This is a genomic window from Armatimonas sp. (assembly GCF_031410135.1).
GTDB lineage: Bacteria > Armatimonadota > Armatimonadia > Armatimonadales > Armatimonadaceae > Armatimonas.
In genome coordinates this window covers 1-44,420 of record NZ_JANNYP010000081.1, presented here as the reverse complement: position 1 = coordinate 44,420, position 44,420 = coordinate 1, and the positions used below count along the sequence as shown (strand labels likewise).

Annotated in this window: 38 protein-coding genes and 2 pseudogenes; 25 read left to right on the top strand and 15 right to left on the bottom strand. The window is 58.8% G+C overall.

Features of this window, described 5'->3' with window-relative positions; translation table 11 throughout:
- Window positions 1–223, top strand: a pseudogene (locus RMO15_RS03090) (hypothetical protein); the annotation flags it as partial.
- Between the two features lie 30 nt (window positions 224–253).
- Here the strand turns inward: RMO15_RS03090 and RMO15_RS03085 are convergent.
- Window positions 254–1,153 carry a hypothetical protein gene (locus RMO15_RS03085; protein ID WP_309707693.1) on the bottom strand — a complete coding sequence of 300 codons (900 nt, stop codon included), beginning with the start codon at window positions 1,151–1,153 and terminating at the stop codon, window positions 254–256.
- 43 nt (window positions 1,154–1,196) lie between these two features.
- On the opposite strand from RMO15_RS03085, the gene RMO15_RS03080 reads away from it, so the two are divergent.
- Window positions 1,197–2,969 carry a TlpA disulfide reductase family protein gene (locus RMO15_RS03080; RefSeq protein WP_309707692.1) on the top strand — a complete coding sequence of 591 codons (1,773 nt, stop codon included), beginning with the start codon at window positions 1,197–1,199 and terminating at the stop codon, window positions 2,967–2,969.
- Window positions 2,970–2,973: 4 nt separating this feature from the next.
- Here the strand turns inward: RMO15_RS03080 and RMO15_RS03075 are convergent, their stop codons facing one another.
- The 5 genes from RMO15_RS03075 to RMO15_RS03055 form a co-directional block, all read right to left on the bottom strand.
- Window positions 2,974–4,344, bottom strand: a complete 1,371-nt coding sequence (locus RMO15_RS03075) for a DUF1552 domain-containing protein (RefSeq protein ID WP_309707691.1) — start codon at window positions 4,342–4,344, stop codon at window positions 2,974–2,976.
- The gene (locus tag RMO15_RS03070) at window positions 4,341–6,707 is read right to left on the bottom strand and encodes a DUF1592 domain-containing protein (RefSeq protein ID WP_309707690.1); all 2,367 of its coding nucleotides are present in this window, start codon (window positions 6,705–6,707) and stop codon (window positions 4,341–4,343) included. Before RMO15_RS03070 ends, RMO15_RS03075 begins: the two co-directional genes overlap by 4 nt.
- 119 nt (window positions 6,708–6,826) lie before the next feature.
- Complete coding sequence (locus tag RMO15_RS03065) at window positions 6,827–8,236, bottom strand: DUF1501 domain-containing protein (RefSeq protein WP_309707689.1); 1,410 nt, start codon at window positions 8,234–8,236, stop codon at window positions 6,827–6,829.
- A 5-nt stretch (window positions 8,237–8,241) separates the two neighbouring features.
- On the bottom strand, window positions 8,242–8,844 hold the full coding sequence (locus tag RMO15_RS03060; RefSeq protein ID WP_309707687.1) for a hypothetical protein: 603 nt from the start codon (window positions 8,842–8,844) through the stop codon (window positions 8,242–8,244).
- Window positions 8,845–8,850: 6 nt separating this feature from the next.
- Window positions 8,851–11,721, bottom strand: coding sequence for a PSD1 and planctomycete cytochrome C domain-containing protein (locus RMO15_RS03055; protein ID WP_309707685.1), 2,871 nt, complete (start codon window positions 11,719–11,721; stop codon window positions 8,851–8,853).
- A 90-nt stretch (window positions 11,722–11,811) separates the two neighbouring features.
- On the opposite strand from RMO15_RS03055, the gene RMO15_RS03050 reads away from it, so the two are divergent.
- From RMO15_RS03050 to RMO15_RS03030, 5 genes are read left to right on the top strand one after another with little or no spacing between them, the layout of a single operon-like run.
- Complete coding sequence (locus RMO15_RS03050) at window positions 11,812–13,044, top strand: extracellular solute-binding protein (protein ID WP_309707684.1); 1,233 nt, start codon at window positions 11,812–11,814, stop codon at window positions 13,042–13,044.
- A gap of 38 nt (window positions 13,045–13,082) precedes the next feature.
- Complete coding sequence (locus RMO15_RS03045) at window positions 13,083–13,940, top strand: sugar ABC transporter permease (protein ID WP_309707683.1); 858 nt, start codon at window positions 13,083–13,085, stop codon at window positions 13,938–13,940.
- The gene (locus RMO15_RS03040; protein WP_309707682.1) at window positions 13,937–14,746 is read left to right on the top strand and encodes a carbohydrate ABC transporter permease; all 810 of its coding nucleotides are present in this window, start codon (window positions 13,937–13,939) and stop codon (window positions 14,744–14,746) included. Before RMO15_RS03045 ends, RMO15_RS03040 begins: the two co-directional genes overlap by 4 nt.
- A gap of 9 nt (window positions 14,747–14,755) precedes the next feature.
- On the top strand, window positions 14,756–16,555 hold the full coding sequence (locus tag RMO15_RS03035) for a hypothetical protein (RefSeq protein ID WP_309707681.1): 1,800 nt from the start codon (window positions 14,756–14,758) through the stop codon (window positions 16,553–16,555).
- Window positions 16,556–16,611: 56 nt separating this feature from the next.
- The gene (locus RMO15_RS03030; RefSeq protein WP_309707679.1) at window positions 16,612–17,352 is read left to right on the top strand and encodes a hypothetical protein; all 741 of its coding nucleotides are present in this window, start codon (window positions 16,612–16,614) and stop codon (window positions 17,350–17,352) included.
- A gap of 65 nt (window positions 17,353–17,417) precedes the next feature.
- Here RMO15_RS03030 and RMO15_RS03025 read toward each other — a convergent pair whose 3' ends face one another.
- On the bottom strand, window positions 17,418–17,762 hold the full coding sequence (locus RMO15_RS03025) for a hypothetical protein (RefSeq protein WP_309707677.1): 345 nt from the start codon (window positions 17,760–17,762) through the stop codon (window positions 17,418–17,420).
- A 479-nt stretch (window positions 17,763–18,241) separates the two neighbouring features.
- On the opposite strand from RMO15_RS03025, the pseudogene RMO15_RS33155 reads away from it, so the two are divergent.
- Both RMO15_RS33155 and RMO15_RS03020 read left to right on the top strand, forming a co-directional pair.
- Window positions 18,242–18,910 (top strand): annotated as a pseudogene (locus RMO15_RS33155) (DUF6444 domain-containing protein); the annotation flags it as partial.
- Window positions 18,888–19,592: a transposase gene (locus RMO15_RS03020; protein WP_309707676.1), complete on the top strand. Its 705-nt coding sequence runs from the start codon at window positions 18,888–18,890 to the stop codon at window positions 19,590–19,592. The pseudogene RMO15_RS33155 and the gene RMO15_RS03020, both read left to right, overlap by 23 nt.
- Here RMO15_RS03020 and RMO15_RS03015 read toward each other — a convergent pair.
- On the bottom strand, window positions 19,584–20,033 hold the full coding sequence (locus RMO15_RS03015; protein ID WP_309707674.1) for a hypothetical protein: 450 nt from the start codon (window positions 20,031–20,033) through the stop codon (window positions 19,584–19,586). The genes RMO15_RS03020 and RMO15_RS03015 overlap by 9 nt on opposite strands.
- A gap of 125 nt (window positions 20,034–20,158) precedes the next feature.
- Entirely contained in the window at window positions 20,159–21,406 is a 1,248-nt protein-coding gene (locus tag RMO15_RS03010; RefSeq protein WP_309707671.1) for a helix-turn-helix transcriptional regulator, read from the bottom strand.
- 108 nt (window positions 21,407–21,514) lie between these two features.
- Here RMO15_RS03010 and RMO15_RS03005 point away from each other — a divergent pair, with 108 nt between their 5' ends.
- From RMO15_RS03005 to RMO15_RS02995, 3 genes are all read left to right on the top strand, one after another.
- Complete coding sequence (locus RMO15_RS03005) at window positions 21,515–22,060, top strand: hypothetical protein (protein ID WP_309707669.1); 546 nt, start codon at window positions 21,515–21,517, stop codon at window positions 22,058–22,060.
- A gap of 58 nt (window positions 22,061–22,118) precedes the next feature.
- On the top strand, window positions 22,119–22,799 hold the full coding sequence (locus tag RMO15_RS03000) for a PEP-CTERM sorting domain-containing protein (RefSeq protein WP_309707667.1): 681 nt from the start codon (window positions 22,119–22,121) through the stop codon (window positions 22,797–22,799).
- 448 nt (window positions 22,800–23,247) lie between these two features.
- Complete coding sequence (locus RMO15_RS02995; protein WP_309707665.1) at window positions 23,248–23,883, top strand: hypothetical protein; 636 nt, start codon at window positions 23,248–23,250, stop codon at window positions 23,881–23,883.
- A gap of 23 nt (window positions 23,884–23,906) precedes the next feature.
- Here RMO15_RS02995 and RMO15_RS02990 read toward each other — a convergent pair whose 3' ends face one another.
- Genes RMO15_RS02990 through RMO15_RS02980 form a run of 3 tightly spaced genes read right to left on the bottom strand, consistent with a single transcriptional unit; the run spans window position 23,907 to window position 27,058 of the window.
- A complete protein-coding gene (locus RMO15_RS02990; protein WP_309707663.1) occupies window positions 23,907–24,371 on the bottom strand; it encodes an HNH endonuclease signature motif containing protein in 465 nt (154 codons plus the stop codon).
- On the bottom strand, window positions 24,371–24,613 hold the full coding sequence (locus RMO15_RS02985) for a hypothetical protein (protein ID WP_309707660.1): 243 nt from the start codon (window positions 24,611–24,613) through the stop codon (window positions 24,371–24,373). Before RMO15_RS02985 ends, RMO15_RS02990 begins: the two co-directional genes overlap by 1 nt.
- 42 nt (window positions 24,614–24,655) lie before the next feature.
- Complete coding sequence (locus tag RMO15_RS02980; RefSeq protein ID WP_309707659.1) at window positions 24,656–27,058, bottom strand: hypothetical protein; 2,403 nt, start codon at window positions 27,056–27,058, stop codon at window positions 24,656–24,658.
- A 167-nt stretch (window positions 27,059–27,225) separates the two neighbouring features.
- On the opposite strand from RMO15_RS02980, the gene RMO15_RS02975 reads away from it, so the two are divergent.
- The 6 genes from RMO15_RS02975 (at window position 27,226) to RMO15_RS02950 (ending at window position 29,677) form a co-directional block, all read left to right on the top strand.
- Window positions 27,226–27,432 carry a hypothetical protein gene (locus RMO15_RS02975; RefSeq protein ID WP_309707658.1) on the top strand — a complete coding sequence of 69 codons (207 nt, stop codon included), beginning with the start codon at window positions 27,226–27,228 and terminating at the stop codon, window positions 27,430–27,432.
- Window positions 27,433–27,453: 21 nt separating this feature from the next.
- Window positions 27,454–27,786, top strand: coding sequence for a hypothetical protein (locus tag RMO15_RS02970; protein ID WP_309707657.1), 333 nt, complete (start codon window positions 27,454–27,456; stop codon window positions 27,784–27,786).
- 31 nt (window positions 27,787–27,817) lie between these two features.
- Entirely contained in the window at window positions 27,818–28,468 is a 651-nt protein-coding gene (locus tag RMO15_RS02965) for a choice-of-anchor R domain-containing protein (protein ID WP_309707656.1), read from the top strand.
- Window positions 28,469–28,597: 129 nt separating this feature from the next.
- Window positions 28,598–28,921: a hypothetical protein gene (locus RMO15_RS02960; RefSeq protein ID WP_309707654.1), complete on the top strand. Its 324-nt coding sequence runs from the start codon at window positions 28,598–28,600 to the stop codon at window positions 28,919–28,921.
- A gap of 34 nt (window positions 28,922–28,955) precedes the next feature.
- A complete protein-coding gene (locus RMO15_RS02955; RefSeq protein ID WP_309707652.1) occupies window positions 28,956–29,270 on the top strand; it encodes a hypothetical protein in 315 nt (104 codons plus the stop codon).
- On the top strand, window positions 29,267–29,677 hold the full coding sequence (locus RMO15_RS02950) for a type II toxin-antitoxin system RelE/ParE family toxin (RefSeq protein ID WP_309707649.1): 411 nt from the start codon (window positions 29,267–29,269) through the stop codon (window positions 29,675–29,677). The genes RMO15_RS02955 and RMO15_RS02950 overlap by 4 nt, the downstream gene beginning before the upstream one ends.
- A gap of 111 nt (window positions 29,678–29,788) precedes the next feature.
- Here the strand turns inward: RMO15_RS02950 and RMO15_RS02945 are convergent, their stop codons facing one another.
- The 3 genes from RMO15_RS02945 to RMO15_RS02935 are packed head-to-tail and all read right to left on the bottom strand — an operon-like array spanning window position 29,789 to window position 35,236.
- Window positions 29,789–32,884, bottom strand: a complete 3,096-nt coding sequence (locus tag RMO15_RS02945) for an efflux RND transporter permease subunit (RefSeq protein ID WP_309707648.1) — start codon at window positions 32,882–32,884, stop codon at window positions 29,789–29,791.
- Window positions 32,881–34,521 carry an efflux RND transporter periplasmic adaptor subunit gene (locus RMO15_RS02940; protein ID WP_309707646.1) on the bottom strand — a complete coding sequence of 547 codons (1,641 nt, stop codon included), beginning with the start codon at window positions 34,519–34,521 and terminating at the stop codon, window positions 32,881–32,883. Before RMO15_RS02940 ends, RMO15_RS02945 begins: the two co-directional genes overlap by 4 nt.
- Before the next feature lie 46 nt (window positions 34,522–34,567).
- Window positions 34,568–35,236, bottom strand: coding sequence for a hypothetical protein (locus RMO15_RS02935; protein ID WP_309707644.1), 669 nt, complete (start codon window positions 35,234–35,236; stop codon window positions 34,568–34,570).
- Between the two features lie 37 nt (window positions 35,237–35,273).
- Here RMO15_RS02935 and RMO15_RS02930 point away from each other — a divergent pair, with 37 nt between their 5' ends.
- The 7 genes from RMO15_RS02930 to RMO15_RS02900 all read left to right on the top strand — a co-directional run.
- Complete coding sequence (locus tag RMO15_RS02930) at window positions 35,274–38,249, top strand: prolyl oligopeptidase family serine peptidase (RefSeq protein ID WP_309707642.1); 2,976 nt, start codon at window positions 35,274–35,276, stop codon at window positions 38,247–38,249.
- A 3-nt stretch (window positions 38,250–38,252) separates the two neighbouring features.
- Entirely contained in the window at window positions 38,253–38,840 is a 588-nt protein-coding gene (locus RMO15_RS02925; protein WP_309707639.1) for a hypothetical protein, read from the top strand.
- 111 nt (window positions 38,841–38,951) lie between these two features.
- A complete protein-coding gene (locus RMO15_RS02920) occupies window positions 38,952–41,177 on the top strand; it encodes an ABC transporter ATP-binding protein (RefSeq protein ID WP_309707637.1) in 2,226 nt (741 codons plus the stop codon).
- 37 nt (window positions 41,178–41,214) lie between these two features.
- A complete protein-coding gene (locus tag RMO15_RS02915) occupies window positions 41,215–41,694 on the top strand; it encodes a DinB family protein (protein ID WP_309707635.1) in 480 nt (159 codons plus the stop codon).
- Between the two features lie 3 nt (window positions 41,695–41,697).
- Window positions 41,698–42,165: a DUF1854 domain-containing protein gene (locus RMO15_RS02910; protein WP_309707633.1), complete on the top strand. Its 468-nt coding sequence runs from the start codon at window positions 41,698–41,700 to the stop codon at window positions 42,163–42,165.
- The gene (locus RMO15_RS02905; protein ID WP_309707632.1) at window positions 42,162–43,532 is read left to right on the top strand and encodes an ATP-binding protein; all 1,371 of its coding nucleotides are present in this window, start codon (window positions 42,162–42,164) and stop codon (window positions 43,530–43,532) included. The genes RMO15_RS02910 and RMO15_RS02905 overlap by 4 nt, the downstream gene beginning before the upstream one ends.
- The coding region (locus tag RMO15_RS02900) for a hypothetical protein (protein ID WP_309707631.1) at window positions 43,525–44,420 on the top strand (896 nt) is incomplete at its 3' end. The genes RMO15_RS02905 and RMO15_RS02900, both read left to right, overlap by 8 nt.

Sequence of the window (44,420 nt, the reverse complement as noted above, 5' to 3'; positions counted from 1 at the left end):
CCGCCACGAAGCCCTCACGGTCTTCCCTAAAGGCAATATTACGGAGCTTGCCTATCAGTTCTGCCGCGATGAGCCGGGCATTGATATCGTGCTCTCCGGGACAGGAAACTCGGCGCACCTGGAGGCCAACACTAAAGCGCTACTGGGGCCACATGTGCCCCTTCATCAGCGCGAGACACTGATGCGGGTCTTCCAGGGGCTCGATAGTGTCTCAGGTAACTGAGTCCGACTTCTAGTTGAGGAAATCGGAAACCTATCCTGTTAGGGAAATGACATTGGGTTTCCAATCAAGTTTTTGGAGCATGGCAAGATACTCTTCTGGCTGCATCTCTTTGCCGCCATTGATCGCGACCAGCATCGCCTCCATGACATTGGTGCCAAAGGAGCGGCCCTCAAAAACAGGCGTGGTGGTGATCAGCTGCGCCACGCCGCGCTCTTTCAGCTCTTTCTGGTTCTCCTCGGTCGTGGTGTTGGTGAGAATGGTCTTGCCCTTCAGATCCTGGGGCATGTGGCGACGGATATAGAGAAAGTCACCGGCGATCACATCGGCCCACTCGTACCACTTGCCCCACTTTGGGACAATGTGATTCTGTTTTTCTCCCGTCGGGTAGAGAATCGAGAGTGGCAAGTGCACCACGATGGGCAGTAGAGTCCGTGCCACAACTTTAAAGATCTTGGGATTGGTGATACCGATGGGCAAATCTAGCCCGAACATCAAATCCCCAAAGCAGATCTGGCCACCACACGCAATCAGGGCCTCACTCATGCCAAAGCGGTCTACGGCAGAAACGATCAGGGTCTTCTTGTGTGCAAAGTCCACCACGCCGTTGCTCTGGAGCCACTGGACAGCGGCACGCTCCAGGGTATTCTTTAGCCCCGAGCCATCCAGCACGGGCGTTTTTTTCGCGCCCGCTAGAAGCTTTCTTGAAACTGCGAACTCGTAGCGCTTGCCCTCGCTCCAGAGATAGCGGTCCATACCCCCGTAGCCGATCGCGTCCACCATGCCATCTAGCTCCGCGAGCCGCTCCACGAACTTTTTCTCATCGCCATCGACGCCTTGGCGGCTAATCTCAAAGGTCTCCCCAAAAAACTCCGCCGTGACAGTCTTATCGCGCTTAGATGAGCCCAGAGAGAGGGAAATCACTCGCTTCATGGGCTCACTATACCAAAGGATTCTTTGGTATAGTACTTTCATCATGAATCTATCTCCAATTCTAATTGCCCTACTTGCCACACAACAACAATCTCTTCCGGCACAGAGTGTAACTGCCGCTCCCGCTCTCCTCCAGGCGGGTGATAAGCTCCCCGAGTTCACGGTCGATGGCCCCGCAGGACTACCCAAGGTGCGCTCGTCCTCGCTTAAGGGTAAGGTGGTCGTGTTGGACTTCTGGGCAACCTGGTGTGGCCCATGTAAGGCTGCGATGCCTCACTTAGAGGAGGTCTGGAAAAAACTCAAGACGCGCGACGATGCCACGGTGCTTGCTCTCTGCACTTCCGACGAGCGCGATAAGTTCGAAAAGTGGGTGGTGGAGAACAAAGAGAAATATAGCTTTCCCTACGGCTACGATCCGGCGGGCCGCGATAATGCCAAGAAACTCTCGCGCAATGCCTTTGGCGTAACCGGAATCCCGACGACCTTTGTGATCGGAAAAGACGGTCGAGTGGTCGAGGCGATTGTCGGCTACCAGATCGGCGATCATCGGCTAGAGATGGCGCTCAAAAAAGCAGGTGTCGATATTGGCGAGGTCGGCGGCGATGCTCCTCCTGCCCCAGCCCGTGATCCCAATGCGCCTAAGTCTGTTCCCGCGATGGCGCTCACGGTTCCTGGCATGATGCGCGCAAAACTCACTCTCGATCCTGTAGCGTTCTCACAAACCTACAAAGGCAAGCTGGGTCTGAAGTCCATCCCTGTCCCGATCCGCCTGAGCGAGACAAAACCCTCTGGCGTTCTTAAAGAGCCAAAGTACGACGTGCCGCCACGCTACGGAGCGATTACCATAGGAAATGGTCCCCGCTCGCAGACCACTGTCGTGCTCGCTGGAGACAAGCTCTTCGTGGACGATAACAACAACGGTGACCTGACCGATGAGGCTCCTGCAGCCTGGGACGGCAACACGATTATGCGTGCCCTGCGTGCCTCGTACGGAGTTGGCTCCAATGAGGCGCTGACACAGTCCTACACCGTCAATTTCTACGGCTCTGCTGACCGGGTGATCGCCCAGCGCAACGCGGCGGCGGCCGGGGAGCTCCAGATTGAGGGGAAGGCGGTCAAAGCGCTCCTCGTGGATAGCGACAGTGATGGTGTTTTCCTCCCCTCCCCCACCGCGCCTGTCTACCTGGTGCTTGACCTCAAAGGAACAGGAGCGATTGACTTTACGTCGTACACCTTTGATATTGCAAAGCCCATCGAGATTGGCGAGAAAGTCTACCGTGCAATCGTGGCTCCCGACGGCGGAAGCCTCACTCTCCTGCCAACCAACACTCCGCCCGCACCAAAGGCTCCCGCAGGCCCCGCGCTTCTCAAAGTGGGTGATCCAGCCCCAGACTGCGCCTTTGAGGCTCCGGATGGCTCAACCATCACCCTAGCCTCTCATCGGGGGAAAGTGGTTGTCTTGGACTTTTGGGCGACTTGGTGCGGCCCGTGTTTAGCCTCGTTCCCACATCTTGAGACCGTCTGGAATAGCATCAAAACCCGGAGCGATGTCACGGTGCTTGCCGCCAATGTCTTTGATGAGAGAGCCAAGTACAACGCTTGGCGTGCGACCAACAAGTACACGTTTCCGCTCGTTCTCGATCCTGCGGGGCGTGACAATAGCAAAAGCATCGCCAGGAACCAGTTTGGCGTATCCGGCATTCCGACATCTTTTGTGATCGGTAAAGACGGCAAGATTGCCGCAGTCATTATTGGTAATGGTGGAGCGAGCGACCACCGGCTGGAGGATGCCCTCAAAGCAGCCGGGGTCGAGTAGGGTTCTAAAACAACTGTGAGAGTTTTCCGGTGGAGTCCCCAAGGGTTTCACCGGGAATCCCGAAGCGATCTAGCATGGTAATCAGCAGGTTGCCCATGGGAGTCTTGTCTTCGTAGCGGACGTGACGCCCGGTCTTGATCACGCCGCCGCCACCGCCACAGAGCAAGATCGGGAGATCATTGTGGTTGTGCCGGTCGCCATCGCTGATTCCGCCGCCATAGACCAGCATCGTGTTGTCCAGAAGCGTGCGGCTCCCCTCTTTAATGCCCTGCATCTTATTCAGAATATAGGCAAGCTGCTCGACATGGTACTGGTTGATCTGGCGGAGCTTCTCCAGCTTTTCCTCAACCCGGCCATGGTGAGACAGATCGTGGTGGCCGTCTTTGATTCCGAGGTTCTGGTACGCATGCCCAGAGCCCTCATCGGCGAACATGAAGGTCGAGATACGCGTGATGTCCGCCTGAAAGGCGAGCACCATCATGTCCCCAAGGAGCTTGATCTGCTCTGGGTAGTCGGGATTACCCCGCTTCCCCTGATTGGGAAGCTGCGCGCTAAACTTTTCCGGAGTGGCTCCAGTGGCCTTGCGGGCGTTCTCTAAGAACGCAATTCGCCGCTCGATCTCCCGAATCCCGGTGAAATACTCATCAAGCTTCTGCCGATCATGCGCCCCAAGCTTCTTCTGGAGAGTCAAGGCATCCTCTTGAACGAAGTCCAGGATGCTCTGGTTGTAGCGCTTGCGCTTGGCACGTGCCTCCGCAGACTCCCGGAGATCATCCACACGGAACAGGCGCTCAAAGACGAGACGTGGGTCGGTCTCTTTGGCGACAGGCGATGTTTCGGAGCGCCAAGAGATCGTGTGCGAGTAGGCGCAGGAGTAGCCGGAGTCACAGTTTCCTGCCATCGAGCCACGCTCACAGCCAAGCTCTAGGCTCGGAAAGAGAGTTTGGTTGCCACGCTTGAGGGCCGCGATCTGATCGGCTGAGGGACCTGCCTTAATATCCGCGCCATTGGTCTTCTTCGGATGACAACCCGTCAGCCATGCTGCTGCCGAACGAGCATGGTCACCCGCGCCATCTTTTTGGGCTTCCGCGCCGTACTGGCTCAGGCCCGTTAAGACATTGAAGTGGCTCTTGAGGCCATCGAGGGGTGCAAGTGTCGAGGGTAACGTGCCCAGTGCGCCCTCCGTGCCAGGCAACCAGTGCTTCATGTTGATGCCATTGGGGACGAATAAAAACGCCATACGAACGGGAGCTTCGGGGCTAGTCTTGCCCCCTTTAGTTGTCTGGGCCTGTGCCACTTCCAGCCAAGGAAGCGCCATCGCGGTTCCCAGACCCCGCAGAATCGTCCGTCGCGAGATCAGTGTCTCATTGCTCATTGCTTTGCCACTTTCTTTCCCGATTCATCGCCGCGCCGCTCTCGAAACGGCGGGCTTGTGACCACGGCCTCGACAATTGCCGAGAACTTATAGCCTTTATTTTCTACCGATTTTGTCATGCTGTCAAGGTTGCAGCGATCCGTGCGCTCAATCCCACGGCCCAGTGCGTAGGTCAATAGCCTATCCGTAAGTGTATGGGTGAACTGACTTTTCTTCGTGAGCAGCACTTTCTTTAGCTCGCCAGGGCCGTTGAACTTGCTGCCGTCGGGGAGGACGCCAGATGTGTCAATTGCCTTCCCGCCATCGTTCATGCGCCAGCGCCCGATCAGATCGTAGTTTTCCAGCGCCAGGCCAATCGCATCCATCTGCAAGTGACAGTTGGCACAAGCCGGGTTTGTTCGGTGGATTTCGAGGCGCTTACGAAGTGTCTCAGCAACGATTGGGCCACCAGGCTTGTCTAGCTCAGGAACATTGGGCGGTGGCGGCGGCGGCGGCGTCCCCAGGAAGTTGTCCAAGACCCACTTGCCACGCTTCACCGGCGACGTTCGGTTGGGGTTACTGGTGAGGGTCAAGACGCCCGCCATTGCAAGGAGCCCACCACGCTGGTTGTCCGTCAGCGCCACCCGCTGAAACGCCTCACCTGTCACGCCGGAGATCCCGTAGTGCTCGGCGAGGGTCGCGTTGAGGTAGGTGTAGTTGGCATCCAAAAACTCCAGGACGCTCCGATCCTCCTGCACCACCCCGGTGAAAAAGCGCAGCGCCTCGGTCTCCATCGCCTTGCGTAAGGGCGGCTGGAACGTGGAGTCATCGGGCTGGACAACGGCAAGCTTGCGGAGCTGGAGCCACTGCCCGGCGAAGTTCTCCGCTAGCGCCGCGGCCTTGGGGCTCTTGAGCATACGCCGTGCCTGCGCAGTGAGCACCGTGGTGTCTTTCAGCTTGCCCTGATCTGCCAGTGCCAGCAGCTCGTCATCGGGAAGCGACGACCACAAGAAATACGAGAGGCGCGTCGCCAGCTCGTAGTCATTGAGCTGGCGTTTCGCCGTGGGATCGTTGGGCTTTGCATCCAGCTCGGGCCGGAAGATAAAGCTCGGCGACGAAAGAATGGCCCGAACGGCCAGCTGTATGCCCTCGGCAAACTCCGCGGAGGTCTTCTTTTCTCGAGCTAGCCGCGCGAGTCCGATTAGCTTGGTCTTCTCTTGTGGGGTCACAGGCCGACGAAACGCGCGCTTGGCAAGCCCCCCTAGAGTTGCCCACGTGGCATCGTCCCACGCCGCATCCGAGCTGTCTTTGGGGAGCACGAGCGCAATTCCGTGTTTCACACTCTCGGGAAGCTGTACCTCGATGTAGTTGATGTAGAGGTTGCGATCCTGGCCCTTTCGGCGGAACGGGAGGTCTTCGGGAGCCTGGTCGTTGTTGTTGAGAAAGGTTGCCCCGATCTTGTAGTTTCCCGCCTTGGGAACCGTGATCATGAGCTCGGAGAGCTGCGGATTCTGCGCGGTTGCAGGAACATCTATACTCTGCACCTGCTTCCCACTCAGGGAGACTCCCATCTTCACAGGACGCGGCTCTGCCTGCTGTCCGTAGGCCTGGATTCGCACTTTGTAGGTTCCCGCCGTGGGAAAGTCAAAGCTGGCCGTTGCTGTATCGCCGGTTCGGCCCAGCTCGTAGCCTTCGCCCGACTCGCCTCCTGCAGTGCCCAGTCCCGCCAGTGCACGCGCTGACACACGCTGCGCCGGAGGGCCATTGCCTGGTAGCACTACCGCGTCTGCCGCCACTTTCTCCGCCGCTGTCAGATACTTTTCCATCAGGAGCGGGGAGATGGAGAGCACATCGCCAATATTGTCGAAACCGTAGCCCACATCATCGTTGGGGAAGTCATCGGCAGGGCGAAGCGAAACCCCGAGCAGATCCCGCACGGTGTTGTTGTAATCCGCGCGATTCAGGCGGCGCATCGTCACCCGCCCGGGGTCGTTGATCTGGCAGTCTACTTGCGAAAAAAGGCTCTCTAGGGTCTCCCCAAGGCGCTTGCGCTCTGCCGTAGTGGGTTGAGGCATCCCCGCAGGCGGCATCCGCCCTGCCAGCACCGCACCGGAGACCTGCTCCCAGACCGCCCTATTTTTTAGGACTGCGGGAAAGGTCTTCTCTGCACTCAGGCTGACGCCCCCCGTACCTTTGGGAGCGGCATGACAGCTCACACAGTACTTCTTGACCAGCGGCGCGACATCCCGCTCAAAGCCACTCGTGCTCAAACTCGGTGCCGTCGCCTTTTTCGGTTGAGCCTGTGGCCTCGCCTCCATCGCCCCCATGGTGACAAGGGCCACCAGTGGCAAACAAAACAAGATCGGTTGACATTTACGGCTCATTCTCTTAAGTGTACCGAATTCTTTTTGCACTATTATCTAATAGCGATAAAAATGCCCTTTGAGTTCCTGAAATTTGCAGAAAAAAACAATCATCGGGATTTGGCACCGCCGCTATCTCGTTACACCAGAATATCTTTCACGACCCGCGCGGGTTCGACGCCGCTGAGCTTGGCGTCGAGTCCCTGGAACTTGATGGAGAAGCGCTCGTGGTCGATGCCAAAAAGATGAAGCATGGTGGCGTGCAGATCATGGACGCTGACGACGTTCTCGACGGACTTGTAGCCTAGCTCGTCGGTGTTACCGTAGGTGGTGCCGCCCTTGATCCCACCGCCTGCCAGAAAGATCGAGAAGGCATTGATGTGATGATCGCGCCCGTCACCCTGGCCCATAGGGGTGCGGCCAAACTCTCCGCCCCAGATCACGAGCGTGTCGTCGAGCATCCCGCGCTGCTTAAGATCCGTAATGAGCGCCCAGGTGGCTCTATCGCACTCAGTGGCGGCTTGGGTAATGCCGTTTTTGACGCCGCCATGATGATCCCAGCCACGGTGGTAGAGCTGGATAAAGCGTACGCCGCGCTCGGCCAAGCGCCGGGCGAGCAGGCAGTTGCTGGCAAACGTGCCGTCGCCGGGCTTATTGACTCCGTAGAGATCGAGAGTGGCCTGAGTCTCTTTGGCCATGTCGGTCAGCTCCGGCACCGATGCCTGCATCTGGAACGCCAGCTCGTACTGCGCAATCCGGGTCGCGATCTCTGGGTCGGTTTTCTCGGCGGCAAGCATCCCGTTGAGCCGCGCGATCTCTTCGACAACAAGCCGCTGCGTACTCTGGCAGACCCCCTCCGGGCTCCCGACATAGTGCACGGCATCGCCGCGTGTCTGCAATTGGACGCCCTGGAACTTGCTGGGCAGGAACCCCGACGACCACTGGCGCGCCGAGACCGGCTGCGCCCCGCCCCGTCCTTGCGACGTGAGAACGATAAAGCCTGGTAGGTTCTTCGTACTCGTTCCAAGCCCGTAGAGCACCCACGAGCCCATGCTGGGGCGGCTCTTCAGGATCGAGCCCGAGTTCATAAATGCATGCGCTGTGTCATGGTTGATCTGCTCCGTCACCATGGACTTGACCACGCAGATATCATCGGCGAGGCTCCCGATCAGGGGCAATGCCGTGCTAAGATACAGGCCACTCTTGCCGTAGTTCGTGAACTCATGCTGTGGTCCAAAGGCTTTCAAGACCGCGTTCTGGAGCTGAGCAAGCTGCTGACCATTGGTAAACGATGAAGGAAAAGGCTGACCATGTAGCTCACGCAGCTTAGGCTTCCAGTCCAGCGTCTCCAAGTGGCTTGGCCCGCCCGCCATGCAGAGATGGATCACCCGCTTGATGCGCGGTGCAAAGTCTGGCAGCTTCCCACTATCGGCACGAGCTTCTGCGCCAAACAATGCACTAAGGGCCAGTCCCCCGACCCCATAGGCGGATTGCTTCAAAAACGTGCGTCGGTTGACGCTTTGAATAAACTCTTCTTGATCGAATCTCATCGTGCTCACACATTTTCCTCACAGAGAGCCAGAACATAGCTCAGCGCTCCCAACAATCGCTCTGTGGTGGTCAGGCCGTAGGCACCACTCTGCCAGACAGCTCCCGATACCTCACGCTTGTAAAACTGCCAACCCGTGCCATTCGTCACGATGCCATAGGTCTCCTGGTGCTTGCCCTCCGCTGCATTCCGCTCGGCGCAGACCATCATCTCCACAAGACACTGCGCCATACCTTTTTCAAAGTTATCTTTCTTGGCTTCCGCGACGCAGAGAAGCGGCGTTTTGGGAAGCACACGCTGCGGGGCAATCAGGTAGTCCACGAAACCTCCTGCCGTCTCGCCACGTAGAGGCACTTCCTTGAAAATCTTGAGTTTAGGATAGTTCAGCGCAACTTCTTCAAAGATCACTTCAATGACCATCTGCTTTGCCATCTCGGAGAGCGTGGTATCAAAGACAAGCTCCAAACGACGGAATCGCTCGCGAAAAAAATCACTGGGCTCTTTCTCCTGATGCGGTATGTCCCAGGTGTGAATATTCTCAACTCCCAATAGCTCCAGAGCTTCCTCCAGGCTGAATCCAGAAAACTCTCGTTTCTTTGTCGTTGCCATGTCTACTTAGTACCTCGTGATCGTTTCGTGCAGGTTTAGGACGACGCGGCAGACGCTGGCCCAGCTTGCAAGTTCGACGGCATCGCCTTCGGGAAGGGGCGCGTTACCTGTCGCGAGGAATTTTTGGGCGTCCTCGGGACGAGCGGCGTATTCGGTGCGGACTTTGGCGAGAAAGGCGAGGAGTGACTTTTGCTCCTGCGGCTTCGGTGCTCGTGCCAGTGCCCGCTGGTAGATCTCAGTGAGCTTCGCGTCGTCGGTCTTAGTGCGTAGGCTGCCTGCAAAGACGCGAGCCGCCTCGACAAATTCCGGGTCGTTGAGGAGCGTGAGCGCCTGTTGGGGCGTGTTGGCATTAGTGCGCGTGCAAGACGGCTCATCACGGTTGGGGGCATCGAAGCTGGCGAGCATCGGGTGCAGAAACGTCCGCTGCCAGTGCATGTAGACCCCGCGCCGCCACTGTGAGTCATTCTTATCCGCGACATAGTTACGGTCAGGGAACTGCAATGGGGCGTAGTAGCCCTCGGGTTGGTAGGGCATTGCGGGTGGCCCTCCCACCGACGGATTCAGAAGCCCCGCGATGGCCAGCGCGTTGTCCCGGACGAACTCCGCCTCCAGCCGTCGTGGATTTTGGGAGGCCCAGAGCTTGTTCTGCGGATCTTTTGATTTTTGCGCTGCGCTCATCACCGACGATCTTCTATATGCCTCGCTCAGCACAAGCTGCTTCACGGCCCGCTTAACATTCCAGTCGCGCTGAAAGTCGGCGGCAAGCATGTCGAGCAGCTCGGGGTAGGTCGGTGGCTCGCCTTGCGCACCAAGATCCTCGATACTGGGGGAGAGTCCGACACCAAAGAAGTGTTTCCAGAGCCGGTTTATGAAGACGCGCGAGGTAAGCGGGTTGCTCTTGTCTATCAGCCAGTTGGCAAGCTCTAGACGACTACCCCCCGTTGGCTTGGGGAGAAAGGAAGGGGTCGCTGCCGTGACAACGGGCGCAGTTTCATCTTGCCAGTTGCCGCGTGGTACGACTCGCATTGTCAGGGGAGTCTTGGCTCGCTCCGTCACCATCACGGGCGTTCGCCCCCCTCGATAGCCGATGATCTCGGACTCCAGCGCCTTGGCCTTGGCAAACGCAGAGGCATCGGCGGCGGTCGCAAGGAGATAGTCGCGCGGCGTGAGGGCTTTGCCGGGAAGTGTCAGGTCGTCTGGGTCGCGCGGCACGAGAGGCGACGTGCTTAGGCGGAAGCAGGCAAGATCACAGCCCGGCAGGGTAACGCGCAGGCTCTCCCCCTCACCGAGCGTGATCGGCTTTTCGAAGCGATAGACTGCCGTCTGCGCAACCTGTGCCTGGCTGTCGGCCAGCTTCCAGCCACGGTGCACGCCCAGCAGTGCAAACGAGTTACGGTAGATCGGCTCAAACGCACTCGCGGCAGCGTGGCGGAGGGGAATATTTCTAGTTTTGCCGTCCTTGCCCACTATCGCCACACTTAAATTTACCGTCTCGGAGCGCACCCCCTTGCGGAAAAGACTGCCCTCCACAGGGTAAAGCTCCAGCCGCACGCTGGCAAACGAGCGATTTTTGAGTGCTAGACTTCGAACTTCGTCCGTGGCTTTGTTTCCCGTCAAGACAACTTTCTCGTCCGCTTCCCAGCCATCGGGGTTGGCTTGGACGTAGGCATTTTGCTCCCCCAGCCAGCTCTGGCTTACGGAGAGAGGCGCGGCGAGTGTCTCGATCTGCCCCTGAAGCTGCGCGATTCGCTGCTTGAGATAGCGGCTCTCAACGGAGATTTCGGGGAAGAACGGGTAGTCGTTGTTGACACCGCGCAGATCGGGGTTCGGAGTGTAGCCGTAGTCGGCATAAACGCCCCATTGTTTTACGTCGGCAAAGTAGGCCGCGAGTGCGTAGAAATCGCGCTGGGTGAGCGGGTCGAACTTGTGATCGTGGCACTCGGCACAGCCGGTGGTGAGGCCCATCCATGCCATACCGACCGTGCGAACACGATCCGTGGCGTACTTGTGGAGATACTCTTTGGGCTGCGCCCCGCCCTCGCGCGTCACCATATTGAGCCGATTAAAACACGTCGCCGTGAGCTGGCTCGGTGTTGGGCTGGGCAGTAAGTCCCCCGCAAGCTGCTCTCTGGTAAAGCGATCGAAGGGCATGTTGGCGTTAAATGCATCCACTACCCAGTCCCGGTAGGCCCAAGCGTTCATGTTCTGGTCGCCATGGTAGCCCACGGTGTCAGCGTAGCGGACGGCATCCAGCCACGGCACCGCCATGCGCTCCCCGTAGTGCGGCGAGGCGAGTAGCTCATCCACCAGTTTCGCATAGGCATCGGGCCGAGTGTCTGACACAAACGCCGCCACACGCTCCGGCCTCGGTGGCAGGCCCGTCACATCCAAGCTCACACGCCGAATCAACGTCGCCTTATCCGCCAGCGGCGCACGGGTGAGCTTCTCTTTAGCAAGCCGTGCCGTAATTATCGCATCAATGCCTGTGCCTACGCGTGGGCTGATTGGCTGGAAGCTCCAGTGACCTTCGTACTTGGCACCCTCACCAATCCAGCGCATCAAGAGCTGCTTCTGCGCCGACGTGAGAATCTTATGAAACGCAGCCGGTGGCATGGTTCCATCCTGCACCCGTTTCACCAGTACACTGGCAAGAATATCGCCTGAGATCACCGCGCGATTGGGCTGATCCAGCCGCAAGCCCGCTTGGCGTTTGTTTTTATCAGGGCCATGGCATGCAAAACAGTTGTCGGAAAGAATCGGGCGAATATCTCGGTTAAAGCGAACCGGCTCCGTCTTTTGGGGAGCGGCAAGTGCAGCAAAGCTCATCAGGCTAGCAAGGGCGAACACTGCCAGCTTGCCATGGGAAAGAGAGATCATAGGTGCATTGTAGACGCTACCAGAACCAGCGTCAATGCACTCTGCAATAAAAACCTTGTCCGATCTGTGCACTTGGGTTAGGATGTCGTCATGCGCTCCGTCGCCCTGCTCACTCTCGCTCTCGCTGCGGGCTGTACACACAATCCCCCAATGCGGCGGGGCTTACGGGTCTGGAGCATGTGGGGTGGTGATGAGGAGACGGTCTTTCGCAATGTTCTGCGTGCCTACGATCCCACGATGGAGAACCTACCGTCGGTTGCGGACGATAAAACCATCCGGGCCTTAGTCGCAGGCGCTCCACCGGATCTCTTCACTCTTAAAGACCCGTCGGCACTTGGAGCACTCGCGGCAAATCAAGCACTACGCCCCCTCGACGATCTCTTCACCGCCGCCGGGCTCAAAGACGCGGACTTCACCCCCGGCGCAATCAGCCAGTGTCGCTTCCGAGGCAAGCTCTATGCTATCCCCTACCTGCTCGATTGCATAGTGCTTCTCTACAACAAAAAGCTTGTCAAAGAGCCGCCGCGCACGCTGGAAGAGCTGGAGGAGCTGTGCAAGCGCCTGACCAAGCGCGATAGCTCGGGTCGGATCACCCAGATCGGCCTGCGCCCCCCCGAGGCCGTGCAATTACTCAGCGCGGTGGGAGCCACGTTTTGGGACGAAAAATCAGAGCGCCTCACGGCAGATCACCCCAACAATATCGAGGGACTGCGCTGGTACAAGCGCCTGATGGACGCGCAGGGAGGCAACGAGGCGGTCGAGGCGTTCTCGACAGGCTTTGCGGAGGACATGGGGGCCAGCAACCCGTTTTTCAAGGGCCTCGCCGCGATGGAGTTCTCTGGCCAGTGGAACGCCAACTGGGTCTTTAAGTACACGCCGGGTGAAGAGATTGGGGTCGCGCCGCTTCCCTATCCCGCAGACGCTCCCAAACTCGCAGGCACGGCCTGGCTGGGTGGAAACCTCTTCTGCCTGCCCCGCGAGGGCAAGCGCACCGACAATGCCTTTGCGTTTCTCCAGTGGAGCCAGACCAAGGCGGGGCAGCTCAAATTTGCCGAGACGATGCACGGCGTCCCCAACCAACGTGCCATTTTGCAGGAGCCCGCGCTACGAACGGGCGCTCCCTGGCGACCGCTCTTTGCGCGTTTTCTGGATCTGGCAAACACCCCCCGCGCCACCCACTTCCCCGTGCTTCCCGTCGCCGCGCTCTACCAAAGCGAGCTCACCGCCGCCTGCGACGCCGTGCGCTACGGGCGCAAGTCCCCGCAAGAAGCACTACGCACCGTCCAAACCAAGGTCGCCCGCGAGCTGGAGAAGTACCAATGAGGGCCTCAAATCCCCCCCGCCCGGCGGAGGATGGTGGGGTGGCCCTCCTCTTCCTGGCTCCCTGGCTAATCGGGCTTGTGGTCTTTACCATCGGCCCAGTACTCGCGACGCTCTATCTGAGTTTCACGGACTACCGCGTGCTCTCCCCACCGCGCTGGGTGGGACTGGAGAACTACAAAGAGATATTCACCGACACCGAGACCTTCTGGCCGTCTTTGGGAAACACTGCGTTTTTGTTTCTGGAGTTGCCGCTCTCGCTCGTTATCGGGCTGGCGCTGGCGCTCCTGCTCAACCAGAAGCTCAAGGGTATGGCGCTCTTTCGGACGATCTTTTACCTGCCCTCGCTGGTGCCCACGGTCGCCAGCTCGATGCTCTGGCTTTGGCTTTTAAACCCAGAGCACGGCCTCCTCAACGAAGCGCTGAGATCACTCCACATTCCGACGCCCACCTGGCTCGCCTCCCCGCTCTGGGCTAAGCCCGCCATTATCTTCATGGATCTCTGGGGCGTGGGCGGGAGCATGGTGATCTATCTCGCCGCGCTTCAAGGCGTCCCCCAAGACTACTACGAGGCCGCTGAGCTCGATGGGGCCAATAGCTGGCAACGCCTGCGCCACATCACACTGCCTTCTCTCTCACCCGTGATCTTCTTCAACCTGATCTTAGGTGTCATCGGGACATTCCAGTACTTCACCCAGACTTTTTTGATGACCAAGGGCGGCCCGGACAAGTCCACGCTCTTTTATGCGCTCTATCTCTACCAGAATGCCTTCGAGTTCTTCCGCATGGGCCTGGCCTGCGCGATGGCCTGGGTGCTGTTTTTGCTGACGATCCTAGCGACCTGGCTGGTGTTTAAATCGTCGGCGCGCTGGGTCTACTACGAAGGAGAGATAGCATGAAAGGGCTACGCTACGGCATTCTTATCGCGCTCAGCCTGCTCTTTCTGGCACCCTTTGCCTTCATGGTGACGACATCTCTGAAGTCGCCGGAGAAGATCTTCACGGCGACCATGGAGTGGCTCCCCAGCCCGGTTCTCTGGAAGAACTACCCCGATGCCCTCTCGCGCTTCCCGTTCTGGCGCTACGTCGGCAACACGCTCTTTATCTGCGCCCTGACGGTGCTTGGGACGTGTCTCTCATCGTCACTGGCTGCCTATGCCTTCGCCCGGCTACGCTTCAAAGCCCGCGAGCCGCTGTTCTTTATCATGCTGGCAACCATCATGCTCCCGGCCCAAGTCACGCTCCTGCCGACCTTTCTGCTGTTTCGTACGCTTGGCTGGTCGGGCTCCTGGCTACCCTTAATCATCCCCGCGTTCTTTGGCAACCCGTTTTCGATCTTTCTGCTGCGCCAGTTTTTCCTCACGATCCCGCAAGAGCTCTCCGATGCCGCGCGCCTCGACGGTTGCTCGGACTTTGGCATCTTCTGGCGCGTGATCCTACCACTCGCACGCCCCGCCCTCGCCACGGTTGGCTTGTTTGCGTTTCTCGGAGCCTGGACGGACTTCCAAGGCCCACTCATCTACCTCCACGACGAAAGCCAGTACACGCTCGCGCTGGGCCTGCAGTCGTTTCTCGGTCGCCACGAGAGCCAGTGGAACCTGCTCATGGCCACCTCAACCGTCATTACCCTCCCGATGATACTCGTCTTCTTGCTCGTCCAGAAGACTTTTGTCAAGGGAATTGTCCTCAGTGGTTTGAAAGGATAACATTTCGCAATGCTACTTCCCATACCCGCCGCACTCACCGCGCCTGCCACCACCTATGGCCAGTTTATCTCGCGTCAGTTTGCCACGCTCACTGCTGACGCGCCAAAACCGCCTGTCATTGAGACCAAAGGGCCACGGATTGAGCTTCCGACTTCCTTCAAGCCGCATCAACCCCAGATTGATGAAGACACTGAGGTGGTGCAGGCGATCTCGGATGGCAAGGGGCACTGGTATCTCGCCACAACGTTTGGGCTGATGCTCACCAATGGGAAAGACTGGTGGCAGCCGATTGACCACAAAGACGGCATGCCGCAGATTCGGATGACCAGTGTAGCGCTGGCTAGCAACGGCGATCTCTGGGGCGGAACGATGAGCGGTGTATGGCGGCTGCGGGAGGGCAAGTTTCGCTACTTTGCCAGCCGTCGCTGGCTACCCAGTGATAGTGTAAAGCGGGTCTGGTGCGACACAAAAAACCGCTGCTGGGTGGAGACGGACAAGGGCTTTGCCTGTCTCGAAGAGAAAGCCATGACTCTCGCGGAGAAAGCGGCGCACTTTGAGAACATCACGACCAAGTATCACAACCGGCGAGGCTATGTCTCCAACTGTAGCTACAAAGTGGCCGGAAAGCCCGAGCTGGGAACCGTTCACGACGCCAGTGACAACGACGGGCTCTGGACCGCGGTCTATCTGGGGGCGGAGTGCCTGCGCTACGGCGCGACCAAAGACCTGGCGGCAAAAGCTCTCGCGCAGAAGTCGCTGAATGCGCTGCTGGAACTAGAGCGCCTGCCGGGAATCTCGGGCTTCCCCGCCCGCGCCACAGTCACCGATGATGAGCTCAAGGCGGGTGTTACGGGCCTTGATCCCAAAGGCACCGTCAATGCCCCCGGCGAGACGGCGCTGATCTGGTTTCGCTCCCCGATTGAGAAAAATGTCTGGGTGAAGGGGGACACGTCCAGCGACGAGATCGACGGTCACTACTTCGCCTGGTTTCTTTACTCCGAGCATGTCGCGGATGCGGCAGAGAAAAAGCGCATCGCCGCGACGTGTAAGCGCGTGACGGATCATATTCTCGATCATAACTACACGCTCTGCGATCACACCACTCGCCCGACTCGCTGGGGCCACTGGGAGCCTGCGCTGATGAACGACAGCCCGCGCTGGAAAGAGGAGCGTGGGCTTAACTCGCTGGAGATTCTCTCACACCTGAAAGTGGCCTATCATCTGACGGGCGAGAAGCGCTACAACGATGCCTATGAGGAGCTGATCACCAAGCACCACTATCTCTTAAACGTACTCAACTACCGGCGCAACAGCCCTTGGTGGAAGCTCAACCACAGCGACGATGAGCTGGCCTACTTGGCCTACTACCCCCTGATGCTCCTAGAGAAAGACCCGGCGCGGCGGCAGATTCTCTCGCAGAGCCTCGCCAAGACCTGGGAGCCATCGCTGACGGAGCAGACGATCAAGGCCGAGGCCAGCCCGTTCTATAACTTCATGTACGGTGGCCTGACGGGCAATCCGTGTGATGTAGAGAGTGCACTTGTCACGCTCCAAGACTGGCCGCTTGATCAGACCGAATGGGCAATGAAAAATAGTACTCGGATGGATGTGACGCTACGCGTGGCACCCGGTGGTGGTCGCAACCGGACCGAGACCGACCGGGTACTCTCCCCTGCCGAGCGCCGGGTCACCCGCTGGAACGCCTGTTATTGGGAGGCCGATAGCGGCGGCGATGGTAAGGGCGCAGACGATCCCGGAGCCTGGCTCTTGGGCTACTGGCTCGGGGTCTACCATGGCTATCTCAAGTAGGGTTCGCGGAATCGCAGCGCTATCTCGTCTTTGAATTCTGGAGGAATCGAAATTTTATGAAATACGCCTTACTTGCTGGCACACTTCTGCTGGCACCGACACTTGCTTATGGGCAAGATACCTCGACATCCTCGCGTCCGAAAACCGAGCGCGAGGTCATTGTCAGCCTGATTGTCCGTCAGCTCGGTCAAGATAGCGGTCAGAATGTCTTAGTAGACTCCAGCCTGGCCGCGCTCAGGGCTCCCGCACTGGCAAAAGCCACCACGAAAGCCAATCTGGAAGAACAGCTAGACGCGCTTGTCCGCAAGCTTCCCGACGGTGCAGCATGGGCCAAGCTCTATCTCCCCAAGGCACAAGAGGGCAAGCGCTATGCGGCTGACAACCTCTCACGCTACGCTTTTGCTCAGGCAAGCCTCTTTGGCGGAAAAGTAGGGACATCGAAGCCGGGAATGGTGGAGGTCATGGGCCGCCTGATGACAGAGGAAGAGGCCGCGCCTCTGGTGAAGAAGCTTGATCTGACTTCCTACTACATTCTCAGCAACCCACGCAAGCCCATGACGGCATTTGGAGGTCCCGCCGGCGCGGGCAGCATGTTTGGTGGCGCGAACATCACGGACTTACTCCAAAAACAGCTTGGGGTCAGCGATCTCAAAGACATCCCACCAGGCAGCTATAAAATCCAGTTCCCCGGCCCGGATGGCAACCTGGTCAATGCAGATGTTAAAGTCTCCAATGACGATGGCAAAACCCGGATGGAAGTCCGTGTGAACCAGAATACCAACATTCCGCCTCAATAAACGAACTAGCGGGGGCGATCCGGCAACGTTGCAAGGATCGTTCCCGCTATATCTTCCGCTTTCGTTTAAAGACGGAGGCTAAGCTGGAGTACCATTCCCCGATCCGTTTGCCCAGACTTAGTGGAGACCTGCGGGCTCACTTGGACTTGCACACGCTGAATCCGACTCTCGGTCTGTTTACCGAGCTGGTAGGAAATCCCCCCGATGGCAAGATTGAAGAGCCCCGCGCGGGGCTCGTTGTTGACGAGGAAAATACCTCCCACGAGCATTTGTACTCCCCCTGTTACCTTACCCAAACCACCACGCACGCGTCGGCTATCGTTGGACCGTCCGAACAAACTATCGGGAAGGACATTCAGCGTGCTGGACATCAGGCTAGGTACGGAGAACACCGCACTGACAAATGCCACCGCAAAACCATCTCCCCCCCTGCTTTCGTGGTAGGTCGGCTGAACAGGCGGCACGTCAGCAGGGGACTGGGCGCGGGTTTTACAAACGGAGACGAGACATAAGAAAACGGCTAACAAACAACGCATGCGGCTACCTCTGGAAGTATTGGATACTTAGGGGTACGACTGGCTTCAATCAATGAGAAGATCAATTACAGCCCTAAAGTTCGGGAATTCGCTTCACTTCTTTATACCTATCCTCTAAAACTAACCGCAGAGGTTTCCCGTTCGCTTTAACAGGGGGAAATGTCCATATAGTCCAAAATTTATCTCCAGGAAGTTCTTCGAGCTTTACAGACATCATAAAACTATCTGATGGATCCAAACCTTCTAGTAGAAATTTGCCTGCGGGATCAGAGATACGATAATCCATTTTATAATTTGTAACTGTTCTGGCATGGCTTTTTCTGTTGACCTGAGGTAGGATACCGGCCAAGACGATGACAGAGCAACAAGCCAATTCCCTTTTCGACCGTGGTCGCGAAGCCGTCGTGGCGGTTCTGCTTGAGTTGACAAACAAAAATAGCACAAACTCCTCCAAGCCCCCGTCCAGTGATGGACTCAAAAAGCCGCCACTGATGCCCATGAGCCAGAGGAAGAAAACAGGCAGGACTCAGGGCGGGCAAAAAGGCCACAAAGGCACCACTCTGGAGCAGAGTGCCAATCCAGATCAGACACATCATCATCATCCACAGACCTGTGCCCACTGTCAGGCCAGCTTGCAAGGGGCGAGTGTGACTGCCACCTCTAAGCGGCAAGTTTTTGAAATACCACTACCCAAGATCGAGGTAATCGAACATCAAGCCCATACCCTGTGTTGTTCGTGTTGCGGCAAAGAGACAAAAGCCGCCTTCCCCGAGGGAGTGGAGCAACCTGTCCAATATGGCCCAAACCTGCTGAGCTATGGGGTCTGGCTTCATAGCAAGCATCACCTTCCCTTCGCCCGTTGCGCCCAGATTCTCCAAGTCAGTAATGCCATCTCGCTGAGTGCAAGTTGTCTTCACCGCGCCTTGACGCGGGCTTTTGCCTCTCTAGCAGACTTTGAGAACAAGGCCAAAGAGTCTCTCTCGCAAGTGCCTCTCAAGCATGTGGATGAGACGGGAGGGCGAGTCAAGGGTAAACTGCACTGGTTCCAGCACCCTTCCCTTCGGGTGGGTACCCGGTTGCACCCAGAGTCTTTCCTGGCTCTTTGTTCATGCAAAGCGGGGCAAAGAAGCCGTGGCGGATCTGCTGGACTACAAAGGCTTGCTGGTCTCAGATTTTTGGAGCAGCTACGTAAAACTTCCTTGTGGTCATCTGTTTTGTGGTGCTCACTTGCTTCGTGAACTGGATTATCTGGGCACGGTGCTGAAACTGGGGTGGGCATCTGAGTTGAAGAAACTCCTCGAAAAGGCAGTGTCAGCTTGCCATCGCGCCCGTGAGCGTGGCAATCCTGTCTTATGGAATCGCACCGCTTTGGTTGAGAAGTTTGATGCCCTGGTTGCCAAAGGACTTCGCAGTGAGCCAGTTGGCAAAGCGCGTGCTCTTCTGAAACGTCTGTCTCGTTTTGGGGATCAGTACCTGACTTTTCTGTTTGATCTGACTCTACCCTTCACCAACAACGAAGCGGAACGCGATCTGCGGATGTTGAAAGTGAAGTTAAAAATCTCGGGTTGCTTCCGTACTTTTGAGGGAGCTGAAATGTTTTGCCGTCTCCGCAGCTATGTGCTTACGTGTGGTAAACAGGGCTTGGATGAGTTGGCATGTTTGCGCTCTGTCTTCACTGGCCCCATCATCATGCCTTCATTTTAGGGTGCCAGAACAGTTACTATAATTTTTAATATTTCCTGTAGACAAACCAATTTCACCTCGACTAAATGGTTTTCCTTCGGATGTAAAAACCTGGCCAAAAATCTTTGCTATTGAATAACCAAGGATAATATCCTTGAAATCCAAAATCTCATCACTCATATCTTTATTCGTAATTTCCAATACACGAAAGCAACGGCCCTGTAAACTTGCGGATCTTTCATCGGGCATTGGCATGGATGACCTAAACTCAGGAGCATTAATCGAAATTTGGAATCTCAGACCAGATTCGACAGTTGCTTCAAATCCCCCATCTTTTCCAGACCAATAAACATCTGAATTTTCGAGTTTAAGCTTGGCATCATACTGGTTAATCCGAATCCTAACGTTTCGTAACGGCATTTTCCACTCATCAACCGTACGACCACGAACCAATCTTTTCATATATTCCGAGTCCTTTCTCATCTCTCTGTCGTCGCCGAAATTGCGTGCTCAAACAAAGCGTCGGAAGAGATTTCTCATGCAGAGCAATTCGAGACCACCTTAGAAAATCCTGCATTGGGTCTACGCTATGCGGTGAGCCAGCGCTCTAGGCGAGAGCGCGTCATGCCGCCTCCCGTATCAAGCCCGAGCTGATAGGCGTCGTCTAGGGCGTTCATCTCGCTTAGGTAGCGCTGCCCCTCGGTGCGCTCTCCTAGCCCGGCTAGTACCCAAGCGTGGTTGCGGTAGTTGGTTGCCTTCACAATGGGGCGGGTCTCACCTGCGACGACCGGGACAAGGTAGCTATGGGCTTCGCGGTAGAGGCCATTGCGGCAGAGTAGCCAGATAAAAAGGTTCTGGTAGCTGTGCAGCGTGAGGGCGTTGGGGGCATGATAGATCGCGTCCTGATAGGTGGCCGTCGCCAGCGCCAGATTACCCACGCTCTCGGCGACATCGGCGACGCAGGTCAGCCACCAGGCACGGTGCGTCTGCTGCATGCGATGCTCGACCTCGGAGAGAAGCCGTAGGGCATCCGCTCCCTGCTTGCCGTGTCGCCCATGCTCCACCGCTGCGGTGACGGCCTCCAACTGGCCAATACTCAGCGGCCCACGGGTCTGCTTGAGGCTCTCCCGTGCCGGGGCCGCCAACTGTGCTCCTTCGGCGTGGCGGTTGAAGCGCCAGGAGAGATAGTAGCCGTAGATGCCCCAGATATCGCTCGCCTCGACCTCGCTGAGCTTTCTTTCTTGGTAGAGAGTCTGGTAGCGCCCGGCCAGCGCAAGATACATCAGGGAACGGTCGGGCGTGGTGTCGTGGTAGTCCAAATATTGGACAATGCTATCGAGCGCCTCTTTGTCGAGCGGGAGCGGTTCGTGCTGCTGCCAGGCACGCACAGTGAGAAAGAGCAGCTCGTCTTCTGTGGCCCCCAGAGCAAAGCACAGCGCGTGGAGCTTGTCGCCTTCCGGCCAACACTCCCCCGCCTCCCAGCGCGAGACCATGCTCTGTGTCACCCCCGCCGCCTGCGCTGCTGCATCCTGGCTCACCCCCGAGCGCACCCGTAGCGCCCGCAGAAGCTCGCCACTGCTCACCGGTGCCGTCTGCGCCGCGCCATGCTCAATCAGAAGGGCACGGGGCGCATCCAGGCTTTGGCGGCACTGCATGCGCTGGCCGGGCGAGAGATCTAGTGCCTCCATCACCCGATTGAGTTCCGGCGCGTAGGGCACGGTCTTGCCGGATTCCCAGCGCGAGAGGGTGGACTTATTCACCCCCGCCTTGAGCGCGAGCGCCCCTAGCGACAGCCCCTGCCGCACTCGTGCGGCTCTGAGTGTTTCCCCGATCATAGCAGTTCGAATTATATAGCAAGTCAAGCGTTGCAAGTTGGCTCATGCGTTGCAAGTTGGCTCATATCCTTCGCCCCGATCTGAACCTGGTGTTATTGTCAGTGTGCTATGAAGATTGCGATTGACCTGGAAGGAACCCTCATCGCTGAGTGCGGCGAGTTCACCTGCGAGCGCCCCCACGCCCTCGCGCAGCTTTTACTGCCCAAAGGCATTCGCCGAAATGCCCGCGCCCTCTTGCACGACCTTACCCACGCCGGGCACTCCCTCACGCTCTACTCTAGCAACGCCCTGCCTACCTGGAAATTACTCCTCTGGTGCCGCCTCAGTGGGCTCCCTCTTCGCCGCGTGATCACGCTGGAGCAAGCGAAGCGGCGGGCGCTCAAGAATGCCGAAAAGCGGCAGAGGCGCTTTGCCAAAGACCTTAAAGCGCTGGGCCTCACGCACTTCGGAAAGGCCAGCGAGCTTACCTGGCCCCCTTGCTACGGCCACGACCTGATCCTCGACGACGAGCCCAACCACATCCAAGCCGCCTGGCGCTCCGGCGTGCGCGGCGTACTCGTCACCAACCGCGATGCCGACTGGACGGCGCGTATCCGAGAGGCGACGCTCACCAGCCAAGACATCGAGACTTCCACGCAGACTCAGGCCGCTTAGGCCAACGACCGGGCAGAACGCCCTACTAGAAAAGACAGCACACAAGAAAGCCATCTTAATGAATCTATCTCGCTCTACGCTTCTCAAGACACTCGCCGTACAGGCACTGATCGGAGCTGTCGCTCTACCCCACGCCGCACACGCACAGACCCTCATCTACACCAACGGTGCCTTATCTACTGGTAACGCTAAGAATATTTCGAGCGCTTCTATTGCGGACGATTTTGTTTTTAGCTCCACGCGAAGCTTCGATCAAGTACGCGTCTGGCTTATGGATACTTCTGCTCCCAATAATACTCTAAATAACTTTGGTGGGACGCTCTCCTGGCTGATTTATAATAACAACGCTGGGCTGCCCGGTACGATATTCGCGTCGGGAACCACCAGTGCCGTCACGCTGACAGACACAGGCTTAAAATTTGGGTCAACTTTTAGCATCTTTCAGGCCGATTTCTCGGTTCCCAGCCAGACCCTAACTGCGGGTACCTACTGGTTTCGAATTAGAGAAAATGGGATCACCGATGGAGCCGACTTCACTTCGACTTTCTGGATGGATAGCGGCTCCAGCACAGGTTTTCAAACGGTGGCTGGTAACGGGGTAAACCCAACAACCTGGGGGAACAACGGGGCTACAAATCGTGCCTTCAATTTCTTCGCCTCGTCCGCACCCGAACCTGGCACGCTGCCGTTTCTGGCTCTCGGTGGGACGCTCGTGCTGGCGCGACGGCGGCGGAAGTAGTCCCGCCCGTTGGAGGGGCGGGACTGGAGAGCTAAAGCTGTGAAGGCCGTTCCGGCCATATAGAATTTCGTATGGGCGGCACGCCCTTTGCAGCGGAGCCTGCGACACTCTTAAGTCCCGCCCCGGGTACCCTCAGGGTGAACGGGCGGGACTCCTTCCGACCAAGGTCGGCCTACCAAAGCAACGAGTATGTGCCTTGCCGACCGTGGTCGGAACGATTCAAGCTCGAAAATTCTGCATAGCAACCACAGTAGGAACAGTTCAAAGACAAGACCGTAAAGTGGCGACCGTGGTCGGATGGGTGCGAGGACGAGAGTTGGGCATAGCGACCATGGTCGGAGGAATAAAATCTCGACCCTGAGGCGCACCGACCAATTTGGGTATACTTTACTTACCGGAGCAAGACGCTCCCACGGAAGGTCTGTGCCTTCGAAAGGAACCCGACACCATGTCTACCCTTGTTGCCTCTACCCTCGCCCAGCTTCGCCAGTGTGCGGCCCAGGACGATGCCACCTCCCCCACCAACGCCCGCCTTCGGCTCCCCGCTTGGATTCGCACCCCATTCGACACCGCGATTACGACCCTCGATGCCCAAGTGCAGGCCCAAGGCACAACCGAAGGAGCACGGATCGCTAGTAGCCACACCCTGCAAGAGGCTTTTCGACTCGGCGAGGTGCTGATTCGTGATGTGAACCGCTATCTCAAGGCCCTTCCGCGCAGTGTGGACCAGAGCCAGGCACTGGCGCACTACGGCCTCCAGAACAGGCTCCGGGGAGAGCTCAACCATGCGGAGATTGAGACGCACCTAAGCGCCTTTGTCACCCTGGGCAGCGCCGCCACCACGCCCGCCGCCATGCACCTGCGCCCCGCCGATGTGAGCGCCGCCGCCGACTATCTCGCCACCATCACCGCCCACAAGCACACCGCGTCGGTTGGGGGTCGAGCCACGGTCACCGATGCCAAGAACGCCGCCCTAGAGGAAGCACAGGCGCTCAAAAGCCGTGCCTACCACTACCTCTGCGCCGCGCTGGAAGACGGTGTCGCCGATCCCCTGCTCACCAGCTACGGCTTCGATCCGAGGTGAGTTGCAGGCTACGTGGTGCCTGTCTATTGTTCTAACTCCGTTTCGAGGTGCTGGTTAATCTGCATGGCGACTTCTAGCATCTGACGCAACTCTTGGTTTCGCTGGCGCAAAAGAGCAATTTCCTGCTGTTCCAAGCGAAAGGCAACCAGCTCAGGCCGGTTGAGATGTAAAACCTGAAGATGATTTCTACCGCGCTCTGTTAAACCAACCACAGTGCCATCTTCTTGTAGACGGCAGTGGGCCACCATAAAATCAAGTAGGGGGTTAAGCAGAGATAGATCCAGCTCGGTTTGCCAATAATCTCCCTTGAATTCGTTGCACGCATGACAACAGTAAACCAAGTTGTCGAGAGTATCCTCGCCTCCCTGAACGCGCGGTACGAAGTGGTCCACTGTCATCTCCGCACCTATATTCGTCTCGCTGACACCACAGTAGCCACATCGAAAGTTGAATCGGGAGCGAACGGACTGACGCAGCGCACGACGCATCAGGCACTTCCAATAGTTTGGAGCAAGCGCGATTTTTCGGATTCGATGGCTTGGCGTTCTGCACGCGATGTCGCAAGTGCTTCTTTGAGATACACACTCAGCCGCCGCTCGCGCTCAATCAGCGCTTGTAGGGCATTATTTTGCGCTTCAAGTTCAAGCCGCTCCACACGCATTTGCTGCGTGGAGGCGCGGAGAGCGTCTTGTTCACGTCGCGCTTCTGGGGAAAGTTCGATGTCTTCCATGAGAGTATTTCCATCTGAATTGTACCACCCTTGCCCCCTAGGTCAGCGGCGACGGAGCCGCTGGCCCAGGTCGTCGAAGAGGGTGTTTTCCATCAGGGAGAGGATGCACTCGGGGTTGAGATCACGCCCCAAGGTCAAAGCGGACAGAAACCTCTCCTCACCCAGCTCACGGCGCAGGGCGGCAAGATTGTTCTGGCGGAACCCACACTCGGGCTGCTCGATCGTGAAGCCGTAGAACGCGCACCAGGCCTCACTCGCGCCAAAGAGCTGAGCCGCGCGTTCCTGTTCGCCTTCACGGTAGGCGAGTAGCCCAATACTGACGATTAAATGGCCAAGCTCCCGATGGCTCTCCAGCTCCCGGTACACCGAGAACGCCGTCCGGAACCCTATCTTGGCAGCGGGCAGGTTTCCCTCCAGTACGTCTAGAGCCGCCTGGTTGATAGTGAGGAACATCGGGTGGTTAAACAGCGTCCGGTGTTCCTCAAGAAGCGCACGAACGGCGGGATACTCCCCCTGTGCCAACAGGAGCTGTAGCATACTGCCGATTGCATGATCTAGCTCCGCACGGGTTCCCTCCGTCCGGGCGTAGTGCAGCACCTCGTCAAAGAGCCGCCGTGACCGCTCCCAGTCTCCCTGATTGAAGGCGAGGGTCGCGCGGCAGGTCTGGCTATCGAGGGGCTGACCCAGCGCCCGGTTTAGCTCTGCAAGCCTATCGAGAACGGCCTCGGCAGTGGCCCAGTTTCCCATGCGCTGGTAGGCGTTGGAGAGTTCGCGCAGGGCGGTCACACGGTCGCCCGTGGGGGCCTGTGCTCCTGGCAGGGAGAGGGCAAGCTCATACTGCTGGCGGGCCATCTGGAAATAGCCACGAAGTTCCCAATAGACGCGCACATGGTTGCAGAACGCGAGTGCCCGCTCGGGCTGATGCTCGTAACAGAACGTGAGCGCTTGCTGGGTGTTATCCTGCTCCAAGTTGAGCTGACGTGCCCAGCGCCGCTGTCGCTCCAGGTTACGTCCCGGATAGTCCGCAGCGAGGGCGAAGATGGCTTCAAAGTGGGCATGGCGCAGGCGGAGCTGCTCAGGAGCTGGCAATGCGACAAACTGCTCACGCAGAAACTCCTGAACCGTCTCGAGAAAGCGGTAGCGAGGCACTCCCCTTGCCATATCAAGCGGAACCAAGCTCTTGTCCACGAGGCTGTCCAGAAGTGCCGCGACTCGCTCGGCGGCAAGCCCCTCGCCGCCACAGACGGCCTCGGCAAGCGCTAGGCTCCAGCCTCCCTGAAACACCGCCAGGCGCACCACGAGGAGACGCTCCTCCGGGGTGAGCAGGTCGTAGCTCCAGGCGATTGCCGCGCGTAGGGTCTGCTGGCGGGGCTCGGCGATCCGGCTCCCGCTGGTGAGAGTGACGAGTCGCTTCTCAAGGCGCTGCACCAGCTCCGAGAGCGACTGTGTCCTCAGCTTCGATGCCGCCAGCTCCAGTGCCAGCGGGAGGCCGTCTAGGCGCAGGCAGAGCAGGGAGAGCAAGGGACGATCCTCGGGGGTCAGCTCCCAACCCGGCTGTGCTCGCTGGCCGCGCTCACAAAACAAGAGGGCGGACTCCGCCTCCGTCAGACCGGGCAGGCGCAGAACCGTCTCTCCAGGAATCCCGAGAGGCTCGCGGCTGGTGGCAAGTATGGTGAGCTGGGGGCAGGCGCGGAGGAGTCGCTCACACTCCTTGGCAGCGGCCAGTACCAGGTGCTCGCAGTTGTCCAAGCCCAGCACGAGGGGCAGATGTCGCAAGGTCGGCAGGAGCGCTTGGGTGTTGGCAAGCCCGAGCGCGCTTGCAATTCTCACCGCGACGCCCTCCGGTTCGGTCAGGGAGGAGAGCTCCACCCATGCAACCGTCTGTCCCTGTTGCTCGCAGGTTTGCAAAGTCTCCAGGGCGAGGCGGGTCTTACCCACTCCACCCGTCCCTACCAACGTTAAGAGTCGTGTCCGTCCCAGCAGCTCCTTCGCCTGCTGCTTCAGATCCTGGCGTCCCAGGTAGGGGCTAAGCTCTGCGGGCAGTGGCTCGATGGCCTGAACTGTAGTCGCGAAGGATTCATCCTGTTGTCGGAGGCGCTCCTTGAGTTTTTCCCTCGCCTGAAGCACGAAGTCATCGTAGAAACCGGGCAGGAGTCGCTCTGGGTCGGAAGGACTCTCGACGGTGTAGTTTCCGTGCTGTAGCCCGATGGTATCGCGGGTCGCGCAGATCAGCGCTCCCTCGGGCTGGCCAAGCCCTTTCTCGACTGCCCTCCGTAAGTAGCTTAGATTGGTAGAAAGTGTGTTGCGCGCCGCATCCAGCTCCGGCCAGAGCACCTCCAGAAGCTTCTCGCGGCTCTGGTTTCCCGGATGGAGGGCGAGGTAGGCAAGCAGACTTGCTACCTTACGTGTCCGGAACTTGTCCACCAGAGCGTCTTCGTGGAACACCCTAAGATTATCTCGAAGCTCGATTCTGTACAAGCTCAAATCCCTCTTCACATCGGCAGTATAACATAGCAAAAGAGTCACCGAAGACCTATTGCAAAGATTTGTTAGGACTTGTTAGGGATTTGTTAGGACTTGCTTGCTAGGATTCTTACCAGGAAGGTAAGTCTATGAAAATCGCGGTTGATTTAGAAGGAACCCTCATTGCCGAGTGTGGAGAGTTCCCCTGTGAGCGCACCGGTTACCTTGCCAAGCTCTTGCTCCCCCGTGGCATCCGCACCCAGGCATGCGCCCTGCTCCGGGATCTGGCTCATGCGGGCCACGAGGTCACGCTCTACTCGCTTTCGGAGCTGCCTTCCTGGAAGCTGCTGCTCTGATGCCGCCTCGCGGGGCTCCCCGTGCGCCGCGTCATCACCTTCAAGCAGGCTCACAGGAGGGCACGGAAAACCCTCCAGAAGCAACAACAGCGCTTCGCCAAAGACCTCCAAGCGCTTGGCCTGAGCCACTTTGGTAAGCCGCAAGAGACTCTCTGGCCCCCGTGCCGGGGTCACGACCTGATTCTTGACGATGAGCCCCGCTCGATCCTGCTCGCTTGGAGGCAGGGAGTCAAGGGGGTGCTCGTCACCAACTACGAACCGGACTGGACGACCCGCATCCGCGAGGCCACGCTCCAGAGCCCCGAAATTGAGATCCACACCAAACACACCACATCCGAGGCTCAGACCATCTGAGACCAACCACAAAACTAAAGAAAGCAACTTTATGAAAACAACGCATTTCTCGACAACACGCGGACTCGTCGCCGCGCTCTCCCTTCTTGCCATCGGGGCACTTCCACAAAGCGCAAGGGCAGATGTGGTCTACTCCACTTTCGGGCCGGGAAATTCCTTCAGTGGGTCAAGTGGCTACGACATAAACGGTTCTGGTATTTTTTTAGGTTATAGAGAACAAGCGATGCGGTTTACTCCGAGTTCCTCCTTCACGCTTACCAGTGTCGACGTGGGGGGAGTGACTTTCATGGGGGGTGGCACAACAAATTTTCAGGTCGTGAACGACGCAAGTGGTCGGCCGGGTAGCACGGTCATCGCCAGCGGTACCATCACCTTTACGGGAACAGCCAGCATCAAGTCGTTTGTCGCCTCGGGAGCGGTGAATGCAGGGACTAACTACTGGCTTACAGGTTCACCAGTGAGTAGCGACTCCTCTGTGCTCTGGCTCCATAGTACTCCTGTGGTGAATGGGATGGTAGCATCTCGAAGTTCTACAGTAGGGGTTTGGTCTATCTCGTCAGGTACACAATCTGCCTTCCGTATCAACGGTACCCTCCTCAGCGGCTCCGCCCCCGAGCCCGGCACTCTCGCACTCCTCGCCCTGGGCATGGTGGGTGGGGTTGTGGCTCGCCGCCGCAAATAATCGCTTACCCTATTTCTGCAATTGCCTACCCTTTTACCCAAAAGGGGTAGGCAATTTCTTTTTTTGGGTTGATGATTTCTCTCTTTTGGTTTACAATTTCCCTAATGCTCTTCACAAAGGAAGAAATGTATGGGACGACTACGACGAACGTCTGCTGCACTGGAGGCAGCACTTACCCGGCGGGCGAACTTAGCCAAGATTAACCCCGCGCTTGACCTGGGTCACGGCAACACACTTGCCACCTATGACTCCGAGATCGCCGCAGTGCAGGCCAAGCTAGATGCGTACAACCAAGCGCTCGCTGCTGCCGACAATGCGCTCAACGAGCTGCAAGCCGTGGAGAAGACACTCAAGAAACGCTCGACGAAGATGCTGGCCGGGGTAGGTGTCGCGTTTGGCAAAGACAGCAGCCAGTACGAGATGGCAGGCGGAACCCGTGAGGGCGACGGGTAGCTAGAGGGCTTTTTTTGCCTGTACAATAGCCATCATGACACTGACAATTGACGCACTCCCGGAGGAAGTGGTGGCTCTCACGGCGACACCAGAAGGCATGGCACGAGCGCGGATGGCAGTGCTTCATGCGTTTGGTATCGTGCCCCAAGAAAACTCACCCGAGGTTGTGGAAGCAGAAGGCGAGGCGCTTGAGGAGCTACTTGCGGCACTCAAAGAGTCCGACGACGACATCGCGACGGGTCGCACTCTGACATGTGAGCAGGAGTCCGACCGGCTTGAAGCAAAGTTCCCTTGGCTAAAAGCACACCAACAAACAAAGCGTACCGTTGCTACTCCGCGTACGTCATGAGTGAGCCCGAGGAACCCAAGACTTACGCGATCCGTCCCACGGAGCGAGCCACCCGCGATGTGGAAGCGGCACTCAGCTGGCTCTCTGAGCATGACGGCACGGAGGAAGACCCCACCCCCGAGGCATCTGTGCGGCAGGCTCTTGCGTGGTTTGATGCCTACGAAGCCACCCGCGCAACACTGGCAAACTTCCCTTCCCGCTGCCCTCTTGTGCCAGAGAGGGCGCACTTTTCGCAAGAAACGCGCCACTTGATCTTTCGGCGCTCCCCCGATGCGACCCCATGGCGCATTCTCTTCAGTATCGAAGATCGCGATGATGGCCCGGTTGTCTGGATTCGGCATGTTCGTCATGGAGCGCGTCGGCCCCTCACCCCAAAAGAGGCTCGGGAAATTCTCCTCCACGACTAAGGCCGTACGAGAGGGCAGGCGGAACCCGCAAGGGCGACGGGTAACTCCTCCTCCCGGGGAACACGACGATGCAGCGTTCTGGCTTCCTGAAAACTAAGTCTGCCCCCTCGGTCAGCGGCGGCGGAGGCGCTGGCCGAGGTCGTCGAAGAGCGTGTAGACACAGGGGACGACAAAAAGCGTCAGAACCGTGGACGTAATCAAGCCGCCGATCACTGCCGTGGCCAGCGGAGCCTGGGTCTCGGAGCCTTGGCCGAGTGCAAGTGCAAGTGGGAGCATTCCCAGAACGGCTGCCGATGTGGTCATGAGAATCGGGCGCAGGCGGGTCGGGCTGGCGGTGAGAATGGCCTCATCGCGCGGGGTGCCCCGCTCTCGTAGTTGATTGGTGTAGTCCACGAGCAATATCCCGTTTTTCACGACGATGCCAACGAGCATCAGAAGGCCAATAAAGGCGGTGATTCCAAACGCGCGGCCCGTGAGAAAGAGCGCCAGCACCACACCCACCGCGCAGAGCGGCACCGAGGTCAGCACGATCAGCGGGTAGACAAACGACTCAAACTGCGACGCGAGGAGCATGTAGATCAGCGCCACGGCCAGCACCACAGCAACTCCCAGACCGGCGAACTCGGTGCCACGCCGCTTCTGGTTCTGGCCAAAGTCCCAGTACGTGCCCGGCGCAAACTCCATTTTCTCCAGCACACGGCGCACATCAGCCTCCACATCGCCTTGGGAACGATCTGCCAGCCTTCCGTTCACCGCGATATAGCGCTGCCGATCCAAGCGCGTGATCTCGTTGGGGCCGACGGTCTCAAACGGCGTGGCGACCTGGCTCAGTAAGATCGGCTTCCCCCCACTCTTGGGGCTGATCGGCAGGTTTGCCAGTGACTCCAGCGACTTGCGGTCTTTCTCGGGCAGGATCACGTAGATTGGGTACTGGTAGCCTTTCTCCAAGTAGTAGCCCGCCTGTGCGCCGCCTGTGCTGGAGTTGATCGCATTGGCAATGTCCGCAAACGAGACGCCCAGCGCCGATGCTTTGTCCCGGTCTATCTTCCACTGAAGCTCCGGGGTCGCGTCTTGAACACCAAGATCCAGCGCCTCCAGACCGGGTACCCCCTTGAGCGCCTCCATCACCTTCTTGGCCTGGACAGCAACCGACTTGTTGTCCTGCCCAAAGACATCAATCTCCATGTTGGTCGCGCCCCCGGTAAGAAGCTGCGTCACCAGGTCGTAGGGCGAGACCGTGGCACGGATGCCCGGAATGCTCCCCAGGCTCTTCTGGACATCTTTGATGACTTGCTGTGTGGGCAGCTTTCGATTGGCCTTGAGGTGCACGGTAGCGCTTCCGATGTGGCCCGCCTGATCGCGCACCGAGCCACGCAGGCTCAGGGTCGCTCCTGATGCGGCAAAGACCGTCTCAACATCGGGGTTGGCCAAGATACGCTTCTCGACTTCTCGCATGGTCTCGCTGGTCTTGAGAAACGCGGTGCCGATGGGAAGCTTGACACTCACCGTAAAGTCGCCACTATCGGTCTGAGGCAGTGTCTCGGAACCGATCAGGGGGACAAATAAGTAGCTCGCCAGAGAGATCGCCGCCGCGCCCGCCAAAACCCACCAGCGGCGGGAAAGTGCCCAGGCAAGACGGCGGCGGTAGTTGGCATCCAGGCTGTCGAGATAGCGTCCCGCCCAGCCGAAAAAGCCCCGTGACGGCCTCTCTTTTTCTTGCTCCAGCTCCTCGCGGTGGATCAGGCGCGATGCTAACATCGGAACCAGTGTGGTCGCATCTAAAAGAGAGACCGCCATGGAGAAGATCACGACCAGCGCGAACTGCGTGAACATCTGCCCCGTCTGGCCCTTGATGAGCAGGATAGGCAAAAAGACCACCATCACCGTGATCGTCGAAGCCACCACGGCGCTCGTGATCTCGCTTGCCCCCGAGACAGCCCCTTCCACCGCAGACTGCTTATCACGCTCGATGTGCCGGAAGATATTCTCCAGCACCACCACCGCATCGTCCACGATCAGCCCCGCCGCCAGTGCCAAGCCTGAGAGCGAGATCGTATTGAGCGTGAAGCCGCAGAAGTAGAGCAGCGAGAACGTCGAGAAGATCGAGACCGGAATCGAGAGCGCCACCACTAAAGTACTCCGAAGATTGCGGAGGAAAAACAGCAGGATCAGAACCGCCAGCACGCCCCCAATAATCGCCGTGTGCTGCAAGTCGGTGACCGAGTTCTGGATAAACCCCGACTGGTCGTAGGCAACCTGGAACTTCAGCTGCGGGTAGAGCTTGTTGACCTGCTCGATTTTTTTCTCAATGGCCTCAGCCGTCGCGACCGTGTTTGCCTCACTCTGCTTCGTGATCGCAAGACTTGCGGCAGGCTCGCCATTGAGCCGGGTCAGGATGCGCGTCTCCAGGTGGCTGTCCTCAACGGTGGCGACATCTCGGAGAAGCACAGGCTGGCCGTTTACCTGCGCCAGAGTGATCTTCTCGGCATCGGTGAGGCTGCTGAAGTACCCCACCGAGCGAATGGTGAACTCGCGGTCACCTTGGCGCGCGATCCCGGCGGGGACGTTGATATTCTCCTGCACCAGTCGCCGTTGTACTAGGTCAATCGAGAGACCGTAGGCCTGGAGCTTTACCGGATCTACTTCAATGATGATCGAGCGTGTCTGGCCGCCGGTCACCGTGGCCGTGGCGACTCCCTCAGCAGACGCTAAAAGCGGCGAGACCTCGTTGGCCAGCAGGCTACGAAGCTTGACAATATCTGAGATGCCCGAGACACCATAGATACGAATGGGCAGGGTCGCCGGGTCGAACTTGTAGACAACCGGAGCCTGGAGGGTCGGGTCATCCGGGAGCTGCTGCTTGGCGCGCTGGACAAGCTGAAGCACATCAATGGCGGCCTGGCCAATATCCGTCCCCCAGTTGAACTGCACCCGCACCGACGAGCCGCCCGTCGTGGAGTTCGAGGTAACTAGCTGGATTCCCGGAGCCGCCGAGACAGCCTGCTCAATGGGCCGCGTGACCTGAGTCTCCATCTCCTCGGGAGCCACATTGGGCCAGGTAGTATTGACCACCACTGTCGGCATGGTGATCTTAGGCAGCAAGTCCACAGGGAGCTTCGTCAGACAAACAACCCCCAGTAGCACCAGCGCCGCAATGCGCATCACCACGGCGACGGGTCTCTGCACCGAAAACCGCGCTAGGTTCATCTCTTCACCTCGGACGACGCATCGGACGGTGAACGTCCTACTTTGGGGCCTTTGGCCGCGCCTTCGGCGGTTTTAACTTTCTGGGCGTCTTTGACGGGTGAGTAGGAAAGAGTCACGACACGCTCTCCCGCCGCGACTCCCGACAGAACCTCAACCGCACCGCCGACCTTGGTGCCAAGAGTTACCTGACGGACAGAGGCCGTGTTCTCGGCATCCACCACCGTGACTGTAGAGCCTTTCGGGGTTGTCTTGACCGCATCGCTGGGGACTACCACCGCGGCATTGATCGTCCGTAGCTCTAGTGTCAGGTGGGCAAACATCCCGGGACGGAGCTTGCCGCTTGCATTTTCCAGCTTACAGCGGATCGTGTACTGGCGGCTCTGCGGATCGGCGGCAGGGTTCACCTCAGCAACCGTCGCGAGAAACGGCTTGCCGGGCAGGGCATCGAGTACGACCTCCGCCTTGGTGCCAATGCCAACGGCACTGCTCTGCTCCACGGGGACGCTCGCGGTGAGGTAGAGGCTGTCGAGCTGCTGGATGGTCAGAATCGTCTGCCCTGCCGTCACGCTGGAGCCTTCGTCCACAGGCTTGGCGGTGACAATCCCCGAGATCGTGCTCCGAAGCTCCGTCTCAGCGAGCCGGGCACGTGCCTGCGTGAGCTGGCTTTCCGCCGCCGCCACGGACTGCCGGAGTGCTGCGATATTTTCCCGCATAGCCACGGACTGAGAGCGATTCGACTTCGCTAAAACCAGCGCGGACTCGGCCTGTTTCTTGGCGGCTTTCGCTGTTCCAATCTCGCCGATTGCCCCCTTCTCCGTGACAGTCACCTGCTCTTTTGCCGCCGCCAACAGTGCCTTTTGAGACTCCAGCGCGGCCTCCGCGGTTGCAATGCGCCCGTGCGCTGTGGCGACGACATTTCCCTGGACATCCAGCACGGTTCGGGCATCTTCGACCGCTTGGGCGGCGACAAAACCTTTTTCCAGCAGCGACTCGGCGCGGGTGAGCTTGGCCTTCAGATTGCTCTGGTTGGCAAGGGCACTCGCATGGTCGTTTTTCGCGTTCTCCACCACCACGCGCGCACTCTGCACGCGGGCATCGGCATCGGCGACGGCTGCTTTGGCGGCGGCGAGCAGGGCATCACGGCTCTGCTGAGCGCGGCTCAGCGTCGCCTGAGCGCTCTCCACGGCAGCACTGCGCTGTTCAATTCCCGTAAGCACTGAAACACGCCCCGTGTCCACAGTCGCCTGCGCCTGCGCCAGCCGGGCCTTTGCTTCGGGGACACTTGCTTCCTGCTGGGTGACCGCCGCTTTCAGATCCACCGGGTCAATGCGCACCAGAGTCTGGCCTGCCGCGACGGTGCTGCCTTCCCGCACCGCCAGAAATGTAACTCGCCCCGCCGAACGCGCCGCCAGCTTCACCGTGCTTGGCGACTCCAGTGAGCCCATGATCTCCAGAGTCTGAACCAGTTTTTGGGGCCCAGCCACCGCGAGGACAACACTAGGCGCAGAGTTTTTACGAGCTGCCTGGGACTTAACCAGCTCCCCTGCCACAGCACGCTTGTCTTGTAGTCGCCAGACAATACCGCCCGCTAGGGCAGCAACAAGAACCGTGTAAGGAATAATCGAGCGAAGTTTCATTCAAGTACTACTGTACTCGTTTCTCTCCGAAATGAAAAGCGTTTTTTTAGCGCCCCCAAGTCGTTGCGCCAAGAGTTCCGACCGAGTTTCCGACCGCAACTAAGCCAAGGCGCACGGGATACTTTCCGATCCTTCCAACGTCACCTACCAGTCCGAGGGAGAGTTTCTTGCCTTCCCACTGTGCCGATGCGGTTACCCGGCTGTTGGCAAGCGGCATGAGAGCTCCAAGAAGAAGCCGGGGAGCAGCCTCTCCACTAACTTTGGCCACACCCACGTAGCCTGAGAACTGTACAGGCCCCATGTCCGAGATCGTCCGGCCCGCCGTGGCATAGAACACGGAGCCCTTTCCTCCGACGCTATTGTCGTAGAACCCGACGTTCAATGAGGGCGACTCCACCGTCTCAGAGGTGAGTGTGTAGTTGAGATTGGGGCGGGTCGTTCCCTGCTTTTGGAGGTGCAAGAGCCCCAAAGAGAGCTTGTCACTCACCCCGTAGCGCAGAGCAGTCTCAGTCTTTCCTGGGATGGCGGAGTTGGAAAGGGATGAGAGAAAAAACTGGCCTTTGCCTAAAATCGCGGGCTGAGAGCCCACAGGCCCCACCCCCGCACGCTGTGCTGCCCAGCCTGCCGACGGTGTCAGTGGCCCACCCGGAGCACTCTGCGCCCACGCCCCACTCGCCAGAGTCAGGGAAACAATACTCAAAATTGTAATTTTCATGGGTCAATCATAGCAGAAAACCGTTATAATTGCAGACATGATTAGAACCCGGCTCGCCTTTTCTCTTTCCTTTTGCTTGTTAGCTCTCACCACGTCCCACGCCCAGCAGACCTTGCCCGCTCGTGTCAACGGTGGCGAAACAATCAACCAGCTCCAGCCCCCCACCCTCATCAGCGCCGCCAAGCGCCCTCTGAAGCACTACGACTACGAGCTTTGGAAGAGTGTCCAGCTGCCGCAACTCTCGCGCGACGGGAAGTGGGCAGTCTATGTGATCGCGCCGACCGAGGGCGATGGCACGCTCTACGTTCGGAGCACAAGCAGCGCTACTGAGTACAAGATCCCTCGTGGCCGCGGCCCTCAAGTGACGCCCGACAGCCGCTTTGTGGTCTTCACGATTGCGCCGTCGTTTGCCGAGAGCGAGAAGGCGCGCAAAGATAAAAAGCCCACTCTTCCCTCAGCGCTGGGGATATTGGATCTGACGACGGGAAAGACCGAGACAGTGGAGAAAGTGCGGCGATTCACGCTGGCAAGTGAGGGAAGCCGCTGGCTGGCCTACCAAGTGGAGAAAGCCGCTCTCCCCGCCCCCGCGAGCGGGGGAGCTACAGGTCCGGGGAAAGATCAGCCGCCGGCAGGACGCCAAGGAGGCCGACGGCCTGCCGGAGCGCCGGGTGCCACGCCCCAAGCGCCTGCCGCGCCCGCAGGAGCCGATCTGGTCGTGCGTGAGCTGGCCACCGGGCAGAGCACAACGCTTGTGGATGTCACGGACTTCACCTGGAACAAGAGCGGCTCGCGCCTGGCCTACGTGGTGGACAGCAAGGAAGACCCCAAAGACGGGCTGTTTGTCCGAGAGCTAGGCAAAGACGGTGATGTGGCCCTGAGCACTGGCCCCGCCGAGCTGCGTGGCACGGACTGGGACGATGCCGGTGAGCAGCTAATCTTCCTCCGCACTCCCAAAGCCGCGTCCTCGACACCAAATCCCTCCACTGCTCCCCCCCGCCCGGCGGGGGATGGGGGGGCGGTTCCCAAAAATTCTAGCCTTTGGCACTGGAAAGTAGGCGAGACGAAGGCGACGGAGCTGGTGACGGAGAAAACGGCGGGCGTTCCGGCGGGCTGGCAGCTCGCGGACGGCGGTAGCGCACGCTTTCTCAAAGACGGCCAGCGCCTGAGCCTCTCGCTCTCGCCCAAGGCCAAGCCTAAACCCAAAGACCCCGTGGAGCCGATCAATGTGGACGTCTGGAGTTCCATAGATCCGCTACTTCAGACTATGCAAAAGCTCCGCGTCAATACCAAGCCCAGCTACCCGGCGCTGCTGAACCTCAAAAATGGAAAACTCAGCGTGCTCTCGGGACCGGATCAGCCGACCGTTGCCGTGGGCGAGGAGACCAAGCGCTGGAGCCTGGGGCGCGATGCGAAGCCCTACGAGCAGCTTACCTCCTGGGATCAGAGCTACAGCGATATCTATCTGGTGGATTTAGAGTCCGGAGCGAAAAAGAAAGTGCTCACCAAGCAGGGTGGCGCGGCGCTTCTCTCGCCCAACGAGAAGTATCTGGTCTGGTGGAGCCAGGAGCAGAAGACGTGGCTCTGTCGTGGGATTGACAGCGAGAAAGTGGTCAATCTGGGGGCGAAGATTCCCCATGAGCTCTGGAACGTGGACGATGACCACCCCGCGCCGCCGCCGCCCTACGGCTCGGCAGGCTGGACCGCCAATGACAAGTCCATTCTGGTCTACGACAAGTACGATCTCTGGGAGGTGAATCCCGAAAACGGCGAGGCGCGGCAGGTGACGGGCGGGCGGAAGGCGGGAATGACCTTTCGCATGAGCCGCTTCGGCTTCGATCCCGACAAGCCCGCTGTACCCACCGACAAACCGATTCTCTTCTCCGTCACCGACGAAGCGTCGCGGGCGGAGGGTTTCTGGCGGCTAGAATCCCTCAAAGACGGACGGCCTACCAAGCTTGTTTTGGAGGACTGCTCATTTGGCCCGCCCGTCAAGGCCCGCAACGCCGACACGGTTCTCTTCACCCGCGAGCGCTTCGATCAGTTCCCCGATCTGTGGCTGGCTCCCACTATCGAAAAGCTCCCCGAGGCGCAGAAACTCACCAATGCGAACCCGCAGCAGCGCGAGTTTGTTTGGGGCAAGAGCGATCTCATCACCTACACCACAAGCGATGGCCAGAAGCTCCCCGCCGTGCTCACGCTTCCGGAGAACTACGATCCCAACAAGAAGTACCCGCTCATGGTCTATATCTACGAGCGCATGGCCGATCAGCTCCATAACTACGTCCGGCCTAGCGCGGGCACCAGCATCAACGTGAGTCGCTATGTCAGCAACGGCTATATCATCCTGCGCCCCGACATCACCTACCGCACGGGCTACCCCGGCGAGTCGGCGATGAAGTGTGTGCTCCCTGCCGTGCAAGAGACCCTGCGCCTGGTAAACGTGGACGAGAAGCGGATCGGGATTCAGGGACATAGCTGGGGAGCCTACGAGATTACCTATCTGATTACCCGCACCAATCTCTTCCGTGCCGTCGAAGCCGGAGCTGCCGTCTCCAACATGGTCAGTGCCTACGGCGGGATTCGCTATGAGTCGGGGATGAGCCGGGCGTTTCAGTACGAGCGCACTCAGAGCCGCATCGGTGGCCCGCCCTGGACGGACCCGCTCAAGTACATCGAGAACTCCCCGATCTTCTGGGTGGATAAAGTACAGACCCCCTATCTCTCGATCCACAACGATGCCGATGGCGCGGTGCCGTGGACGCAAGGAATTGAGTTCTTTTCGGCGCTCCGTCGCTTGGGCAAGGAGGGCTTTATGTTTAACTACAACGGCGAGGGCCACGGGCTGACCAACCGGGAGAACATGAAGCACTGGACCGTGCACATGGCCGAGTTCTTCGACCACTATCTCCTCAACACCCCCCGCCCGGACTGGATGAAGACCGGCGTTCCCTACTCTGAGCGCGGCATCCGTGACCTGCGCTCACTCTACACCCGCCCCGAAGGAATTAAGTAAATTATGAACTACCCATTAACCGTCTCGTTTAAGCTACTCACGCTGACCAGCCAGCTCACGGTCACGGATGCCTCGGGCAATACCGTGTGCTATCTCAAGCGAAAGCTTTCGTGGAAAGAGAAGATCACGATCTTTGCCGACTCCAATCAAACCGATCCGCTCTTCAATATTGAGTCAAAGAAAGTCTTTGCCGTCTCCCCCGTCTACACCTTCACCGACGCCAAGACCGGGGCTGAGCTGGGGAACGTTACCTGCAACGGCTGGAAATCACTCTGGAACATTGACTATCAGATCCGCCCGTCCGGGCTGGACAACGCGACCCTGGCAATAGACGAGGAGAACCCCTGGATCAAAGTCATGGACTCCGTGCTCGGGGAGATTCCCGTGATCGGTCTTGCTACTTCGTTTCTCTTCCATCCCGCCTATCTGGTCAAGCGCGGTGATGCGAAAGTGCTACGTCTCGTCAAGAAACCTTCGCTCTTTGAAAGCAAGTTCGAGCTAGAAAAGCACTCGGAACTCTCGGAGAGCGAAGAGACACTTGCCCTGCTCGGGCTGCTAGTCATGGTTCTCGCCGCGAAAAACCGGGGATAAAAGAACCCGGTAATCCGCGACAACCGGCGGGGAAAAGATCGCAGCCATTTACCAAGCGACTGTTCAGGTACGATATAGGCCACGTGGCCAACTTGGCCCAGGAGAACGCCTTTGGTCGTTACCGAATCCGTTGCGCTATCGCTTTCCCCTTCCGATGAAGACGACCCGCTCTTGCTCAGCGAGCGGGCCGATCTGGATGAAGAGAACCATCACTTTGGCGAGCGGCTTGTGAACCTGTACCAGCACTCAGTGCGAGTGTTTGATGGCGCGGGCGTGCTACTCGTCAAAGTCCCCTTAGAAGAGATCAAGTCTGCCCGAACAGAGCCTCTGGTGGGTGGAGCGCGGCTGGAGCTGACGCTCAAGAACGGGACGATACTTCCCTTGGTGGAGTGCACGGCGCGGGTCTCGGCGCGGATCTCGGAGCTGGCGCGGGGGATCGAGCAGCTGGCGCAGGGCGAGGAGCTGGCAGTCAAGCTCACGCACCAGAAGACCCGCTGTGAGCGCTGTAATCGCCTCTTGCCCGAGCCCGATGGAAGCTGTCCTGCCTGCGTCCAGCGTGCCGCGATCTTCCGGCGCATTCTCTCGTATCTTGGGCCGTATCGCTTTCAGGCCGTTGCTGTGATCACTGCGTCGCTGGTGATGGCCGCGATCAACACGTTCGCCACGCCCAAGCTCACCGAGGGCATCACCGATAAAGTGCTCGGGCCGCGCTCGGGTTTAAGTTTAGGGGAGGGCAGTGTCCAGCTCTGGCTCTATGTGAGTGGAATGCTGATTTCCCTGGTACTCGGGGCGTTTTTGCAGTGGTTTAAGAACTACAATGCCTCGTTTCTCTCCGCCAATATCGCTAAAGATTTAAGGGCCAGTATCTACCGCGCCCTGGAGCACCTGCAGCTTAGCTTCTTCGACAAGCGCCAGATGGGCTCGATTGTGAGCCGTGTGACCCAGGACACCGACCGGGTCTGGGGCTTCTTAGTAGACGGCGTGCCCTATTTACTCTCCGGCACACTGACTCTCGTTGGCGGGCTGGTCTCAGGCCTCCTGCTCTCGTGGAAGCTGACACTGGCAATTCTCTTGCCCGTTCCCTTAGTGGCCGTGCTCATGTCGCTGATCTGGAAGCCGATGGCCTCGAAGTACCATAAAGTGGGCCAGAAATGGGGGCGCCTGCACACGCAGCTCAATGAGTCGCTCAATGGGATTCGGGTGGTGAAAGCCTTTGTGCGGGAAGAGGGTGAGTGGGACAAGTTCCGCAGCCGCAACACGGAGCTGGCGCAGAGTGGTCTCACGGCAGACCGCTGGTGGTACCGCTCCGAGACCTTTGTAACAATATTGGTGGGCCTCGCGCCGTTGATCAACTGGGGCTTTGGCGGCTACTTAGTGCTCCACGGCGAGCTGACTCTGGGCAAGCTGATGGCGATGCAGATCCTCCTCTGGCAGGTCTACGGCCCCTTGCAGTGGTTTGGGCAGGTGAATCAGTGGTTCTCCCGCGCCATGGCCGGAGCCGAGCGCGTCTTTGAGGTGATTGACTCCCAGTCCGAAACCTACGACAAGCCGGGTGCCGTAAATTTGACATCTGTCGAGGGGGAGATTCGCTTTGAGAACGTGCGTTTTGGCTACGACAAGTCCAACCCGGTTCTCAAGGGCATTGATCTCACCGTCAAGCCCGGCGAGCTGATCGGCCTCGTCGGTCGGAGCGGCGCGGGCAAGTCCACCACCGTGAATCTCCTCTGTCGCTTCTACGAGGCCGATGGTGGCTGTGTGCGCCTCGACGGCCACGACCTGCGCGACATTGAGCTCCAGTCGCTCCGTAAGCACATCGGCATTGTCCTCCAAGAGCCCTTTCTCTTCAACGGAACCATCGCCGAGAACATCGCCTACGGCAAGCCCGACGCGGGCTTTGAGGAGATTATTGAGGCAGCCCGTGCTGCCTGCTGCCATGAGTTTATCGTCCAGAAGCCCGACGGCTACGATACGAACGTCGGCGAGAAAGGTGGCAAACTCTCTGGTGGCGAGAAGCAGCGCCTCTCGATTGCCCGCGCGATCCTGCACAACCCGAAGATCCTAATCCTCGACGAGGCGACGAGCTCCGTGGACGTGGAGACAGAAAAGAAGATCCAGCAAGCCATCGGCAACCTCACCGCGGGCCGCACCACGTTTGCCATCGCACATCGTCTCTCCACGCTCCGTAACGCCGATAGATTGGTCGTGATTGACAAGGGAAGGATCGCCGAAGTCGGCACCCACGCAGAGCTGATGGAGAAACAGGGGATCTTCTACGGCCTCGTCGAGACCCAGAACCAGACGAACAAAGCCCTGGCCGAGACCGTGGCGGCGCTGTAACCCCGCCGCTCCAACCGGCGGGACAAGAAAGAAAAACATGAACGAAATCAACAACTGGCTGACACAACTTGACCAAGCGACCCAGGAGTGGCTAGGAGAGCTGGGCGACGATGTCACGGAGGCGGAGCTAATGTGGCAAGCTTTCCCCGACGGACATAGCATCGGCTCGGTGCTCACGCACATCGCCGAGGTCGAGGGCTACTGGCTGCACCACATTGCCTGTGGTGAACCGTATCACGACTTAGAAGCCGAGGTATTAAATGCCGCGATTGATCAAGGTGCTGTCAAGTGGCCCACGCCGCCGCCGCATCCGCTGAGCTTTTACAAAGCGCTGCTTGCCAAAACACGGGAGAAGACGAAGCTCCTGATCAAGGCACTGGACAACCCCAATCACACAGCAATGCGTGGCGAGCGGGAGTTCACGCTAAGCTGGCTGATGACCCATGTGATCGTCCACGAGGCCTACCACGGCGGCCAGGCGGTGCTTCTGTTGCTCCAGCAAAGAATGGGGAAGTAAGCCATGACAAATCTCCAGCTTTTCTACGATCCGCCGGGGGTACTGCGCCTCACTGTGGACGACGAAAAGTCCTACCCCAAAGTCTCGCTCTACCAGTCTTCTCCCTTGCGCCGTCCGGGAAAGTTTCTCTCGCTGCTGGATGGCAAGAGCGAGGAGATCGCGCTGGTTCCCTCACTGGAGGATCTCGAACCCGAGAGCCGCAAGATCGCAGAGCTAGAACTGGCGCGGCGCTATCTGACGGCACGGATTCAGACACTGACCAGCGTCCGGCAGGAGTTTGGGGTGACCTACTGGCACGCCCTCACCGACCGGGGCGAGCGCGATTTTGTGGTGCAGAACCTCTCGGAGAGCTGCCTGTGGCTCTCCGAGTCGCACCTGCTGATCATAGACGCCGACAACAACCGCTTCGAGGTGGCCGATACCCACGCGCTCGATCCCAACAGCCGCCGCTTGCTGGAGAGCGTCCTGTGAGAGTAATTTCAGAACTAACGACACCCTCGCTACTCGAAGCCGCTCTTTCGCTTCCAACTCCCGCGATCGCCAGCTTTTTAGGACGACGCCTGACGGAACTCTTCCCAGATAAAGTGGTGGTCGAGTGCTCGTCGTGTGGGTTTGATCTCAATGGGTTTGTGGATGCAGGGCACTGCACCCTCACGCCCTTGTCTTCGCTGGGCTATAGTCAGGTGATCACCGCGTGGCGTGGATGCGGCACGGAGCTGGAACAGCTGATGGCAGCGGCTGAGGGGATGGTTTGTGCAACGGATGATACTGGACTGGTACAGAAGCCCGAAAACGCCTTTCTGCAAGTAACTTGGGAGGGCGAGCCGCGTGAGCTTACTCAGGTGAGCTGGCAGGAGGATCATAGCACCATTCGGCTGTACTTTCTCCATGCGGAGAAACGTGAGAGTATCGAGGGGTTCTATGCTGCCGTCTGTGAGTGGTCGTCGGTGCCTCACGCCGAGGTGCTTGTTTTCGAGCAGGGACAGTGGCGCAAAGATCGGGCCCTCTTTAAGGCGATTCGCTCGGCGACTTTCGACAATCTGATTCTTGCGCCGGGGCTAAAAGAGGCCCTTCGGGGGGATCTCACGCAGTTCTTCGCCCGCCGCGATGTCTATCTGCGCTACGGAGTGCCCTGGAAGCGGGGGATTTTGCTAATTGGGCCACCTGGCAACGGCAAGACACACACCGTCAAGGCACTCTGCAACACACTGGGAGTTCCCGCGCTGTACCTACGGAGCCTGGAGCCGCGGGGGATGTTTGGGAGCGAGCACGAAAGTATCAGCCAGGTTTTCTCGGTCGCACGAAAGACCGCTCCGTGTGTGTTGGTTCTGGAGGACCTCGATGCGCTGCTCAAGCCCACCAACCGCTCGTTTTTTCTCAATGAGCTGGATGGTTTCGCGGAGAACGCGGGGGTCTGCGTCGTGGCAACCACCAACTACCCCGAGCGGCTCGATCCTGCGATTCTGGAGCGCCCGTCGCGCTTTGACCGAAAGTATCATTTTGATCTTCCAAGTGAGCGTGAGCGAGCCGCCTATCTGACCTTGTGGAATGAAAAACAAACCGAGGCGCTACACCTCACCGACTCCGGGATCGCAGAAGTAGCTGCTACCACAGAAGGCTTCTCGTTTGCGTATTTAAAAGAACTCTGCCTTGCCGCGACTATGGCGTGGATCAATGCGGGAGAGAGCGCCGTGATGGATGAGATTGCGAAGGAGCAAGTCAAGCTCCTCCAAAGCCAGATGCAAACTGCGCCGGGTGAGGACGAGGAAGCCGATCCAGACGCCAAACCCTCGCGCCGGGAGCGCTTTCATAAGCTCATGCGAGGCGAAGATGAGTGACGTCGCTCTCTCTGCGCCTCTTCGAACTCGTCTGGAGCACGCGCTCGGGCAGCGAATTGTGAATGCGACGCGTCGAAAGGGCGGCTACTCGCTGGCGCTTCGTCTGCGCTTGGAGCTGGCAAACGGGAACTTCGCCTTTGCTAAAGTGGCAACCACCGAGGACACGGCCCGCTGGCTACGGCGCGAAGCCGTGGTCTATGAGCACTTAGGAACGCAGTCATTTCTGGCGGAGTTTCTGGGCTGGGACGACGACCTGGATCAGCCGTTTCTCTTGCTGGAAGACCTGAGTGAGGCGCACTGGCCGCCTCCATGGACACCCGTGCGAGTGGACACAGTGCTGATGGCGCTTGCCGCTGTCCGTCGTGCGCCACTTCCACCAGAAACTCCCACGCTGGAAGCCGAGCGGGCCGTACTCACGCGCTGGGCCGCTATCGCCGCCGATCCTGCGCCATTTTTATCGCTTGGGCTGTGTAGCGCCGCGTGGTTGGAAAACGCCCTCCCGACGCTTCTTGCCGCCGAAAAAGCCCTGGACTTGGACGGCACCGACTTTCTCCACCTCGATGTGCGCTCCGACAACCTCTGCTTTGTGGGCGGGAGGGCCATCATCGTCGACTGGAACTGGTCGTGCGTGGGCAACGGCGACGCCGACATCGCGTGCTGGCTCCCCAGCCTGCACTCCGAGGGTGGCCCACTCCCCGAGACCATTCTCCCGAATGCCGGGCCATGGGCCGCTGCACTCGCCGGTTTTTTTGCGAGCATGGCGGGCTTGCCCCCACCCGAAGGAGCCCCAACGGTTCGTACCGTCCAGCGCACCCAGCTCGAATCTGCGCTTCCCTGGGCAGTGCGTGCACTCGAATTGCCGCCGGTTGAAATCGGCGTCTATAAGCC

Excerpts from the sequence above, each read along its gene's own strand:
- RMO15_RS03070 (WP_309707690.1), bottom strand. The coding sequence starts at position 6,707 with ATGAGCCGTAAATGTCAACCGATCTTGTTTTGTTTGCCACTGGTGGCC.
- RMO15_RS03050 (WP_309707684.1), top strand. The coding sequence starts at position 11,812 with ATGCGCTCCGTCGCCCTGCTCACTCTCGCTCTCGCTGCGGGCTGTACA.
- RMO15_RS03085 (WP_309707693.1), bottom strand. The coding sequence starts at position 1,153 with ATGAAGCGAGTGATTTCCCTCTCTCTGGGCTCATCTAAGCGCGATAAG.
- RMO15_RS03080 (WP_309707692.1), top strand. The coding sequence starts at position 1,197 with ATGAATCTATCTCCAATTCTAATTGCCCTACTTGCCACACAACAACAA.
- RMO15_RS02990 (WP_309707663.1), bottom strand. The coding sequence starts at position 24,371 with ATGCGTCGTGCGCTGCGTCAGTCCGTTCGCTCCCGATTCAACTTTCGA.
- RMO15_RS03060 (WP_309707687.1), bottom strand. The coding sequence starts at position 8,844 with ATGGCAACGACAAAGAAACGAGAGTTTTCTGGATTCAGCCTGGAGGAA.
- RMO15_RS03030 (WP_309707679.1), top strand. The coding sequence starts at position 16,612 with ATGAAATACGCCTTACTTGCTGGCACACTTCTGCTGGCACCGACACTT.
- RMO15_RS02985 (WP_309707660.1), bottom strand. The coding sequence starts at position 24,613 with ATGGAAGACATCGAACTTTCCCCAGAAGCGCGACGTGAACAAGACGCT.
- RMO15_RS02930 (WP_309707642.1), top strand. The coding sequence starts at position 35,274 with ATGATTAGAACCCGGCTCGCCTTTTCTCTTTCCTTTTGCTTGTTAGCT.
- RMO15_RS02995 (WP_309707665.1), top strand. The coding sequence starts at position 23,248 with ATGTCTACCCTTGTTGCCTCTACCCTCGCCCAGCTTCGCCAGTGTGCG.
- RMO15_RS03010 (WP_309707671.1), bottom strand. The coding sequence starts at position 21,406 with ATGATCGGGGAAACACTCAGAGCCGCACGAGTGCGGCAGGGGCTGTCG.
- RMO15_RS02935 (WP_309707644.1), bottom strand. The coding sequence starts at position 35,236 with ATGAAAATTACAATTTTGAGTATTGTTTCCCTGACTCTGGCGAGTGGG.
- RMO15_RS03040 (WP_309707682.1), top strand. The coding sequence starts at position 13,937 with ATGAAAGGGCTACGCTACGGCATTCTTATCGCGCTCAGCCTGCTCTTT.
- RMO15_RS02910 (WP_309707633.1), top strand. The coding sequence starts at position 41,698 with ATGACAAATCTCCAGCTTTTCTACGATCCGCCGGGGGTACTGCGCCTC.
- RMO15_RS03055 (WP_309707685.1), bottom strand. The coding sequence starts at position 11,721 with ATGATCTCTCTTTCCCATGGCAAGCTGGCAGTGTTCGCCCTTGCTAGC.
- RMO15_RS03015 (WP_309707674.1), bottom strand. The coding sequence starts at position 20,033 with ATGAAAAGATTGGTTCGTGGTCGTACGGTTGATGAGTGGAAAATGCCG.
- RMO15_RS02975 (WP_309707658.1), top strand. The coding sequence starts at position 27,226 with ATGAAAATCGCGGTTGATTTAGAAGGAACCCTCATTGCCGAGTGTGGA.
- RMO15_RS02945 (WP_309707648.1), bottom strand. The coding sequence starts at position 32,884 with ATGAACCTAGCGCGGTTTTCGGTGCAGAGACCCGTCGCCGTGGTGATG.
- RMO15_RS03075 (WP_309707691.1), bottom strand. The coding sequence starts at position 4,344 with ATGAGCAATGAGACACTGATCTCGCGACGGACGATTCTGCGGGGTCTG.
- RMO15_RS03000 (WP_309707667.1), top strand. The coding sequence starts at position 22,119 with ATGAATCTATCTCGCTCTACGCTTCTCAAGACACTCGCCGTACAGGCA.
- RMO15_RS02940 (WP_309707646.1), bottom strand. The coding sequence starts at position 34,521 with ATGAAACTTCGCTCGATTATTCCTTACACGGTTCTTGTTGCTGCCCTA.
- RMO15_RS03005 (WP_309707669.1), top strand. The coding sequence starts at position 21,515 with ATGAAGATTGCGATTGACCTGGAAGGAACCCTCATCGCTGAGTGCGGC.
- RMO15_RS02925 (WP_309707639.1), top strand. The coding sequence starts at position 38,253 with ATGAACTACCCATTAACCGTCTCGTTTAAGCTACTCACGCTGACCAGC.
- RMO15_RS02950 (WP_309707649.1), top strand. The coding sequence starts at position 29,267 with ATGAGTGAGCCCGAGGAACCCAAGACTTACGCGATCCGTCCCACGGAG.
- RMO15_RS02915 (WP_309707635.1), top strand. The coding sequence starts at position 41,215 with ATGAACGAAATCAACAACTGGCTGACACAACTTGACCAAGCGACCCAG.
- RMO15_RS02965 (WP_309707656.1), top strand. The coding sequence starts at position 27,818 with ATGAAAACAACGCATTTCTCGACAACACGCGGACTCGTCGCCGCGCTC.
- RMO15_RS03065 (WP_309707689.1), bottom strand. The coding sequence starts at position 8,236 with ATGAGATTCGATCAAGAAGAGTTTATTCAAAGCGTCAACCGACGCACG.
- RMO15_RS03035 (WP_309707681.1), top strand. The coding sequence starts at position 14,756 with ATGCTACTTCCCATACCCGCCGCACTCACCGCGCCTGCCACCACCTAT.
- RMO15_RS03020 (WP_309707676.1), top strand. The coding sequence starts at position 18,888 with ATGTGGATGAGACGGGAGGGCGAGTCAAGGGTAAACTGCACTGGTTCC.
- RMO15_RS02960 (WP_309707654.1), top strand. The coding sequence starts at position 28,598 with ATGGGACGACTACGACGAACGTCTGCTGCACTGGAGGCAGCACTTACC.
- RMO15_RS02955 (WP_309707652.1), top strand. The coding sequence starts at position 28,956 with ATGACACTGACAATTGACGCACTCCCGGAGGAAGTGGTGGCTCTCACG.